This is a genomic window from Micrococcus sp. EYE_212, from assembly GCF_023147585.1.
Lineage (GTDB): Bacteria > Actinomycetota > Actinomycetes > Actinomycetales > Micrococcaceae > Micrococcus.
The window spans coordinates 113,508-171,178 of the sequence record NZ_JAHXOZ010000001.1 but is presented as its reverse complement, the minus strand read 5'-3'; the positions used below and the strand labels follow the sequence as shown (position 1 = coordinate 171,178).

Genomic DNA, 57,671 nt, shown 5'->3' with positions numbered 1-57,671 from the left:
CGGGGGCGAGCTCAGATCCTACCGGCCGGTCCCTCAGTCGGTGACGCCCAGGAGGCGCCGTAGGCGCTCGACGTGGCCCGTGGCCTTCACGTTGTACAGCGCGTGGACGACCCGGCCGTCGGGGCCGACGACGACGGTGGAGCGGATCAGGCCCTCGTAGACCTTCCCGTAGTTCTTCTTCTCCCCCCACGCGCCGTAGGCCTGCGCCACGGCGTGGTCCTCGTCCGAGAGGAGCGGGAACGTGAGCTGCTCCTTCTGCGCGAAGCGGATGATCTTGCCGATCGGGTCGGGGGAGATGCCGAGGACCACGTGGCCGGCGCCGGCGAGGGAGGCGAGGCTGTCGCGGAAGTCGCACGCCTGGGTGGTGCACCCGGGCGTGGAGGCCGCCGGGTAGAAGTAGACGATCGTGCTCTTGCCCGCGCTGTCGCGCAGGGAGACGGGGCGCCCGTCCTGGTCCTGGAGGGTGAACGCCGGGGCGACGTCGCCGGGCTGGAGGCGGGAGGAGGTAGCGTCGGTCATGCCGCCCACGATAGGCGGGGCGCCCGCGCGGAGGCGAGCGGTCCGCGGAGACGACCCGCGGAGACGAGAGGGCCCCGTCATCGCGGCGGCGATGACGGGGCCCTCTCCTTCTGGTGCACCCCCCGGGACTCGAACCCGGAACCTGCTGATTAAGAGTCAGATGCTCTACCAATTGAGCTAGAGGTGCAGACGCCGTACGGCCTTCCGATTCTCACCGGCGCGCCGTGCAACGAGTGGAAACCCTACCAGGTCTTCGGGGTGCCGTCCAAGCCTGGGTCGGGCATGACCGCCTCCGCCGGGTCCGAGACGGCGTACAGCCGGTCCAGCTCGTCCATGAACGCGGTCATGAATCCGTGGAAATCCGCGGCGTCCGCGCGCTGGTCGAGATCCGCGACACCGTCCTCGGTGAGATCCCCCACAGGGACCCGCGCGTGCTCGGACACGTCGAACCACGTGCGAAAGCCGGTGACGGTCTCCACCTGGTAGCCGGAACCCGTGTCCGCCACGGTCGCCACGTTGTGCAGCCCCACCGTCACGGGGTCCGGCTCCTGCGGCGCGCGGAGGACCGGCTCGGCGGCCGGGTCCACAGGGCAGAGGACCATCTCGAGAGGCACGTGGCGGTAGCCGATCACGAGGGGCGTGGAGGAGCCGGAGGGCTGCCCGTACACGAGGTTGTAGTCGCCGTGGTTGAACACCCGCGCGTCGAATGCGGCGCGGAGGCGGCGCATGAGGCGGGGGGAGTCCATGTGTCCCACGCTACGCGTCGCGGCAGGAGGGCGCCACGTGAGGCGTCCGAGCGGGACCCCTCCGCGTCGTGTCACATCGTGACCCGTCCCATGGCCGGCGGGCCCGCCGTCCCTAGACTGCGCCCATGGAGAACACCGAGGCCCAGGGCTCCGCAGCCCCCGTCAGCACCGCCCCCGCCACGCCCGCCCCGGACATGAAGCCGCGCTCGCGCGACGTCACCGACGGCATGGAGCGCGCCGCCTCGCGCGGCATGCTCCGCGCCGTGGGCCTGGGCGACGACGACTTCGCCAAGCCCCAGATCGGCATCGCGTCCTCCTGGAACGAGATCACGCCGTGCAACCTCTCCCTGGACCGTCTCGCCCAGGCGGCCAAGGAGGGCGTCCACGCCGACGGCGGCTATCCGCTCGAGTTCGGCACCGTCTCCGTCTCGGACGGCATCTCGATGGGCCACGAGGGCATGCACTTCTCCCTCGTCTCCCGCGAGGTGATCGCCGACTCAGTGGAGACGGTCATGATGGCCGAGCGCCTCGACGGCTCGGTGCTCCTGGCCGGCTGCGACAAGTCCCTGCCCGGCATGCTCATGGCCGCGGCCCGCCTCGACCTGGCCAGCGTGTTCGTCTACGCCGGCTCCACGATGCCCGGCCACGCGCGCCTCTCCGACGGCACCGAGAAGCAGGTGACGATCATCGACGCGTTCGAGGCGGTCGGCGCGTGCGCCCGCGGCCTCATGAGCGAGGCGGACCTGCTGCGCATCGAGAAGGCGATCGTCCCCACCGAGGGCGCGTGCGGCGGCATGTACACCGCCAACACGATGGCCTCGATCGGCGAGGCGCTCGGCATGTCCCTGCCCGGCTCGGCCACGCCGCCCTCGCCGGACCGCCGCCGCGACGACTTCGCGCGCCGCTCCGGCGCCGCCGTCGTCCAACTCCTGCGCCTCGGCATCACCGCGCGGGACATCATGACGAAGGAGGCGTTCGAGAACGCCATCGCCGTCACCATGGCGTTCGGCGGCTCCACAAACGCGGTGCTGCACCTCCTCGCGATCGCGCGGGAGGCCGGCGTGGACCTCACCCTGGACGACTTCAACCGCGTGGGCGACCGCGTCCCGCACATCGCCGACCTCAAGCCCTTCGGCCGCTACGTGATGACGGACGTGGACCGCGTGGGCGGCGTGCCCGTGGTCATGAAGGCGCTGCTGGACGAGGGGCTGCTCCACGGCGATGCGCTCACGGTGACGGGAAAGACCCTTGCCGAGAACCTCGCCGCCCTGGCGCCGGACCCCGTGGACGGCACCGTCATCCGCCGCATGGACGAGCCCATGCACCCCAACGGCGGCATCGCGGTCCTGCGGGGCAGCCTCGCCCCGGAGGGCGCCGTCGTGAAGTCCGCCGGCTTCGACGCGGACGTCTTCGAGGGCACCGCCCGCGTGTTCGACCGCGAGCGCGCCGCCATGGACGCCCTCGAGGACGGCACCATCGCCGCGGGCGACGTCGTCGTGATCCGCTACGAGGGCCCGCGCGGCGGCCCGGGCATGCGGGAGATGCTCGCCATCACCGGCGCGATCAAGGGTGCCGGCCTCGGCAAGGACGTCCTGCTCCTCACCGACGGGCGCTTCTCCGGCGGCACCACGGGCCTGTGCATCGGGCACATCGCGCCCGAGGCGGCCGACGGCGGGCCGATCGCCCTGGTGCGCGACGGCGACCGGATCCGCGTGGACATCGCGGGCCGGACGCTCGACATCCTGGTGGACGCGGCCGAGCTGGAGGCGCGCCGGGCGGACTGGACGCCCGTCCCGCCGAAGTTCACCACGGGGGTGCTGGGCAAGTACGCCAAGCTCGTGCACTCCGCGGCCGAGGGTGCGTACCTGGGCTGAGGCCTGAGGCCTGAGGCCTGAGGCCTGAGGCCTGAGGCCTGAGGCCTGAGGCCTGAGGCGGGAGCGGGCGGGCGCGGGCGCGGGCGCGGGCGCGCGGGTGCCGCGGCGTGGGCCACGTCTCACATGGCGAGATATGGATGTCTCAAGTGGTGGTCGCCACGCGGGGGTCCCCATACTGGAGCCACCGACGAACGACCCGGCGGCCGGCGGCCCCACCTCAGGCCGTGACCGCACTCCGATCCGCCCGGCACGGCAGGACACCCCCAGCCACCCCGACGGATCACCCGGACCATCGTCCGGCGTGCCCCGCATGCCGGACGCCAGCAGCGATGAGCGCAGTGAGGTGCACTGATGAGCCCGACCCCCCGCCCCGAGTCCGCGGCGCCGCGCGTCCCCGGCCCGGGGAATCGCGTGGAGCCCACCCGCATGACGGGGTCCGAGGGCCTGATCCGCGCGCTCGAGGAGCTCGGGGTCACGGACGTCTTCGGGCTGCCCGGCGGAGCGATCCTCCCCACGTACGACCCGCTGATGGACTCCTCCGTCATCCGCCACATCCTGGTGCGCCACGAGCAGGGCGCGGGCCACGCGGCCCAGGGCTACCACCTCGCCACGGGCCGTCCCGGCGTGGCCATCGCGACGTCGGGGCCGGGGGCCACCAACCTCGTCACCGCGATCGCCGACGCGCACATGGACTCCCAGGCCGTCGTGTTCATCACGGGCCAGGTCACCTCCGCGGCCATCGGCTCGGACGCCTTCCAGGAGGCGGACATCGTCGGCATCACGATGCCCATCACGAAGCACTCGCGCCTCGTCACCCGCGCGGAGGACATTCCGCTGGCGCTCGCGGAGGCCTTCCACATCGCGACCACGGGGCGTCCGGGCCCCGTGCTGATCGACGTCACGAAGGACGCCCAACAGGGCGAGCTCGAGTTCTCCTGGCCGCCGCGGCTGGAGCTGCCCGGCTACCGACCCGTGCTGCGCGGCCATCCCCGCCAGGTCAAGGAGGCGGTCCGCCTCATCGCCGAGGCCCGGCGCCCCGTGCTGTACGTGGGCGGCGGCGTGGCCCGCGGCGAGGCGTCCGCGGAGCTGCGCGAGCTGGCCGAGGCCACCGGCGCCCCCGTGGTCACCACGCTCACGGCGCGCGGCGTGTTCCCGGACTCCCACCCCCAGCACCTCGGCATGCCCGGCATGCACGGCTCGGTGCCGGCGGTGGCCGCCCTCCAGCAGGCGGATCTGCTCATCACCCTCGGCGCCCGCTTCGACGACCGCGTGACCGGGCTCCTCGAGTCCTTCGCTCCGGGCTCGCGCGTGATCCACGTGGACGTGGACCCCGCCGAGATCTCGAAGAACCGCCTCGCGGACGTGCCGATCGTGGGGTCCGTCAAGGAGGTCATCCCGGACCTCACGGCGGCGCTGCGGGCGGCGGCCGAGCAGGCCCCGCTGCCGGACCTCGCCCCGTGGTGGGCCGTGCTGGACCGGCTGCGACAGACCTACCCGCTCGGCTGGACCGATCCGGCGGACGGGCTCATGGCCCCGCAGCACGTGATCTCGCGGCTCTCCGCGCTCTCCGGCCCCGAGGCCGTGTACGTGGCCGGTGTGGGCCAGCACCAGATGTGGTCCAGTCAGTTCGTGCAGTACGAGCGCCCCCGGCAGTGGCTGAACTCCGCGGGCCTGGGGACCATGGGCTTCTCCGTGCCCGCCGCGATGGGCGCCAAGGTCGGGGACCCGGACCGCGTGGTCTGGGCGATCGACGGCGACGGCTGCTTCCAGATGACCAACCAGGAGCTCGCCACCTGCGTGATCAACCGGATCCCCATCAAGGTGGCGGTGATCAACAACTCCTCGCTCGGCATGGTGCGCCAGTGGCAGACCCTGTTCTACGACGGCCGCTACTCCAACACGGACCTCAACACGGGCCACGGCACGGCCCGCGTGCCCGACTTCGTGAAGCTGGCGGACGCCTACGGCGCGGTCGGGCTGCGCTGCGAGCGCACCGAGGACCTGGACGACACCATCCGCCGGGCCCTGGAGGTCGACGACCGCCCCGTCGTCGTCGACTTCGTGGTCTCCCGCGATGCGATGGTGTGGCCCATGGTCCCCGCGGGCGTGAGCAACGACGCGATCCAGGTGGCCCGAGGGATGACGCCCGAGTGGGACCAGGAGGACTGAGGAGCGATGACCGTGGAACGACACACCCTGTCCGTGCTCGTGGAGGACGTCCCCGGCACGCTCACCCGCGTGGCCGGCCTGTTCGCCCGCCGCGCCTTCAACATCCACTCGCTCGCCGTGGGCGTCACCGAGGTGCCCGGGGTCTCCCGGATCACCGTCGTGGTGGACGCGGACGCCCACCTGCTGGAGCAGGTCACGAAGCAGCTCAACAAGCTGATCAACGTGCTCAAGGTGGTGGAGCTGGCCGACGACTCCTCGGTGCAGCGCGACCACCTGCTGGTCAAGGTCCGCGCCGACGCCGCCACCCGCGGCCAGGTGGTGCAGGCCGCCGACCTCTTCCGCGCGCACGTGGTGGACGTGGCCCCCGACTCGCTGACCCTCGAGGCCACCGGCACCCGGGAGAAGCTCCAGGCCTTCCTGGACCTCATGGAGCCGTACGGCGTGCGCGAGCTCGTCCGCTCCGGCACCGTGGCCCTGTCCCGCGGCTCGCGCTCCATGACCGACCGGGCCCAGGCCCGCTGAGCCGGCCGCCGAGCCCGCACACCCTCTGATCCCCCTCACCGCTAGGAGACCGCAATGACCGCCACGAAGTTCTACGACGACGACGCCGACCTCTCGATCATCCAGGGCCGCACCGTGGCCGTGATCGGCTACGGCTCGCAGGGCCACGCGCACTCGCTGTCCCTGCGCGACTCGGGCGTGGACGTCCGCATCGGCCTCACCGAGGGCTCGACGTCCCGTGCGAAGGCCGAGGCCGAGGGCCTGCGCGTCGTGGACGTGGCCACCGCCGCCGCGGAAGCCGACCTCATCATGATCCTCACCCCGGACCAGGTGCAGGCCGACGTGTACGCCGAGCACATCGCTCCGAACCTCCAGGACGGCGACGCCCTGTTCTTCGCGCACGGCTTCAACGTCCGCTACGGCTACATCAAGGCACCCGAGGGCGTGGACGTCGCCCTCGTGGCCCCCAAGGGCCCGGGCCACGTGGTCCGCCGCGAGTTCGAGGCCGGCCGCGGCGTGCCCGCCCTCATCGCGGTCGAGCAGGACGCCTCCGGCGAGGCCCGCGCGCTGGCGCTGTCCTACGCGAAGGCGATCGGCGGCACCCGCGCCGGCGTCATCGAGACCACCTTCACCGAGGAGACCGAGTCGGACCTCTTCGGCGAGCAGGCCGTGCTGTGCGGCGGCGCGTCCCAGCTGGTGCAGTACGGCTTCGAGACCCTGGTGGAGGCCGGCTACCAGCCCGAGATCGCCTACTTCGAGGTGCTGCACGAGCTCAAGCTGATCGTGGACCTCATGGTGGAGGGCGGCATCGCCAAGCAGCGCTGGTCCGTCTCGGACACGGCCGAGTACGGCGACTACGTCTCCGGCCCGCGCGTGATCGACCCCTCCGTGAAGGAGAACATGAAGGCCGTGCTGGCCGACATCCAGGACGGCGCCTTCGCGAAGCGCTTCATGGAGGACCAGAAGGCCGGCGCCCCGGAGTTCATTGAGCTCCGCGCGAAGGGCGAGGCCCACCCGATCGAGAAGACCGGCCGTGAGCTGCGCCAGATGTTCGCGTGGCTCAAGGACACCGACGACGACTACACCGAGGGCACCGCGGCCCGCTGAGCCGCGGCCCGGACCCTCGAGTGGTCACGACACGCCACGTGCACCGCGGACGTGACGGCGTGTCGTGACCACTCGGCTGCGGCGTCGAAAGGGACTCCCTGCGGCGTCGAACGGGACTCCCTGCGGCGTCGAACGGGACTCCCTGCGGCGTCGAAAGGGACTCCCTGCGGCGTCGAACGGGACTCCCTGCGGCGTCGAAAGGGACTCCCTGCGGCGTCGAACGGGACTCCCTTCGGCGCCGCCGTCGTCTGCGGTCCATGACAGATCCATGCGGCTAGGCTCGAGGCGGCGACGCGGGCCGCGCACCATCTGCCCACGTCGCCCCACCGTGCCACCGCCGAACAAGGAGCCGCCCGTGAGCGCCGCCCAGCCCGTCGTCCTCATCGCCGAGGAACTCTCGCCCGCCACCGTCGAGGCCCTCGGCCCCGACTTCGAGATCCGCCACACCGACGGCGCCGACCGCGCCCGCCTGCTGGCGGACCTGCCCGGCGTGGACGCGATCCTCGTGCGCTCCGCCACGCAGATGGACGCCGAGGCCATCGCCGCGGCCACGGACCTGAAGGTCATCGCGCGGGCCGGCGTCGGCCTGGACAACGTGGATGTCCCCGCCGCCACCGCGGCGGGCGTCATGGTGGTCAACGCGCCGACCTCCAACATCGTCTCGGCCGCCGAGCTGACGTGCGGCCACATCCTCTCCGTGGCGCGCAACATCGCCCCGGCGAACCGCGCCCTCAAGGCGGGGGAGTGGAAGCGCTCCAAGTACGCGGGTGTGGAGCTGTTCGAGAAGAAGCTCGGCGTGATCGGCCTCGGCCGCATCGGCGCGCTCGTGGCCGAGCGCATGAAGGCCTTCGGCATGGAGATCCTCGCGTACGACCCCTACATCAGCGCGGCCCGGGCCCAGCAGCTCGGTGCGACGCTCGTGGACCTGGACGCCCTGCTCGAGCAGTCCGACTTCGTCACCATCCACATGCCCAAGACGCCGGAGACGGTCGGCATGATCGCGGACGAGCAGTTCGCGCGCATGAAGGACACCGCGTACGTGATCAACGTGGCCCGCGGCGGCCTCGTGGACGAGGACGCCCTCGCCCGCGCCCTGGACTCCGGAGCGATCGCCGGCGCCGGCATCGACGTGTTCAGCTCCGAGCCCGCCACGGACCTCGCGTTCTTCCAGCACGACTCCGCCGTCGTCACCCCCCACCTGGGCGCCTCCACCGCCGAGGCGCAGGAGAAGGCCGGCGTCGCCGTCGCCAAGTCCGTGCGCCTCGCCCTGGCCGGCGAGCTCGTGCCCGACGCGGTGAACGTGGCCGGCGGCGTCATCCACGAGGACGTGCGACCCGGCCTGCCCCTGGCCGAGAAGCTCGGCCGCACGCTCCGCGCGCTCGTCGGCGAGGCCTCTCTCGAGTCGGTGGACGTGGAGGTGGCCGGCGAGATCGCCGAGCATGACGTGAAGGCCGTCCGCCTCGCCGCCCTCAAGGGCGTGTTCACCGACGTGGTCTCCGAGCAGGTCTCCTACGTGAACGCCCCCGTGCTGGCCGAGCAGCGCGGCGTGGAGAGCCGCCTCACCACGACCCCGGTGGCGGAGTCCTACCGCAATGCCATCACCGTGAGCGGCGTGACGTCCACGGGCGAGAAGACCTCCGTGACCGGCACCCTGACCGGCCCGAAGCAGGTGCAGAAGCTCGTGGGCGTGGACGGCCACGAGATCGAGGTGCCCCTCGCCGAGCACCTGCTCGTGTTCGGCTACGCCGACCGCCCGGGCGTCGTCGGCATCCTCGGCCAGACGCTGGGGGAGCAGGGCGTGAACATCGCCGGCATGGACGTGTCCCGCGATGCGGAGGGCACCGCGCTCGCGGTCCTGACCCTCGACGCCGGCATGGCGGCGGGAACGGTCGGCGCCCTCGCGCAGGCCATCGGCGCCGAGCGGGCCGCGGAGATCGACCTCTCCGAGTGAGCCCGCGGCCGGCGTCGACCGGCCCGCCGCCGACGTCGGCGCGTCGCCTCCCCGAGGTGGCGCGCCGACGTCGTGGAGGGGAGCGGGACGGCCGGAGGCCCCGCCGGTAGACTCGCTGACCGTGACTGACGAGCGTGTGCCCTACTACCTGACCACCGCGATCCACTACCCGAACGGCGAGCCCCACATCGGCCACGCCTACGAGATGGTGGGCGCCGACGCGATGGCGCGCTTCGCCCGGCTCGACGGCCGCGACGTGCGCTTCCTCACGGGCACGGACGAGCACGGCCAGAAGATGGCGCAGACCGCCGAGCGTGAGGGCGTCACGCCCCTGGAGCTGGCCACGCGCAACTCCGGCGCGTTCCGGCGCATGGACGACGAGGTCCTGGACGTCTCCTACGACCGGTTCATCCGCACCACGGACGCCGACCACCACGCCGCCGCCCAGGAGATCTGGCGCCGCATGGAGGCCAACGGGGACATCTACCTGGACCGCTACGCCGGCTGGTACTCCGTGCGGGACGAGCGCTTCTTCACCGAGGAGGAGACCGAGGTCCGCGAGGACGGCACCCGCTGCGCGACCGAGACCGGCACCGAGGTGACGTGGACGGAGGAGGAGTCCTACTTCTTCCGCCTCTCCACGTACCAGGAGCCGCTCCTGCAGATGTACCGGGAGAACCCCGGCTTCGCCGCGCCGTCCTCCCGGTTCAACGAGGTCATCCGGTTCGTGGAGGGCGGCCTGACCGATCTCTCGATCTCCCGCACGTCCTTCGACTGGGGCATCCCGCTGCCCGCACCGGCCGACCCGTCCGCCGAGGATGCCCAGTCCCGGAAGAACCACGTCATGTACGTGTGGGTGGACGCGCTCGCGAACTACCTCACGGGCGCCGGCTGGCCGGAGACGGACCCGGCCGCGGTGGAGCGGTACTGGCCGGCCGACGTGCACATCATCGGCAAGGACATCTCCCGCTTCCACTGCGTGTTCTGGCCCGCGTTCCTCATGTCCGCCGGGATCGAGCTGCCGAAGCGCGTCATGATCCACGGGTTCCTGAACAACAACGGCGAGAAGATGTCCAAGTCGCTGGGCAACGTGGTGGCGCCCGCCGACTGGGTCGCCCGGTACGGCCTCGACGCCGTGCGCTTCTTCCTGCTGCGCGAGTTCCCCTTCGGCGCGGACGGCTCGTACAGCCACGACGCCGTGGTGGGCCGCAAGAACGCGGACCTCGCCAACAACCTCGGCAACCTGGCCCAGCGCTCGCTCTCCATGGTGGCCAAGAACTGCGACGCCGCCGTGCCCCGGCCGGGCGGGCTCAGCGAGGCGGACACCGCGATCCTCGCCCAGGTGGACGCGCTCCTGGAGAAGACGCGCGCCGCCTATGCGGAGCAGGACTTCCACGCGGCGCTCGAGGAGACGTGGCGCGTGCTCGGCGAGGTCAACGCGTACTTCGCGGACCAGGCCCCATGGGTGCTGAAGAAGAGCGACGAGCCGCGCATGCGCACCGTGCTCTACGTGACGCTGCAGGCCGTGCGCCGCGTCGCGCTGCTCGTGCAGCCCGTCATGCCCGGCTCGGCCACGCGCCTGCTGGACCTGCTCGGCGTGGCCGCCGAGGGCGACGCCGGCCGCACCGGCGCCTCGGGCACCGGCGCCCGCTCATTCGCCGCGTTCGGCGACGACCTCGTCCCCGGAACGCCCCTGCCGAAGCCCGAGGGCGTCTTCCCGCGCCACGAGGAGGCGGCCGAGGGCTGAGCGGCGCCTCACCCCGCCCCGGACGGCGGCGCCCCGGTCCCGCGGCCGGCGCGCCGCCGTCGCCGTCCTGCTGTCCACGAGGTGAGACGCCGCGTCACGCAATGTGGTCCGGGCGGGGCCCGGTCCTAGCCTGGAGCGCATGACCGAGACGCCCCGCACCGACGCCCTGCGCAGCACCGACGTGACGGCCCTGGACCTGGCCGTGATCGGCGGTGACGGGATCGGCCCCGAGGTGACGGAGCAGGCCGTGGCCGTCCTGCAGGCGGCGCTCGCCGCTGAGGGCCGCCCCGAGGCCCGGCTGACCGACTACGCGCTCGGCGCCGAGCACTGGCTGGCGACCGGCGAGACCCTGACCGACGAGACCCTCGAGGCCCTGCGCGGCCACGACGCGATCCTCTTCGGCGCAGTGGGCGCCGCCCCCGGGGACACGCGCGTCCCGTCCGGGCTGATCGAGCGCCAGATGCTGCTGCGCCTGCGCTTCGCGCTGGACCACGGCGTGAACCTGCGTCCCGCCACCCTGTACCCGGGTGCGAAGAGCCCGCTGACGCAGCCCCGGGACATCGACTTCACGGTGGTCCGCGAGGGCACCGAGGGCCCCTACGTGGGCAACGGCGGCGTGATCCGCGAGGGCACCGAGCACGAGATCGCCACCGAGGTGTCCGTCAACACCGCCCACGGCGTGCGCCGCGTGGTGCGGGACGCCTTCGAGCGCGCGGACGCGGGGGAGCGCAAGCGCCTGACCCTCGTGCACAAGCACAACGTGCTGGTGCACGCCGGGCACCTGTGGCGCCGCACCGTGGAGGCGGTGGCCGCCGACTTCCCCGAGGTCACGTGGGACTACATGCACGTGGACGCCGCGACGATCTTCCTGGTGACGGACCCCTCCCGCTTCGACGTGATCGTCACGGACAACCTCTTCGGCGACATCCTGACGGACCTCGCCGCCGCGATCACGGGCGGGATCGGCCTCGCCGCCTCGGGCAACATCAACGTGGAGGGCACGGCACCGTCCATGTTCGAGCCGGTCCACGGCTCCGCGCCGGACATCGCCGGCCAGGGCGTCGCGGACCCGGTCGCCGCGATCCTCTCCGCCGCCCTGCTGCTCGAGCACGTCGGGGAGGCCGGCGCGGCGGGACGCGTGCGCACTGCGGTGTGGGCGCACCTCGAGGACCGCGCGGACGGCGATCGGGGCTCGACCGCCGAGGTGGGCGCCGACGTCGCCCGCCGCGTCTGAGACGCGCGCCACAGACCGCCGCCCCCACGGGTCTACGATGGACCCGCGCCCACCCGCCCCACCCCGATGGAGGATCCCTCGTGTCCGAGACCGTGTTCACCCGGCAGCCGCACCTCTCCCCGCTCTCGGAGGAGGAGCGCGTGGAGATCCTGCAGGACCCCGGCTTCGGCAAGGTCTTCACGGACCACATGGTCTCCGTGGACTGGACGTGGAGCGAGGACGGCGGCGCGTGGCACGACGCCCGCGTGGAGCCCTACGGCCCCCTCTCCCTCGACCCGTCGGCGTCCGTGCTGCACTACGCCCAGGAGATCTTCGAGGGCCTGAAGGCCTACCGCCACGGGGACGGCTCGGTGTGGACGTTCCGCCCCGAGGCCAACGCCGCGCGCCTCAACCGCTCCGCCGTGCGCCTGGCCCTCCCCGAGCTGCCCGAGGAGATCTTCCTCGGCTCCCTGAAGGCCATCGTGGAGGCGGACCAGGGGTGGGTGCCGGACGGCGAGGGCCAGTCCCTCTACCTGCGCCCCTTCATGATCGCCACGGAGGCGTTCCTCGGCGTGCGGCCGGCGCGCGAGGTGCGCTACATGGTGATCGCCTCGCCGGCCGGCAACTACTTCGGCGGCGAGGTCAAGCCCGTCACCATCTGGGTCTCCCGCGAGTACGCCCGCGCGGGCAAGGGCGGCATGGGCGCGGCGAAGACCGGCGGCAACTACGCGGCGTCCCTCCTCCCGCAGCTGCAGGCCGCGTCGAAGGGCGCGGATCAGGTGGTCTTCCTCGACTCCGCGAACGACGACGCCATCGAGGAGCTCGGCGGCATGAACGTGTTCTTCGTGTTCTCCGACGGCCGCCTCGTCACCCCCGCGCTGAGCGGCAGCATCCTCGAGGGCGTCACCCGCTCCTCGATCCTCCAGCTGGGTCGTGACATGGGCCTGACCGTGGAGGAGCGCCGCATCACCCTGGCCGAGTGGGCCGAGGGCGTGCGCTCCGGGGAGATCACGGAGGTGTTCGCGTGCGGCACGGCCGCGGTGGTCACGCCCATCGGGCGCCTGCTCGACGGGGACGACGTCATCGAGTCCGCCGGCGGTGCCGGCGTCACCTTCAGGATCCGCGCCGAGCTCGAGGGCATCCAGACCGGCACGGTCGAGGACCGCCACGGCTGGCTGCACCGCCTGGTCTGAGCAGGCCCGAACCAGGGTCTGCATGCATGGACAGGGTCTGCGTCCAGGACGCAGACCCTGTCCACGTCGTCAGATCCGACGGCGGCCCGACCGCCGGCGCCGCCGTCGCCGAGCGACCGGCGCGCGGGCACCGCGGTGAGACGTGAGACACTCCCGGGGTCGAATCCGTCACCCGCGATCAGGAGTCTCCGTGAGCTCGCACCGCTCCTCCATCCCCGCCCCCGCCGAGGGGACATCCCCCCACCCCGAGGAAGGCCAAGCACAGCTGCCGCCCGTCGAGGCGGAGCACCGCCCCCGCTGGACCCCCGTGAGCATCGCCGTCTGGGCCCTGCTCGCCCTGCTCGGCGGCGTCGCCTGGACCATGCTCGCCCTGCACCGCGGCGAGTCCATCAACGCCATCTGGTTCGTGTTCGCGTCCGTGGCCACGTTCCTGATCGGCTACCGCTTCTACTCGCGGTACGTGGAGCGCCTCATCGTCCGCCCGGACGACACCCGCGCCACCCCGGCCGAGTACCGCGCCGACGGCCGCGACTACGTGGCCACCGACCGCCGCGTGCTCTACGGCCACCACTTCGCCGCCATCGCCGGCGCCGGCCCGCTCGTCGGCCCGGTGCTCGCCGCGCAGATGGGCTATCTGCCGGGCACCATCTGGATCATCGTGGGCGTGATCCTCGCCGGCGCGGTCCAGGACTACCTCGTGCTGTTCTTCTCCATGCGCCGCGGCGGCCGCTCCCTCGGCCAGATGGCCCGGGAGGAGCTCGGCCGGTTCGGCGGCACCGCTGCCATCATCGCCACGCTGCTCATCATGGTGATCATCACCGCGATCCTGGCCCTCGTCGTCGTCAACTCCCTGGGAGAGTCCCCGTGGGGCGTCTTCTCCGTCGGCATGACCATCCCGATCGCCCTCTTCATGGGCCTGTACCTGCGCTACCTGCGCCCGGGCCGCATCACCGAGGTCTCGGTCATCGGCTTCGTCCTGCTCATGGCCGCCATCGTCGGCGGCGGCTGGGTGGCCGGCACGGAGTGGGGCGCGGCCCTCTTCACCCTGGACCGCGTCACGATCTCCTGGGCGATCATCGCCTACGGGTTCATCGCCGCCGTGCTGCCCGTGTGGCTGCTGCTCGCCCCGCGCGACTACCTCTCCACCTTCATGAAGATCGGCGTCATCGCGGGCCTGGCTGTCGCCATCGTCATCGTCCAGCCGCGCATCACCGCGCCGGCGTTCTCCGAGTTCGCCTCGGGCAACGCCGGCCCCGTCTGGCCGGGTTCGCTGTTCCCGTTCCTGTTCGTGACCATCGCGTGCGGCGCGCTCTCCGGCTTCCACGCCCTCATCGCCTCCGGCACCACGCCGAAGATGGTGGAGAAGGAGCGTCAGACCCGCTTCATCGGCTACGGCGGCATGCTCATGGAGGCCTTCGTGGCCATCATGGCGCTCGTGGCGGCCGTGTCCATCGACCGCGGCGTGTACTTCGCCATGAACGCCCCCGCCGCGCTCACGGGCGGCACCCCGGAGTCCGCGGCGGCCTGGGTCATGTCCCTCGGCCTGGCCGGCGTGGACGTCACCCCGGAGCACCTGACCACGCTCGCGAACCTCGTGGGCGAGGAGACGGTGGTCTCCCGCACCGGCGGCGCCCCGACGCTCGCCGTCGGGCTCTCCCTCATCATGGGCCAGCTGGTCGGCGGCGAGGCCCTCATGGGCTTCTGGTACCACTTCGCCATCATGTTCGAGGCGCTGTTCATCCTCACCGCCGTCGACGCCGGCACGCGCGTGGCGCGCTTCATGCTCCAGGACTCGCTGGGCAACGTCGTCCCGCGCTTCCGGGATCCGTCCTGGCGCCTGGGCGCGTGGGTGTGCACCGCGATCATGGTGGCCGCGTGGGGCGCCGTCCTGATCATGGGCGTCACCGACCCGCTCGGCGGCATCAACACCCTGTTCCCGCTGTTCGGCATCGCCAACCAGCTGCTGGCGGCGATCGCGCTCGCCGTCGTGCTCACCATCGTGGCGCGCCGCACCCGCGGGAAGGGCCTGTGGATCGTGGCCCTGCCGCTCGCGTTCATCACGGTGGTGACCACCGTGGCGAGCTTCCAGAAGATCTTCTCGCCGGTGCCGGCGGTCGGCTACTGGGCGCAGCACCGTGCGTTCCAGGACGCGATCGCGGCCGGCAAGACGAGCTTCGGCGCCGCCAAGACGCCCGAGGCCATGGACGCGGTGGTCCGCAACACGGCCATCCAGGGCACGCTCTCGGTGGTGTTCCTGGTGCTCGCCCTGATCGTGATCACCACGTCCGTGCTCGCCACCCTGCGCGCGCTGCGCGGTGTGGACGCGCCCAACCACGAGGACCCGTACGTGCCCTCGACGCGCTTCGCCCCGGCCGGCCTCGCGGCCACCGCCGAGGAGAAGGAGATCCAGCGTCAGTGGGACGCCCTGCCGGCGGAGAAGCAGCCGGTGCGGGGGCACTGACGTGCCCGGTCCGCACGCCACGACGCCGGACGTCGCCTCCCCCGCGGAGGCTGCGTCCGGCGTCGGCGGCCGGCGCGGCGCGTGGGCCTCGGCCCGCTGGTGGCTGCGCCAGCTCACGGGGGAGGGGAAGTACGACGCCTACCTGGCCCACCACCGGGCGCGCCACCCGGACGTGGACCCGATGACCGAGCGCGAGTTCTGGCGCGACGAGTACGCGAAGCAGGACGCGAACCCGGGCAGCCGCTGCTGCTGAGGGGCAGCGCCCGCCCACTAGGCTGGCCCCCATGCGCATCGCTCGTTTCGTGGACCAGGCCGAACCGACCTACGGCATCGTGGAGGGCCCGGCGGACGCCGACCTCTCCGAGCTGAGCATCACCGCCCTGCAGGGCGACCCGTTCTTCCACGGGATCCGCCCCACCTCCACCACCCACAGGCTGGAGGACGTGCGGCTCGTGGCGCCGATCATCCCGCGCTCCAAGGTCGTGGGCGTCGGCCGCAACTGGGCGGACCACGCGAAGGAGCTCGGCAACGCCGTGCCCACCGCGCCGCAGTTCTTCCTCAAGCCCAACACCTCGGTGGTCGGGCCGAACGAGCCCGTCACCCTGCCCGCCTGGTCGGACGAGGTGTCCTACGAGGCCGAGCTCGCCGTCGTCATCGGCACCATCTGCAAGGACGTCCCGCTGAACCGCGTGGACGACGTCGTGTTCGGGTACACCGTGGGCAACGACCTCACCGCCCGCGACGCCCAGCGGACCGACCTGCAGTGGGCCCGCGCCAAGGGCTTCGACGGCGCCTGCCCGCTCGGCCCGTGGATCGAGACGGAGCTGGACGTGGAGGCCGCCGGCGGCCTGCGGATCACCTCCCGGCTCGACGGCGAGACCCGCCAGGACGGCACGACGACGGACATGGTCTTCGGCGTGCGCGAGCTGGTGGCCGCCGCCTCGGAGATCTTCACCCTCCTGCCGGGCGACGTGATCCTCACCGGCACCCCGGCCGGCGTCGGCACGGTGGCCGAGGGCCAGCGCGTCGAGGCCGAGGTGGAGGGCATCGGCGTGCTCGCCACCCCCGTCCGCCGCTGAGCCTGGGGGAGCCCCGCGTAGACTCGGGACATCATGACTGAGCCCACCGCCCCCGTGTCCGAGAACACCACCGCCCCCGAGAACGCGCCCGCGATCTTCGCCGACGTCCCCCAGGTGGACGCCGACACTCCCGTGCGCGTGCGCTTCTGCCCCTCGCCCACGGGAACTCCGCACGTCGGGATGGTCCGCACGGCGCTCTTCAACTGGGGCTGGGCCCGCCACACCGGCGGCACGCTCGTCTTCCGCATCGAGGACACGGACGCGAAGCGCGACTCCGAGGAGTCCTACCAGCAGCTGCTCGAGGCCCTGCGCTGGCTCGGCATCGACTGGGACGAGGGCGTCGAGGTGGGCGGCCCGCACGAGCCCTACCGCCAGTCCCAGCGCGGTGAGATCTACGCCGAGGTCATCGAGAAGCTCAAGGCCGGCGGCCACATCTACCCCTCCTACTCCACCCCGGACGAGATCGAGGCGCGCCACCGGGCCGCCGGGCGCGACCCCAAGCTCGGCTACGACGGCGTCGACCGCGACCTGACCGAGGACCAGGTCGCCGCCTTCGAGACCGAGGGCCGCACGCCGGTGTGGCGCCTGCGCATGCCGGACACGGACATCACCTTCACCGACCTGGTGCGCGGGGAGATCACCTTCAAGGCCGGCTCCGTGCCGGACTTCGTGGTGGTCCGCGCGGACGGCTCGGCGCTCTACACGCTCGTGAACCCGGTGGACGACGCGCTCATGGGCGTCACCCACGTGCTGCGCGGCGAGGACCTGCTCTCCTCCACCCCCCGGCAGATCGCGCTCTACCGCGCCCTGTACGCGATCGGCGTCGCCCAGTACATGCCGGTGTTCGGCCACCTGCCGTACGTGATGGGCGAGGGCAACAAGAAGCTCTCCAAGCGCGACCCTCAGTCCAACCTGTTCCTGCACCGGGACAACGGCTTCATCCCGGAGGGCCTGCTGAACTACCTGGCCCTGCTGGGCTGGTCGCTCTCCGCGGACGAGGACATCTTCACGCCCGAGCAGTTCATCGAGAACTTCGACGTGCACAAGGTCCTGGCCAACCCCGCCCGCTTCGACGAGAAGAAGGCGATCGCCATCAACGGCACCCACGTGCGCATGCTGGAGCCGGCCGACTTCCAGGCACGCCTGGTGCCGTACCTGCACGCCGCCGGCCTCGTGGACGCCCAGCCCACGGAGCGCGAGCAGCGCATCCTCGCCGCCGCCGCGCCGCTCGTGCAGGAGCGCGTCCAGCTGCTCGGCGAGGCCGTCGAGATGCTGCGCTTCCTCTTCACGGAGGACGGGGACATCGCCACGGAGGCCGGGGCCCTCAAGGGCATGCCCGCGGACCTGCGCGCCGCCGTCGCCGCGGCCCGCGAGGCGCTGGCAGCCCTGCCGGCGGATGAGTTCACCACCGAGCGGATCGAGGCCGCGCTGCGCGAGGCCCTCGTGGAGCGACTCGAGCTCAAGCCGCGCCAGGCCTTCGGGCCCGTGCGCGTGGCCGCGACCGGCCGCAAGGTGTCCCCGCCGCTGTTCGAGTCCCTCGAGATCCTTGGCCGCGACTCCGCGCTGGCCCGCCTGGACCGCTTCGCCGCGGAGCAGGGCCTCGACGCCGCGCTGCCCACGGACGCGTGAGCCGCGCCTCGGGGGCTGGCGGCCCGTCGGCCCCCGCGTGGGACGGGGTCCTCTTCGACCTCGACGACACGTTGCTGGACCTGCGCACGGCCCAGCACGCCGCGTTCCACGCCACCATGCGCCACCAGTGGGCCGGGGTGGGCGGCGTGGCCCCGGGGGTGCTCGCGGCAGCCGTCGAGGCGTTCGCCACGGACGCCGACGGCCACTACGACCGCTACCTCGCCGGCGAGCTGACCTTCGCGGGGCAGCGGCTGGCCCGGGCTCGTTCGGCGCTCGAGCGCCTGGGCGCGCCCGCGGAGGCGGCCGAGCCGCTCGAGGCGCTGTGGCTCACGGACTACGAGGACGAGATCCGCGCGCACTGGGCGCTCTTCCCTGCGACGGCGGACGTGCTGGCCGCGGTGCGCGCGTCCGGCCGCGCGGTGGGGATCGTCACGAACAACGTGGAGGAGTACCAGCGGGGCAAGGCGGACGCGCTCGGCCTGGACTGGGTGCGCGTGCTCATCGGCTCGGACACGGCCGGTGCCCCCAAGCCGGACCCCGCGCCGTTCCTCGCCGGGTGCGCGCGGATGGGGACCGAGCCGGCCCGCACGCTCATGGTGGGGGACAGCCTGTCCAGCGACGTCGCCGGGGCTCGCGGCGCCGGGCTGGTCCCCGTCTGGCTCGCGCCCGACGACGCGGAGGTCCCGCGCGACGCCACGGCGCCCGAGCCCGATCAGGACCCGGCGGCCGATGCCGCCCCCGTCGCGCCGCGCTGGGACGCGGAGCGGGAGTGCTGGCGGATGGACGCCATCGGCGGCCTGCTCACCTGGCTCTGACGCCGATGTTGCGTGGGCGCCGGGCATGGGGTAGAGTTCCTACTCGTTGCCGGGGAGGTCCGGGGACATCCAGCTTGTGAATAGCACTGATGGCAAGCGATGCTTGACATGCAGTGGGGTATGGTGTAATTGGCAACACAACGGTTTCTGGTACCGTCATTCTAGGTTCGAGTCCTGGTACCCCAGCGAGTCTTCGACTCAGTGAGCGCTGACAGCAGTCGGCGCGCACGGCCCCATCGTATAGCGGCCTAGTACGCCGCCCTCTCACGGCGGTAACGCGGGTTCAAATCCCGCTGGGGTCACGCACGCATCACGTCCACGGACGCGGTGCACGGACGGTCATGCGAGCCGTCCACCTGCTCGGTGAGGCAGGCGCACAGAACTCTCCACCCGCTTCCGGCAGCGATGCCGGGGGCAGCTCGGCCCCATCGTATAGCGGCCTAGTACGCCGCCCTCTCACGGCGGTAACGCGGGTTCAAATCCCGCTGGGGTCACGTGAGTGACGCAAGCCCGGTCCATCTGGACCGGGCTTGCGCCGTCTCCGGGGCAGTGCCCACCCGTCCTGTTCCGGGCCCGGACGGGCCCCTCGTGTGAGAATGGGACGCGTGCATCCCACTGACGAGAACGCCCCCACTCCGCCGCAGGGCACCGCCACGCCGGGCATCGACACCGCCGTCCGCCGCGTCCGCGACCACGTCGCCGACCTGGACCTCGGCTTCGAGACGCCGTCCGCGCAGGCGGACCGGGCCGAGCGCGAGCGCACCCTCCACCAGATCGACGACTACGTCCTTCCCCGCCTCGACTCCCTCGACGCCCCCCTGCTGGCCGTCGTCGGCGGCTCGACCGGCGCGGGCAAGTCGACCCTGGTCAACGCCCTCGTGGGGCACCAGGTCTCCCGCTCCTCGGCCCTGCGCCCCACCACACGCCAGCCCCTGCTCCTGCACAACCCGGCCGACGCCGCGTGGTTCACCGGCCCCCGCGTGCTGCCGGACCTGGCCCGCGTGACCGTGCACCGCACGGAGGCCGGCGGCCCCGTGGAGCCGGACTCGAACGCGATGGACACGGTCGCGCTCGTCGCGGAGCCCTCCCTGCCCGCCGGCATCGCGCTGGTGGACGCCCCGGACATCGACTCCGTGGCCGACCAGAACCGCGCCCTGGCCCGCCAGCTCCTCGAGGCCGCGGACCTGTGGATCTTCACGACGACGGCGCACCGCTACGCCGACGCCGTCCCGTGGCAGCTCCTCGACCAGGCGGCCGCCCGCGACATCACGGTCGCCGTCGTGCTGGGCCGCGTGCCTGAGGGCGACGCCGAGTCCATCACCCCCGACCTCCAGCGCATGCTCACCGAGCACGGCCTGCCCGACGCCCGCATCCACGTGATCCCGGAGACGCGCTTCGACGAGACGGGCCTGCTCCCGCAGGAGCATGTGGCCAGCCTCCGCGCGTGGCTCGAGGAGCTCGCGCACGACGCCCAGACCCGCTCCGCCGTGGCCCGCCGCACCGTGGACGGCGTCCTCGCGCAGCTCGCGGACCGGGTGGAGGACCTCGCCCGCGCCGAGGAGGACCAACAGGTGGCCGCAGCCGGCCTGGCCCGCTCCGTCACGGACGCCACCGAGCAGGCCGTGGAGACCGTCCAGCACGCCACCTCGGACGGGACGCTCCTGCGCGGGGAGGTGCTGGCCCGCTGGCAGGACTTCGTGGGCACCGGCGAGTTCTTCCGCGGAGTCGAGAGCGCGATCGGCCGCATCCGCGACCGCGTGACCGCCCTCGTGCGCGGCCGCCCGGCCCCGGTCGAGGAGGTCGAGTCGGCGCTCGAGACCGGGCTGCACGCCGTCATGGTGGAGGCCGTCGCCACGGCCGCGGAGCAGGTGGAGCGCCGCTGGGCGGCCGAGCCCGCGGGCCGTGCCCTCGTGGCCGGCCGTGACCTCGGCGCGCTGCCCGCGGACGTGTCCGAGCGCGCCGCCGCCGTGGTCCGCACGTGGCAGCAGGACGTGCTGTCGCTCATCGAGGAGGAGGGCGCCGGCCGCCGCACCAGGGCTCGCCTGGCCGCCTTCGGCGTCAACGCGGCCGCCGTGTCCCTCATGGTCCTCTCGTTCGCCTCCACCGCGGGGCTGGCCGGCATCGAGGTCGGGATCGCCGGCGGCGCCGCCGTGGTGGGCCAGAAGCTGCTCGAGTCGATCTTCGGCGAGGACGCCGTGCGCCGCATGGCCAAGCGCGCCAACGACCTCCTCGAGGTCCGGGTGCGGACGCTGCTCGAGGAGGTGCTCGCGGGCCGCTTCCTGCCGCTGCTCGCCCTGGACCGCGACCCCTCGGACACCGCGGCGCTGCGCGCCCTCGTCCCGACCCTGCGTCGCGGCGTGGAGGCCGGCCTCGACGGCCACCCCGGTGAGGAGGGCGATGAGCCCGCCCTTCCCGGCGTCGACCTCACCGCGGCCGCACCGGCCGAGCGGACGACCCCTCCCGCCGACGTCGTCGAGGGCCGCCTCGTCGCCGAGTCCGAGGAGGACGCCCGATGAGCCGCGCCGTCGCCACCCTGGACGAGCGCCTGAGCGCACTCGGCGAGGCCGCCGACCTGGGGCGGAACCGCCTGCCGGACGGGCCCGTGGACACCGCCGAGGCCGCCGTGCGCGCCGCGGGGGAGCGCCGCTCCCTGTCCGCCGAGCACACCGTGGTCGGCTTCTTCGGGGCCACCGGCTCCGGCAAGTCGTCCCTGTTCAACGCGCTGACCGGGCGTGACCTCGCCCGCGTGGCCGCCACCCGCCCGACCACGTCCGAGCCGCTCGCGGCGGTGTGGGGCGTGCGCCACGGCCAGGGCCTCGGCGGCGGCCCGGACGCGGACGGCACGGGGGAGGGCGGCGGCGCCGCGGCCCTGCTCGACTGGCTCGGCGTCACGCGCCGCCACCTGCTGGACGAGGCCCCCGTGCTCGACGGCGGCCGGAGCGGGTTCCTCGGCATCGGCCACAAGGACGGCGCGGACGCCACGGGCCTCATCCTGCTCGACCTGCCGGACATCGACTCGGTGGAGCTGAACAACCGGGAGATCACGTCCAAGCTGGCGGGCCACGTGGACGTGCTCGTGTGGGTCGTGGACCCGGAGAAGTACGCGGACGCCGTGATCCACCGCGACTTCCTCGCCACGATGGGCTCGCACGCCGCCGTCACGCTCGTGCTGCTGAACCAGGTGGACCGCCTCACCGTGGCGGACCGGGACACCGTGCTCGCCTCGCTGCGCCACATGCTCACGGGCCACGGCCTCGCGGACGTGCGCGTCCTGCCGGTCTCCGCCCGCACGGGCGAGGGGCTCGATGAGGTCGGCCGCCAGCTCGCGTCGATCGTCGCGGCCCGGGGCGCCGCCGTCGAGCGCCTGGGCGCCGACGTGGCCGCCCGGGCCGATGACCTCTCCGCGGCCTCCGGCACGGGCGATCCCGCCGGCGTCACGGACGGGCTCGAGCACCGCCTCGGCAAGGACCTCGCGGTGGCCGGCGGCGTGCCGGCCGTGGTGCGCGCGGTGGAGGGCTCCTACCGCCTCCGCTCGGCCAAGCAGACCAGCTGGCCGGTGCTGCGCTGGATGCACTCCTTCCGGGCCGATCCGCTGCGCCGCCTCCACCTCATGCCCGAGCGGGCCTCCGCCCGCCGCGACCGGGACGAGATCGAACGCGACCCCGCGGTGCACCGCACCTCGCTGCCCACGCGCACGGGGACCCAGCGGGCCGTCGTCGAGGGCGCTGTGCGCACCGTGGTCACGGAGGCGTCCGCGGGCGCGCCGGAGCCGTGGGCCGCGTCCATCCGCCGTGCCGGCCGCGCAGAGCTCGACGCCGTCCCGGACGCCGTGGACCAGGCGATCTCCGCCACCGACCTGGGTGCCGCCCAGGGCAGCTGGTGGTGGCCCGTCCTGAACGTGCTGCAGTGGCTCGCGCTGCTGACCGCGGTGGTCGGCGCAGGCTGGCTCGGCCTGCTGGCCCTCGCCGTGTACCTGCAGTTCGCGCTCCCGCCGGCGCCGAGCGTGGAGGGCTTCCCGATCCCGACGCTGCTGCTGGTCGGCGGCCTCGCGCTCGGCCTGCTGCTGGCGCTCCTGGCGGTCCCGCTCACGCGCTGGACCGCGGCGGCGCGCGGCCGCCGCGCCCGCCGTCGCCTCGAGGAGTCGACGACGGCGGTGGGCCGCCGCCTCGTGGTGGACCCCGTGACCGCCGAGATCGAGCGCTACCACCGCTTCCAGTCCGCGATCGGGACGGCGGCGGGCACGTCCGCCCGCGGCCGGGGACGGGCGCGCCGGTGACGGGTCCCGGTGGTGCCGGCCTCACGGTCGGCGAGCTGTCCGAAGAGGGCCTCCTGGAGATCATCCAGGGGGCCCTTGCCCCTGCCAGTGCCCCCGCGCTGTGGCCGGCCGACTCCGTTCCGCCCGGGGACGACGCCGCCGTCGTCCCCGCCCCGCGCGGCGCCGTGGTGGTCTCCACGGACGCCATGGGCGAGGGCACGGACTTCCTGCTGATGTGGCCTGCCGGGGTGCGCACGCGGGGCTACGACGCCGGCTGGAAGGCCGCCGCGCAGAACCTCTCCGACATCAACGCGATGGGGGCGATCTCCTCCGCGCTCGTCACGGCGCTGACGCTCCCCGAGGGCACGGACGTCGCGTGGGTCCGCGGGTTCGCGCGGGGGATCGCGGGCGCCATCGCCCGGCTCGGCGCCGGCGGGTGCCGCGCCGCGGGCGGCGACCTCGGCACGGGGGAGCGGATCCAGGCCGCCGTGACGGTGCTCGGGGATCCGGGTGCGGGGGTGCTGGAGCGCCGACCGCGGCGCGCGGAGGACCGGGACCGCCTGCTCGCCGAGGGCGCGGACCTGGTCCACTGCCAGGTGCTCGGGGGACTCGTCGGCGGCGGACCGGGCTGGGCTGCCGCCGGGCTGCGCCTCCTGCTGACCGAGCGGGCCGAGCTCGAGCGCCGCTGGGACGCCCTGCCCGCGGAGCAGCGGCCGGGCGCCCGCGAGATCGCGCGCGCCGTCCAGGGGCAGCTGCGCCCGCGGCCGCCCCTCGCCGCGGGACCGGCCGCGCTGGCCGCCGGGGTGCTCACGCTCATGGACGTCTCCGACGGGATCGGCCGGGACGCGCACCGCATGGCGCGGGCCTGCGGCACGGGGGCCTCGGGTGGTCGGGTCGAGGACGGCCGGGCACGGACCCTGACCCCGTGGGTGGCCGACACCTGGGTGGCCGAGGTCGCCCGTCCGCTGGCGCGCGTGGCCGCGCTGGCCGGCGTCGCGCCGGAGGCCCTGGTTCTCGCCGGCGGCGAGGACTACGGGGTGGTGGGCCTGGCCTGGCCGGAGACCGCGCTGCCGGCGGGGTTCACCCGGATCGGGCGGATGCTCCCGGCCGGCGCCGAAGCACCGGCCGGCCATCGGCTCCTGCCCGAGCGAGGCTGGGACCACTTCGGCGGCTGACGCGCCTCGGGCTGTCGCGCGCCGGGGCCGGCCCGGCGGCCTCAGCGCCGCGCGGTGACCGACGCGGGGTCGAACCGGTGGCCCAGCCCCGTGACGGCCCAGCCGGCGGCCTCCCACACGGCGGTGTCCAGCACGTTGCGGCCGTCGATCAGCAGCCGGTCGGCGACCTTGCCGCCCACGGCGTCCGGGTCCATCTCCCGGAACTCCTGCCACTCGGTCAGCAGGAGCGTCAGCTCGGCGCCCTCCACGGCCTCGTCCAGCGAGCCGACGTAGTCCAGGCGCGGGAAGCGGGCGGCCGCGTTGGCGCTGCCCTCGGGGTCGTACACCCGCACGTCCGTGCCGGCCGAGTAGAGGCGCGCGGCGACGTCGAGTGCGGGGGAGTCGCGCACGTCGTCGGAGTCCGGCTTGAAGGTCACGCCGAGCACCGCGATCCGGGCGCCGTGCAGGACCTCCTCGCCCGAGCCCGTCGTCGTGCCGCCGTACGGGCCGGCCGCCGCCTCGTGGCCGCGGGCCGCGGAGAGCATCTCCACCGCCAGGTCCACCACGCGCTCTCGGCGGCGCAGGTTGATGTCGTCCACCTCGGCGAGGAAGCGCATGGTGCGGTCCAGGCCGAGCTCGGAGACGCGGGCCTGCAGCGCGCGGATGTCCTTGGGCAGGCAGCCGCCGCCGAAGCCCACGCCGGCGTTCAGGAATCGGCGGCCGATGCGGGCGTCGTGGCCGATCGCATCCGCAAGCGTGCGGATGTCCCCGCCCACGGTCTCCGTGATCTCGGAGAACGCGTTGATGAAGGAGATCTTCGTGGCCAGGAACGCGTTCGCGGCGACCTTGACGAGCTCCGCGGTCTCCAGGTCCGTGGAGACCCACGGTGTCTCCGCGGCCAGCTGCCGCGCGTAGACGCGGCGCAGGATCGGCTCGGCGCGCGGACCGGAGGTGCCGATCACGAGGCGGTCCGGGGTGAGCGTGTCCTGCACGGCGAAGCCCTCGCGCAGGAACTCGGGGTTCCAGGCGAGCTCGACGTCGCCCGGCAGGCCGGCCGCGGCGCGCACCTCGGCGACGAGGCCGGTCAGGCGCCGCGCGGTGCCCACGGGCACGGTGGACTTGCCCACGATCAGGGCGTCCCGGTCGATCGCCTGGGCGAGCGAGGTCACCGCGGCGTCCACATAGGTGAGGTCGGCGGCGGACGAGCCCGCCTGCTGCGGGGTGCCGACGCCGATGAAGTGCACGTCCGCCCAGCGCGCGGCCTCCTCGACGTCCGTGGTGAACCGCAGGCGGCCGGACTCCACGTGCGTGCGCAGCAGCTCCGGCAGGCCGGGCTCGTGGAACGGCACCTCGCCGCGGGCCAGCCGCTCGATCTTGGCCGGGTCCACGTCCACGCCCAGGACCTCGAAGCCGAGCTCGGCCATGCACGCCGCGTGCGTGGCGCCGAGATAGCCGGTGCCGATCACGGACAGACGCGGGCTCGCCGGCCGGCCGACCTCGTCCTCCCGTCCGGTCTCGACGGGGCTCGCGGGGGAGGTGCTCGGCTGCGTCACTTCGGACTCCTTGCGGGTGGGGCGGGCGGGGGGCGGGCGGGCGACGGACGCCCCAAGGCTAAGCCGGACGCGTGAACACGCGCCGAACGCGGCGCGGACGCGGGGTGTTCCCGCGGTGGTCGCGGGACGAACCGGCCGCGGCGGCGCGGACTCAGGCCTCGCCGGAGCGGATCAGCTCGGTGAGGCGTGTGGCGGCGGCGACGACGGCCTCGGCGTGCACGCGCCCCGGCTGCCGGGAGAGGCGCTCGAGGGGGCCGGAGATGGAGACGGCGGCGATCACGCGGCCACTCGGCCCGCGCACCGGCGCGGACACGGAGGCGACGCCGGGCTCCCGCTCGGCGAGCGACTGCGCCCAGCCGCGGCGGCGCACGGCCGCCAGGACGGTGGGAGTGAAGACGGCCCCGGCGAGGCCCTCGACGAGACGCTCGTGGTCCTCCCAGGCGAGCAGCACCTGTGCCGCGGATCCGGCCTTCATGGACATGCGGGCGCCCACCGGGATGGTGTCCCGCAGGCCCCACGGTCGCTCGGCCGAGGCCACGCACACGCGCGAGTCGGCCTGGCGGCGGAACACCTGCGCGGACTCGCCCGTGGCGTCCCGCAGCCACAGCAGGACGGGCCCGGAGGCCGTGGTCAGCCGGTCCTCGCCCGCGGCGGAGGCCAGCTCGGCCAGGCGGGAGCCGAGCACGTAGCGGCCCTGCAGGTCCTTGCCCACGAGGCGGTGGTGAGCGAGCGCCGCCGCGAGGCGGTGCAGTGTGGGACGGGCGATGCCCGTGGCGGCCACGAGCTGGGCGAGGGTGGCCGGGCCGGACTCGAGCGCGTCCAGGATGGCCACGGACTTGTCCACCACGCCCACGCCGCTCGGGTGGCGGTGCAGCGCGGGTCCCAGGGCGTCGTTGCCCCGGGGGTCAGGAGAGTCGGGGAGGGTCATGTCGCGATCATAGCGTCTTGCAATGTGAGACGTTGCGGTTCGCGGGTCGAGATCCCCGGGGGCGGGGCGGCACAGTGGGACGACGACGCCGGGCCGCACCGCGGGGGCCCGCGGAGGACGAGGCGACCGCGGCACGACGAGGAGGACGATCCATGGGTCCCACGACGCATCCGCGCACGCTGGCCGAGAAGGTCTGGGACGAGCACGTGGTGGTCCGCGGCGAGGGCGAGGGGGCCTCCCGTGCGCCAGACCTGCTGTACATCGACCTCCACCTGCTGCACGAGGTGACGAGCCCCCAGGCATTCGAGGGGCTGCGCCTGGCCGGCCGGTCCGTGCATCGCCCGGACCTGACGATCGCGACCGAGGACCACAACACCCCCACCCTCGAGATCGACCGGCCCATCGCCGACCCCGTCTCCCGCCTCCAGATCGAGACGCTGCGCTCCAACGCCGCCGAGTTCGGCATCCGCCTCCACTCCCTCGGGGACGTGGAGCAGGGGATCGTGCACGTGGTGGGCCCGCAGCTCGGCCTCAGCCAGCCCGGCCTGACCGTGGTGTGCGGCGACTCCCACACCTCCACCCACGGCGCGTTCGGCGCCCTCGCGTTCGGCATCGGCACCTCCGAGGTGGAGCACGTCCTCGCCACGCAGACCCTGCCGCTCAAGCCCTTCAAGACGATGGCGATCACGGTGGACGGCACCCTGCGCCCGGGCGTCACGGCCAAGGACATCGTCCTCGCCGTCATCGCGAAGATCGGCACGGGCGGCGGCCAGGGCTACGTGCTGGAGTACCGCGGCGAGGCCATCCGTGCTCTCTCCATGGAGGGCCGCATGACCATCTGCAACATGTCCATCGAGGCCGGCGCCCGCGCCGGCATGGTGGCCCCGGACGACACCACGTTCGAGTACCTGAAGGGGCGTCCGCACGCGCCGGTCGGCGAGGACTGGGACGCCGCCGTCGCGCACTGGCGCACGCTGGCCACGGACGAGGGCGCACGGTTCGACGCCGAGGTGGTCCTGGACGCGGACACGCTCGAGCCGTTCGTCACGTGGGGCACCAACCCCGGCCAGGGGATCAGCCTCAACGACGCCGTCCCCGCGCCGGAGGACTTCGCCGACCCCGCCGCCCAGGAGGCGGCCCGCAAGGCGCTGCGCTACATGGACCTCGCTCCCGGCACCCCCATGAAGGACGTGGCGGTGGACACGGTGTTCATGGGCTCGTGCACCAACTCCCGCATCGAGGACCTGCGCACCTTCGCGGAGATCGTGAAGGGCCGCACCAAGCCCGAGGGGCTGCGCGTCATGGTGGTCCCCGGCTCCGCGCGGGTGCGCCTGCAGGCCATGGAGGAGGGTCTGGACCGCGTGATCCAGGACTTCGGCGCCGAGTGGCGCTTCGCCGGCTGCTCGATGTGCTTGGGCATGAACCCGGACCAGCTCGCGCCGGGGGAGCGCTGCGCCTCCACCTCGAACCGCAACTTCGAGGGCCGCCAGGGCAAGGGCGGGCGCACCCACCTGGTCTCGCCCGTGGTGGCCGCCGCCACCGCCGTCCTCGGGCGCCTCGCGAGCCCGTCCGACCTGCCCGCCCTCACCGTCCAGGAGGCCTGAGCCATGGAGAAGTTCACCACCCACACCGGCATCGGCGTCCCGCTGCGCGCCTCCAACGTGGACACGGACCAGATCATCCCCGCCGTGTACCTCAAGCGGATCTCGCGCACGGGCTTCGAGGACGCCCTGTTCGCCGGCTGGCGCCAGGACCCGGAGTTCATCCTCAACACGGAGCCCTACAGCGCCGGCTCGGTGCTCGTGACCGGCGCGGACTTCGGCACGGGCTCCTCCCGTGAGCACGCCGTGTGGGCGCTCAAGGACTACGGCTTCAAGGCCGTGCTCTCCCCGCGCTTCGCGGACATCTTCCGCGGCAACTCCGCCAAGCAGGGCCTCGTGGCCGCCCAGGTGGAGCAGGCGGACATCGAGCGGATCTGGAAGGAGCTCGAGAACGAGCCGGGAGCGGCCGTGACCGTGGACCTCGAGCGCCGCACGGTGGAGTGCCGCGGCTTCAGCACCACCTTCCAGATCGACGACGACGCCCGGCGTCGTCTGCTCGCGGGGATCGACGACATCGGCGCCACCCTCGGCCACCGGGAGGCGATCGACGCCTACGAGGCGGCCCGCCCCGCCTGGAAGCCCACCACCCTGCCCGCGCGCACCGCCGCCGACTGACGCGCGCGCCGGTGCGGCGTCGGCGTGGCCGACGGCACAGGCGCCCAGCGGTCCGCCGCGCGGCGGGGCGTTGCGGCCGCGGCCCCCCCAGCCCCTATGCTGGGTGCGATTCCGGGGCCGAGCGCGTGCAGCGCGGCCGGTGCCCGAACCCGCACGCCTCCGCTTCCCCCGGGGCGTCGCCGAGACCGTGGCCCGAGCGTCACGTTGAGGAAGGACACGAGAATGGCGAAGCTGCTGACGATCCACGGCGGAAAGCCGCTCACGGGCGAGGTCACGGTGCGCGGCGCCAAGAACCTCGTCCCGAAGGCCATGGTGGCCGCTCTGCTGGGCAACACGCCCTCCACGCTGCGCAGCGTCCCGGAGATCAAGGACGTGGACGTGGTCAGCTCCCTCCTCGAGATCCACGGCGTCACCGTGGACTGGGACAAGGAGTCGGGCTCCATCACCATGGATCCGGCCGGCGTGAAGTCCGCCCTCACCGCGGAGATCGACGCCCACGCGGGCGACTCGCGCATCCCGATCCTCTTCTGCGGCCCGCTGATGCACGCGATCGGCGAGGCCTTCATCCCCGACCTGGGCGGCTGCAAGATCGGCGACCGCCCGATCGACTACCACCTCGAGGTGCTGCGCAACTTCGGTGCGGTGGTGGACAAGCGCCCGGGCGGCATCTCCATCTCCGCCCCCAAGGGGCTGCACGGTGCGAAGCTCGAGCTGCCCTACCCCTCCGTGGGCGCGACGGAGCAGGTGCTGCTCACCGCCGTGAAGGCGGAGGGCATCACCGAGCTCAAGGGCGCCGCGGTGGAGCCGGAGATCCACAACCTCATCGACGTCCTCCAGAAGATGGGCGCGATCATCACGGTGCAGACGGACCGCACCATCCGCATCGAGGGCGTCGCCGAGATGCGCGGGTACAACCACGTCGCCCTGCCGGACCGCAACGAGTCCGCCTCGTGGGCCTCCGCAGCCCTGGCGACGCGCGGCGACATCTTCGTGCGCGGCGCCGCGCAGAGCGACCTCACGGCGTTCCTCAACACGTACCGCAAGATCGGCGGCGAGTTCGACGTCACCGACGACGGCATCCGCTTCTGGCACGCCGGCGGCGACCTCAACCCGCTCGTGCTGGAGACGGACGTGCACCCCGGCTTCATGACCGACTGGCAGCAGCCGCTCGTGGTGGCTCTGACCCAGGCCACGGGCGTCTCGATCGTCCACGAGACCGTGTACGAGAACCGCTTCGGCTTCACCGACGCGCTCGTGCGCATGGGCGCCTCCATCCAGCTGCACCGCGAGTGCCTGGGCTCCGTGCCGTGCCGCTTCGGCCAGCGCAACTTCCTGCACTCCGCCGTGATCTCCGGCCCCACGCCCCTGCACGGCGTGGACTTCGACATCCCTGACCTGCGCGGCGGCTTCTCCCACCTCATCGCCGCGCTCGCGGCCGAGGGCACCTCCACCGCCACGGGCCTGGAGATCATCAACCGCGGCTACGAGCACTTCATGGACAAGCTCCAGGGGCTCGGCGCCGACGTCGAGCTGGCCGAGACCGATCGATGACGTCCGTGGGCCCCGCGAACGCGACCCCTGGGTCGGCCGCCCCCGCCCGGGCGGAGCGACGGGGCTACGTGGTCCCGGCCGCGCTCGTCCGGCCGCTCATGCGCTCCCTCGTGCGCCAGCGCTGGGAGCACACGGACCGGATCCCGCGCACCGGAGCGATCCTCGCGGTGAACCACATCTCGGAGATCGACCCGCTCTCCGTGGCCCACATGGTCTACAACCAGGGCCTGCTGCCCACCATCATGGCGAAGGCCGAGCTGTGGAAGGTCCCGGGACTGAAGCAGATGCTCCAGTCCACCCGCATGATCCCCGTGGACCGCTCCCGCGACGGCGGCCGCTCGCTCGAGGCGGCCCGGGCCGCCCTCGCCGCCGGCCGCGTGATCGTGGTGTACCCCGAGGGCACGGTGACCCACGACCCCGACGGCTGGCCCATGGCGGCCCGCACCGGCGCCGTCCGCCTGGCCCTGCAGACCGGCGCGCCGCTCGTCCCCGTGGGCCAGTGGGGCATCCAGGAGCTGCTGCCGTACCCGACCCACGCCCTGAAGCCCTTCCCGCGCAAGACCGCGCGCATGGTCGTGGGCGAGCCCGTGGACCTGGACGACCTCCGGGACGTCCCCCTCACGGCCACCGTCCTGCGCACCGGCACCGATCGGATGATGGACGCCGTCACGGACCTCGTGGCGCAGCTGCGCGGCGAGCCCGCCCCGGAGGGCCGGTGGAACCCGAAGACCGGACGCCGGGAGCCTCGAGCGTGACGCACGCGAGTCCACAGGGCCCGCGCCCCGCCGGAGACCCCGCCGTCGTCGCCGTGCTGGGCGCCGGCAGCTGGGGCACCGCCTTCGCCCGCGTGCTGGGCACCAGCACGAGCCCCGAGGGGGCCCGCGCCCGCGAGGTGGTGGTCTGGTCGCGCCGCGCCGAGGTGGCCGAGGCCGTCAACCGCGACCACGCCAACCCGGAGTACCTGCCGGGGATCGAGCTGCCCGCGTGCGTGCGCGCCGTCACCGACGCCCGCGAGGCCGTCTCCGGCGCCGGCGTCGTGGTGGTCGCGGTGCCCGCACAGAGCGTGCGCGCCACCCTCGAGTCCGTGGCGGACGCGATCGCGCCGGACGCCGTCGTCGTCTCGCTCGTGAAGGGCCTCGAACGCGGCACGGATGCGCGCCCCTCCCAGGTGTGCGCCGACGTCCTGGGTCTGGCCGCCGACCGCTTCGCCGTGGTCTCCGGGCCCAACCTGGCCCTCGAGATCGCGCGCGGGGAGCCCACCGCCACCGTGGTCGCCTCGACGTCGGCGGCGACCGCCGAGCGCGTGGCCGCGCTCACCGCGGGCCGCACCTTCCGCCCCTACACCAACACGGACGTCGTGGGCGTGGAGATCGGCGGGATCGTGAAGAACGTGATCGCCCTCGCCGTGGGCATCTGCGACGGCCAGGGCCTGGGGGACAACTCGAAGGCCTCGATCATCACGCGCGGCCTGGCCGAGACCACCCGCCTGGCCGTGCGCCTGGGCGGCGACGCCGGCACCCTCGCCGGACTCGCGGGCCTGGGCGACCTCGTGGCCACGTGCGCCTCTCCGCTCTCGCGCAACCGCAGCGCCGGACGTCTGCTCGGCACCGGCATGGGCGTGGACGAGGCCGTGGCCGCCATGAAGCAGACCGCGGAGGGCCTGAAGTCCGTGTCCGCGATCGTCCACGTGGCCCGCGCGCACGGCGTGGAGATGCCCATCAGCGAGGCCATGGACCGGGTCGTCGCCGGCTCCGTGGACGTGCACCACCTGGCCGGCCTCCTGCTCGGCCGGGACCTGAAGTCGGAAGGACGCACCGCATGACCGCCACCCCCGAGGCCGCCCCGGCCGCCACCGTCCACGATGCCTCCGCCGCGGGCGGGCCCGCCGGCCGCCGCCCGCGCGTGCTCCTGCTGTTCGGCGGCCGCTCGAGCGAGCACCCCATCAGCTGCGTCACCGCCGCCGGTGTGCTGCACGCGGCGGACCCCGCGCGCTGGGACGTGGTGCCCGTGGGCGTCGCGCGCTCTGGCCTGTGGTCCCACGGCGAGGTGGACGTCGCGGGGTTCCGCCTCGACGCGGGCGAGCTCCCGGAGGTCCCCGAGCCGCAGCGCCCGGTGAGCGTGCGCACGCGCGCGGACGGCGCCGTCGAGCTCGTGGCCGAGGACGGCGCCTCCCTCGGCCCGGTGGACGTGGTGTTCCCCCTGCTGCACGGCCCGTTCGGCGAGGACGGGACGCTGCAGGGCATGTTCGAGTCCCTGGGCCTGCCCTACGTGGGCTGCGGCGTGCTCGCCTCCGCCGTCGGCATGGACAAGCACTACATGAAGGTGGCCTTCCAGGCCGCCGGCCTCGAGGTGGGGCCGTGGGAGACCATCACGGACCGCCAGTGGGCGCGGGACCCCGAGGCCGCGCTCGAGCGCGCCGGCCGCCTCGCGCACCCGCTCTTCGTCAAGCCCGCCCGCGGCGGCTCCTCGTTCGGCATCACCCGCGTGGCCGAGGGCGAGGACCTGCGCGCCGCGATCGAGGAGGCGCGCCGCTACGACCCCAAGGTCGTGGTGGAGGCCGGCATCCTGGGCCGGGAGATCGAGTGCGCCGTCCTGGACGGCCACGGCACGGAGGCCCCGCGCGCCTCCCTGCCCGGGGAGATCGTGGTGAAGGGCTCCGAGGCCGGCCACCAGTTCTACGACTTCGAGGCGAAGTACCAGGACCGCGAGGCCGCGCAGCTCTCCTGCCCGGCCGAGCTGCCCGAGGAGCAGATCGCGCGCCTGCGCGAGCTCGCCGTCACCGCCTTCGAGGCCGTGGACGGCTCCGGCCTGGGCCGCTGCGACTTCTTCCACACCCCGGACGGGCGCTGGGTCGTCAACGAGATCAACACGATGCCCGGCTTCACCCCGATCAGCATGTACCCCGCGATGTGGGAGCGCACGGGCCTGCCCTACGCCGAGCTCATCTCGGAGCTGCTGGACCTCGCGCTCGAGCGCGGCACCGGCCTGCACTGAGCCGGGCCGCGCCGCGCGGCGGGCGGCCTCAGCCCACGGGCGTCGCGTCCTCCAGGTTCACGCACGCGCGCTCGGCGGGGATGCGGGCCACGGCGGAGGACAGGCCGGTCATCACCGAGTCCGAGCTCGCCCGGTCCTTCGCGAAGAGCACCTCGACGGCGGGCGTGCGGCCGTACGTGGTGAGGCGCCAGTTCGCGTCCTCGTCCCGCACCACCCAGTCGACCTCGTCCACGCGCAGGCACGGGTCCGTGGTGGGGCCGGGGGAGGGCACGCCGCAGCGCAGCACGACGGCCGCCGGGTCACCCCACACGGCGGTGGCCTGGCTGTCCGTGGGGCGCAACGGGAGGTCGGCCAGCTCGTCCGGCATGGCGATCATGGCGGGGGCGCACGCGGGGTCCGCGGCGTCGGGGGCGGCCTCCACGGTGGCCGTGCGGCCGGAGCACGCGGTGGTGGCCAGGGCGACGGCGGCCAGCAGGGCGGACAGGCGGACCGGAGCGGGGACGCGGGACGGCATCCTCCCAGGATAGGGGGCGGGCCCTGTCGCGTCGCCCCGGTGGCCTAGCATGGACGGGATCGACCCGCCGACCCGCGCGCCGCGTCCGGCGCCCCCGCACAGCAGGAGTACACGCCGTGAACAGCGCCCCCGCCTCCGCACCGGACGAGACCCCGCACCGCGCGCCGCGCCGCCGCCGGCCCGTGCTGCTCATCGTCCTGGCCGTCCTCCTGGCCGCCCTGCTGGCCCTCGGCGTCACCGCCGCCGTGTACCTCTCCGGTCTGGCCCGCTCGGTGGACGAGGACACCCAGCGCTTCGACGGCGGCGCGTTCCCCGCGGAGTCGCTGCGTCCGGCTGAGCCCGGGAAGGACGGCGCGGGATCGGACGGCGACGGGAGCGGCGGGAACGACGGCAAGGGCGCGGCCGCCGGCAACGCCGCTCCCGGCGTGTGGACCCCCACCGCCCCGCCGCCCGGCGTGGACCCGACGATGGCCGAGGCCGCCGCCCAGGGCCCCGAGGCCCCCTCCGCGGACGAGAAGGCGGACGGCGCCGCCGTCGACTTCCTCCTCGTGGGCGAGGACGCCGGCGCGGAGGGCCGCGGCGAGACCGGCCGCTCCGACACGATGATGTGGGTCCACGTGCCCGGCGACCGCAGCCGCGTGGACGTCATGTCCGTCATGCGCGACCTCTGGGTGCCGATCCCCGGCCAGGGCGACCGCAAGGTCAACGCCGCCTACTCGCTCGGCGGGATCCCGTTGACCGTGAGCACCGTGGAGAACATGTTCCAGGCGCGCGTGGACCATGTGGTGGCGGTGGACCTGGCCGGCTTCCAGGGCCTCGTGGACGCCCTCGGCGGCGTGACCGTGCAGAACCCCACCGCGTTCACCTCCACCGGCGGCGTGGACTTCCCGGCGGGGACGGTGCAGATGGACGGGGCGAAGGCCCTGGTCTACGCCCGTGAGCGCTACACCCTGCCGCGCGGCGACTACGACCGCGTGGAGAACCAGCAGCGCCTCGTCAAGGCGATCATGGCCGAGTTCCTCTCCATGGACACCCTCTCGGACCCGGGCCGCGTGCAGCAGTCCGTGGAGCGCTTCGCCCCCTACCTGACCCTGGACGACTCCCTGGACTCGGGCGCCCTCGCCTCCCTCGCGTGGTCCCTGCGCGACGCACGGGACGCCCCGATCGTCACGAGCACCGTGCCCACGCTGGGCGTCGGCACGGCGGGGGACAACCAGTCCGTCGTGTGGCCCGACTGGGCCGGCATCCGCGCGATCGGCAAGGGCATCCGCACGGGCGGCCTCGGCGAGGTCGTCGGGCAGTGAGCACCCCGAGCGGGCCGACGTCCGTGGAGCGCTGGCTGGTCCTCGCCGAGGACCTGGTCGGCCGTGCCGCGCCCCGCCTCAACGCCCTGAACGTCTTCCCGGTGCCGGACGCTGACACGGGGTCGAACATGCTCGCGACCCTGCGAGCCGCCCGCGCGGCCGCGGAGTCGGCGGAGACCGCTGACGTCGGGGCGGTCATGGCGCGGGTGGGCCGGGCCGCCCTGGACGCGGCGCACGGCAACTCGGGGACGCTCCTCGCCGTCGCCCTGGCCGGCGCGTCCGGGCCGCTGCGCGGCCGCCGGGAGGTGCGCGTGGCGGACCTGGCCGCGGCCTTCGGCGCGGCGGACGAGGCGGCGCGCGCCGCGCTCTCCGAGCCCCAGGAGGGCACCATCCTCACCGTGCTCACCGCGGCGGCCGAGAGCCTGGAGCGATCGGCGGCCGAGGCGCCGTCGGGCACCGGGGAGGACTCCCGGCTGGCGGACGCCGTCACCGCGATGGTGGCGGGCAGCCTGCGAGCGGTGGAGGGGACGGAGGCGCTCCTGCCCACGCTCGCGGACGCCCACGTGGTGGACGCCGGCGCCGTGGGCCTGCTGTGGGTGCTCGAGGCCCTGCGCTCGGCCGTGACCGGCACCGAGGTGGACGCCGAGCTCGCCGCCGCTCTGCACGGGTACGCGGACGAGTCCCGCGAGGCCGTGGCCGCGCCCGCGGGGCACGCGGCCGGCGTCGAGGTCATGGGCACCCTCGCGCTGACCCCCCTGGACGCCGCGGAGCTGCGCCGCCGCCTGGACGCGGTGGGGGACTCGCTGATCCTCGCCCCCGTGTCCAGGGAGCTGGACGAGCAGGGGCGGGTGCCGTGGCGCGTCCACGTGCACGTGCCCCGCGCCGAGGACGCCGTGGACGTGCTGCGCGCGGCGGGCGCGCCCGCGGGCCTGTCCGTCACAGACCTGAGCGCGCCGGCCCACGCGCACCGTCACGAGGCCGACGGGCGCCATGGCCGCTGACGTCGCCGTCACGGACCTGCCCCTCACCGAGGTGCTCTCCGGCACGCTGCCCGGGCGCCTCGAGAAGGAGCTCGGGCTCCGCACCGTCGGAGAGCTGCTGGACCACACGCCGCGCCGCTGGGTCGAGCGCGGGGAGCTGACGCCGATCGCGGCGCTCCCGTGGGACTCCGAGGTCACCGTGGTGGCCGTCGTCGAGTCCGTGAGCACCCGCCAGATGCGCAGCCGCGGCGGGTTCATCGTGGACGTGACCGTGGCGGACCCCTCCGTGGCCGGCGTGCCCGGGGCGAGCCTGTCCATGGCCTTCTTCAACGGCCACGACGCGCGCCGCCGCCTGGCCCCCGGCGTCACCGCCATGTTCCAGGGGAAGACCACCGAGTACCGCGGGCGGATCACGCTCAACAACCCGGACTTCGCGCTCCTGGACGACGACGTCGCGCCCGGCGAGGTGGACGTGCGCCCCGTGCCGATCTACCGCTCCACGGGCAAGCTGCCGAGCTGGACGGTCCGCTCGGCGCTCCAACGGGTCCTCGAGACCGTGGACCTGGACCGGATCCCGGAGGTCCTGACGCCCGAGATCCGCGCGATGACCGCCGCCGACCTCGACCTGGACGCACCCCTGCCCGGCACCGCCCAGGCCTACCGGGACCTCCACGCGCCGGACGACGTGGCCGACACCGGCCCCGCCCGCACGGCCCTCGCCCTGCGCGAGGCACTCGTGGTGCAGGCCGCGCTGGCGTGGCGCCGCAGCCGGGAGCGGGCCGTCCCCGCGGTCCCGCGCCCGCCCCGCGCCGGCGGGCTGCGGGAGGCCCTCGACGCGCGCCTGCCCTTCACGCTGACCGCGGGCCAGCGGCGCGTGGGGGAGGAGCTCTCCGCCGAGCTCGCCCGCGAGAGGCCGATGAGCCGCCTGCTCCAGGGCGACGTGGGCGCGGGCAAGACCCTCGTGGCCCTGCGCGCGATGCTCCAGGTGGTGGACGCCGGCGGCCAGGCCGCACTCGTGGCCCCCACGGAGGTCCTCGCCGCCCAGCACCACCGCGCCCTGCTGCGCCTCATGGGCCCGCTGGCCGACGACGGCGCCCGCGGGCTCGGCGGCGTCGGCACCCTCGGCCTCGACGACGGCCGGGAGGGCCCCCACACGGGCGTCGTCCTCGTGACCGGGTCCCAGCGGGTCGCCGCCCGGCGCGAGGCGCTGCTCGCGCTCGCCTCGGGGGAGGCGGGGATCGCCGTCGGGACGCACGCCCTGCTCTCGGACACGGTGGGGTTCGCGGAGCTCGCGCTCGCCGTGGTGGACGAGCAGCACCGCTTCGGCGTGGACCAGCGCGAGGCCCTGCGCCGCGCCAACCCGGGCACGCACCTGCTCGTCATGTCCGCCACGCCCATCCCGCGCTCGGTGGCCATGACCGTCTTCGGCGACCTCGACCTCACCGTCCTCGAGGGCCTGCCCTCCGGCCGCCAGCCGGTCACCACGCACGTCGCGCGGATGGCGCACGGCCCGCGCGTGATCGGGCGCGTGTGGGAGCTGATCGCGGAGCACGTCGCCGCGGGGCACCAGGCCTTCGTGGTGTGCCCGCGGATCGACCCGGACGACGCGGACCCGGGCCACGCGAACGTGACGGAGATGGCCCCGCGGCTCGAGGCGCTGCCCGCGCTCGCGGCCGCCCGCCCGGGCGGGGCGCGGATCGGGGTGGTGCACGGCCGGATGGACCAGGCCGAGCAGGACGCCGCGATGCAGGCGTTCGCGCGCGGGGAGACGGACGTGCTCGTGGCCACCACCGTCGTGGAGGTGGGCGTGGACGTGCCCAACGCCACCGTCATGGCCGTGCTGGACGCGGACGACTTCGGCCTCTCCACCCTCCACCAGCTGCGCGGCCGCGTGGGCCGCGGCCCCGGCGCGTCCGTGTGCCTCCTGGCCACGCGCCTGCCGGACGGGCACGCCTCCCTGCGCCGCCTCGAGGTGCTCGAGCAGACCCAGGACGGTCTGCGGATCGCGCAGGAGGACCTGGCCCACCGCGGCGTCGGCGACGTCCTCGGGGCGCAGCAGTCCGGCCTGGCCTCCGGGCTGCGCCACGTGGACGTCATCGCGGACGCCCCGCTCATCGGCCTGGCCGCGGACGCCGTGGCGCGCATCATGGCGGCCGGCGAGGGGCTCTCCGCGCACCCGGCGCTGGCCGCCGAGGTGACCCGCTGGGAGGGCGAGCACCTCACCGCCGCCGACTACCTCGAGAAGGGCTGACCCCGTGTCCCGCATCATCGCCGGCGCCGCCGCCGGCCGCCCCCTGCGCTCCGTGCCCGGCACGGGCACCCGCCCCACGACGGACCGCACCAAGGAGGCCCTCTTCTCCTGGCTCTCCGCGCGGGACTGGACGGACGGCACCCGCGTGCTCGACCTCTACGCCGGCTCCGGCTCGCTGGGGTGCGAGGCGGCGAGCCGGGGCGCGGCGAGCGTCGTGCTCGTGGAACGGCACCGCCGCGCCGCCGAGGTGTGCCGCGCCAACGCGGCGATGGTCAACGAGGCCCTCGGGAGGACAGTGGTGAGCGTGCGCGCCTCCTCCGTCGAACAGGTGCTCGCCGTCGGCGGGGCGCAGGGCCTCGAGGACGGGGGCGAGCCCGTGGACCTCATCCTCGCCGACCCGCCCTATCCCGAGGCGGGGGAGGCGTTCCACGCCGTCCTCGCCGCCGCCGCCGCGCGGCTCAGCCCCGGCGGGCTGCTCGTGCTGGAGCGCTCCGCGCGCGACCCGGCCCCGCGGCGCCCGGCCACGCTCGAGGAGGTCGACGTGCGCGCGTACGGCGAGACCGCCCTCTACCTGTGGCAGGACGAGCGCTGAGCCCCGTGCCCCCGCTCGGCGGGCGGGGGCCCGACGGCACGCGGCCGCGCGGGAGAGGGGAGCGTCAGCCCCGGCGCAGCCGCGGCGCGGCCTCGGCGAGGCGCCGCATGCCCTCGGCCACCACGTCCTCGGACTTGCAGAACGCCAGCCGCAGCCAGGAGGCGAGGTGGGCGTCGGCCGGATCGTCCGTCGGCCGGCACAGCGCGCTCACCGGGATGCCCGCGACGCCGGCCTCGCGCACCCAGTCCCGCACGGCCGCCGAGGCGTCCGTCACGCCCCAGGGGGCCAGGTCCACCACCACGAAGTAGCCGGCGTCCGGCACCACGGGCTCCAGGCCCACGGCGCGCAGCCCTGCCACGAGGGTGTCCCGCGTGGCGCGGTACCGCTCCCGCTGCCCCACGAGGTGCGCCTCGTCCCGCGGCAGGTAGGCGGCCATGGCCGCCTGGTAGGCCGGGCCCGTGGAGAAGGTGAGGTACTGCTTCACGGCGCGCACGGCGGCCACGAGCTCGGCGGGCCCGGCCAGCCAGCCCACCTTCCACCCGGTCACGGCGAACGCCTTCCCGGCCCCGGACGCCGTCAGGGCGATCTCCCGGGCCCCGGGGATCGAGCGCAGGGAGACGTGCTCGCCCTCGAACACGAGGTGCTCGTACACCTCGTCGGAGAGGATCAGCACGCCGCGCTCCCGGCACAGCCGCACGATCTCCTCGAGCAGGGCGCGCGGGTACACGGCGCCGGTCGGATTGTGCGGGGTGTTGAGGATGAGCAGCCGGGTGCGGTCGGTCAGCGCCGCCGCGATCCGGGCCGGGTCGGGCAGGAACGCGGGCGGCTCCACGGGCACGGTCACGTGGCGGGCGCCGGCCAGGGCGACGGTCGCGGCGTGGGAGTCGTAGAACGGCTCCACCGTCACCACCTCGTCGCCGGGGCCGACGAGGGCCAGCACGGTGGCGGCGATCGCCTCCGTCACCCCGGCGGTGACCAGCAGCTCGGCGTCCGGGTCCTCCGTCACGCCCCAGTGCGCCCGCCGGTGCTCGACGACGGCGCGGCGCAGCGCCGCGTCCCCGCCGCCGGGCGCGTACTGGTTCGGGCCCGCGAGGACGGCGTCCGCGGCCAGGCGCAGCAGGTCCGCGGGGCCGTCGGCGTCGGGGAAGCCCTGCCCCAGGTTCACGGCACCGTGCTCGGCCGCGAGGGCCGTCACCGTCTCGAAGACGGTGGGCGCGGGGACGCCCCCGCGCAGCAGCCCGGTGGCCTCGGCGGCGCGGCGCCATGGTCCGGGGACGGCGGCGGGAGTCGGGCGGGGGGCCGGGGTGTCCATGGCGGCCACTGTACTTTCCGGCCGGCCGGCCCGCGGGCGGGGGCGGAGAGCGGTCCTCGCCCCCGCCGGTCCCCCGGGGTAGGTTGGGCGCATGCGCCGTGCCGTCTGCCCCGGATCCTTCGACCCGCTGCACAAGGGTCACGTCGAGGTCATCATGCGGGCCGCCAACCTCTTCGACGAGGTGATCGTGGCCGTCTCCGTGAACCCCAAGAAGACGTACCGGTTCACCGTGGACGAGCGCATCGAGATGGTCGAGGCCACGGTCTCCTCCCTGTCCGGCGTGAGCGCCCGGCCCATGGGGACCGGCCTGCTCGCCGAGTTCTGCCGCTCCGTGGGCGCGGACACCATCGTGAAGGGCCTGCGGGACGGCGCCGACCTCGCCTTCGAGGCGCCCATGGCCACGATGAACCGCCACCTCACGGGCGTGGAGACCGTGTACCTGCAGGCCGATCCGCGGTTCGCCCACCTCTCCTCCTCCCTCATCAAGGAGGTCCACGGCCTGGGCGGAGACGTCCGCGACTTCGTCCCCGCCGCCGTGCTGCGGCGCCTGAACGCCGCACCGTCCCCGTCCGCCGTCCCCGACCCGTCCAGGAGCACCCGTCCATGACCGAGCAGACCCCCACCCGCCCGCGCACGCGCAAGGCCGTCATCCCGGCCGCCGGCCTGGGCACGCGCTTCCTCCCGGCCACGAAGGCCATGCCCAAGGAGATGCTGCCGGTGGTCGACCGCCCTGCCATCGAGTACGTGGTGGCGGAGGCCCGCCGCGCGGGGCTGTGCGACGTCCTGATGATCACAGGCCGCAACAAGCGCGCCCTCGAGGACCACTTCGACCGCCACCCGGCCCTCGAGGCCACGCTCGAGCGCAAGGGAGACCAGAAGCGCATCGACCTGATCCGCGAGTCGGACCTCGTGGGGGACATCCACTACGTGCGCCAGGGCGCCGCGCTCGGCCTCGGCCACGCCGTCGGCTGTGCGCGCCGCCACGTCGGGGACCAGCCGTTCGCGGTGCTCCTGGGCGACGACCTGATCGGCGCCGACGACGACCTGCTGGTCCGCATGATCGACGCCCAGGAGCGCCTCGGCGGCTCCGTCGTCGCGCTCATGGAGGTCCCGGAGGAGGCCGTCTCCTCGTACGGCGTGGCCGCCGTCGAGGCCGTGGAGGGCACCGACGAGGTGGTGCGCGTGACCGGGCTCGTGGAGAAGCCCGCCCGCGAGGACGCCCCCTCTCGTCTCGCGGTCATCGGCCGCTACGTGCTCTCCCCGGCGGTGTTCGACGTGCTCGAGGAGACCGCTCCGGGCCGCGGCGGCGAGATCCAGCTGACGGACGCGCTGCAGACCCTCGCGGAGGGCGAGGGCGAGGGGTACGGCGTGCACGCCGTCGTCTTCGAGGGCCGCCGCTACGACACGGGGGACAAGCTGGGCTACCTCCAGGCCGTGGTGGAGCTCGGCGTGGACCACCCCGAGCTCGGCGACGACCTGCGGGCCTGGCTCAAGGGGTTCGCCGCCGGACTCTGAGGCGCGCCGCCCGTGCGCCGCTTTGGCGTGGAACGGGGCAGCCGCTAGGATGGGCTGTCGGTCCATCGTGGCCTGACCCTGCCTGCACGCGTCGAACGGTCCGATCCGGACAGTCGGCGCGGCCCGTCCCACCGCCGAGAGGAGCGATCATGGACACCGACGAACGCCCCGACGCGGGGTCGCCGTGGGTCATCTCCGTGCGCGACCTCCTGCGCGGAGCCGGGATCCAGCGTCACGTGACGGCCCAGTGGCCCGCCCCCGAGGGGGTGAGCACGCCTGTCCTCGGCGTCCCCGCGGGGGACCTCGTGGACGTCGAGCTGCGCCTCGAGGCCGTCCACGAGGGCGTGCTCGTCACCGGCACCGCGGACGCGGACCTGGTGGGCGAGTGCGGCCGCTGCCTGACCCCTCTGCGCGAGGGGATCACCGTGGACCTGCAGGAGCTGTTCCTCACCGGCGCGTCCCGGGACGAGGCCGGCGACCAGCCGATCGTGGTGCACGAGACCGTGGACCTGGAACCCGTGTTCCGGGACGCCGTGGTCATCACCCTGCCGTTCCAGCCGCTGTGCCGGCCGGACTGCGAGGGCCTGTGCGCCGACTGCGGCATCCGCCTCGAGGACGCGCCCGAGGGGCACGTCCACGAGCGCGTGGATCCGCGCTGGGCGGCGCTCGCCGCCCTCGCGGGCACCGAAGAGACCTCCAACACCGAGACAGAAGAGAGATAGCCGTGGCAGTCCCGAAGCGGAAGATGTCCCGTTCCAACACCCGTTCCCGTCGTTCCCAGTGGAAGGCCGAGGCCCCCACGCTGGTCAAGACCGTGGAGAACGGCCGCGTGTCCTACCGCCTGCCCCACCAGGCCGAGCTGAAGACCGACGCCGCCGGCACCCCGCTGTTCTTCGAGTACAAGGGCCGCAAGGTCGCTGACGCCTGAGATGGCGTCGTCACCGGCTCGCCGCGGGGTCGCCCCCGCGCCGGAGACACCTGAACTGTTCGAGCGTCTCGGCGTGCACATCACGTCCGAGACGCTCGAACGTGCTTTGACGCACCGTTCGTACGCGTACGAGCACGGCGGCCTGCCCACCAACGAGCGCCTCGAGTTCCTCGGGGACTCGGTGCTGGGCTACGTGGTCACGGACCACATCTTCGCCGTGTACCCGGACCTGCCCGAGGGCGACCTCGCCCGGCGCCGGGCCGCCGTCGTCTCGACGCGTGCGCTCGCGAAGGTGGCTCGCCGGATCGGCATCGGCCCGTTCATCAAGCTCGGCACGGGCGAGGCCCGCACGGGCGGCGCGGACAAGGACTCGATCCTCGCGGACAGCCTCGAGGCCCTCATCGGCGCCACCTACGTGGACCACGGGGCGGTGGCCGCCGCGGCCCTCGTGCACCGGCACGTCGTGCCGCTGCTCGACGAGCCGGACCTGATGCGCGAGAGCACCGACTGGAAGACCGTGGTGGCCGAGGCCGCCAGCCGGCACCGCCTCGGCGAGGTCGTGTACGTCATCGAGGGGCAGGGCCCCGCGCACGACCCGCGCTACCGCGCCACCCTGCGTGTGGGCGGGAAGGACTACGGCTCCGCCGTCGCCAGCTCGAAGAAGCAGGCCGAGCGCGAGGCCGCGGCCGAGTCCTGGCCGGCCCTGGAGGCCGACCTGCCCGCCGCGGGGCGCTGAGCCCGCCGTGCCGGAGCTCCCCGAGGCGGAGGTCGTGCGCCGGGGCATCGCCCGCAGCGCCGCCGGTGCTGCCGCCGGCCCCCTCGAGGTGCTCGACGCCCGCTCGGTGCGCCGCAGCCCCGGGGGACCCGCCGCGCTGCGCGCGCGCCTCGACGGGGCCGTCCTCGCCGAGCCCGCGCGGCGCGGCAAGTTCCTGTGGCTGCCGCTCGCGGACGGCGACGACGCCGTCGTCGTCCACCTGGGGATGAGCGGCCAGGTGCTCGTGGACGAGCCCGCCGATCCTGACCCGCGCCACCTGCGGCTGCGCCTCCCGATCACCACGGCAGACGGCGCGGCGCGCGAGCTGCGGTTCGTGGACCAGCGGCTCTTCGGCGGCTGGTGGCTGGACCCGCTCGTCACCGAGGCCGCGACGGGGGAGCGGATCCCCGCGACGGCGGCCCACATCGCCCTGGACCCCCTCCACCCGCTCTTCGACCCCGCGGCCGTGCACGCCCGTCTGGCGCGGCGGCGCAGCGTCCTGAAGCGCGCGCTCCTGGACCAGTCCCTCGTGTCCGGGATCGGCAACATCTACGCGGACGAGGCGCTCTGGGCGGCCCGGCTGCACCCCGAACGTCCCACCTCCCGCCTGCGCCGCGCCGAGACCGTGGGCGTCCTCGAGGCTGTGCGGGAGATCATGGGGCGCGCCCTCGAGCAGGGCGGCACGAGCTTCGACGCGCTCTACGTGAACGTGGACGGGCGCTCCGGCGAGTATGCCCGCTCCCTGCAGGCGTACGGCCGCACGGGCTCGCCGTGCCGGCGCTGCGCGGCGGAGGGCGTCGTCTCCCTGATCGTGCGCGAGCCGTTCATGGGGCGGGCCTCCCACCGCTGCCCGCGGTGCCAGCCGAGACCTCGGCGGGCCTCCACGCGCCCCGGTCCCTAGACTGTGCGGAGCCATTCCCGACAGGAGCCGACGTGACCCAGCCCCCGCAGACGCCGTGGACGCCTCGTGACCCCGCAGACGGCACGCCGCCCGAGGACTCCGTCGCGGAGCACCGGCAGCCGGCGGGGCCCACGCCCGCGCCGTCCCCGGCCCGGGGCCGACGACGGCGTCGCCGCCGCTGGCCGTGGGTCCTCGGCCTCCTCGCGCTCCTGCTGGGGGCCGCCGTGGTGCTCGCGGGCTGGTACGCCGTCTCGCTCGGGCGCGTCTACGACGAGCAGCGGAACACCGTGGACACCGGGGCTCTCGACGACGCCGGCTCCGGACCGATGAACATCCTGCTGCTCGGCTCCGACTCCCGCTCCGAGGAGGAGGGCGAGGACGCCGGCGACGGGCGCTCCGACACGATGATGCTGGTGCACCTCCCAGCGGACCGGGAGCACGTCTACATCATGTCGATCCTGCGCGACACGTGGGTGGAGATCCCCGGTCGCCACCAGGACAAGGTCAACGCGGCGTTCGCGATGGGCGGCTACCCGCTGGCCGTCGACACCGTGGAGCAGCTGATGGGCGTGCCCGTGCACCACCTCATGGAGGTGGACTTCCAGGGCTTCCGCGGCGTCACGGACGCCCTCGGCGGCGTGAAGGTCTGCAACCCCACCGCCTTCTCCTCGGGGCAGACCAACCCCTCCTACTTCCCGCGGGGCGAGATCCTCCTCCAGGACACCGCGGCCCTGCGCTACGTGCGGGAGCGCCACGCGTTCGAGGACGGGGACATCACCCGGGTGGAGAACCAGCAGCGCTACGTCGGCGGGGCCCTGGGGCGCTTCCTGAGCCCGGAGATCCTGGCGAACCCGGGCCGCACCTCCGACGTCGTCTCCGTCCTCTCCCGGCACCTCTCGGTGGACGACGGCCTGGACGCCGCCACCGTGGCGTCGCTGGCATGGCAGCTGCGCGAGGTGGGCCGCGAGGACGTGGAGATGTTCTCCGTGCCGATCGCCGGGTTCGGCCGCTCTCCCGGCGGCCAGTCCATCCTGGAGCTGGACCCGGCCAGGATGGACTCGCTGCGCTCCGCCCTCGCGGCGGACGACGTGCAGCGCTACATCGAGGCGGAGGAGGCCGCGCGCAGCCGCCGCGCGGCCGAGAAGGCCGCGGAGGCGTCCGCGTCCCAGAGCGCGTCCAGCTCCTCGACCACCGCGGAGCCGAGCCCGTCCGCGTCGTCCGCCCCGAGCTCGTCCGCGCCGCCGGCCCCGAGCCCCGCCGTCCCCGAGGAGGTCTGCGGTGGCTGACGCCCGCTCCGCGGGCCGTGCCCGCCCCCCGCGTCTGATGCTCGTGACGCACTCCTACCGCCCGGAGCGCACGCCTCCGGCGCGACGTTGGGCCGTCGTGGTCCGCGTGCTGCGCGAGGCCGGCTGGGACGTGGACGTGATCGCCCCCGGCGGACTGCGCGCCTCCCACGGCGACGACGGCGAGCGCCTCCTCCCCACGCCGCGGCTGGCACGCGGGGCCGGGAGCCGCAACGGACGCTTCGTGGAGGCCGTGGTGCACAGCGTGCTCGCGGTGCCGCGGGGCCTGCTGGCACCCCGCCCCGACGTCGTGGTGGCCACCGTCCCCGCCCTTCCCGTCGTGGTGGCCGGCTGGGCCCTGTCCCGCCTGCGCCGACGCCCCCTCGTGCTCGAGATGCGCGACGCGTGGCCGGACCTCGCCCATGAGGCCGGGGTGCACGAGGGCCCGCTGGGCAGGGCCATGGAGCGCGTCGTGGCGGGCGGGCAGCGGGCCGCGGACGTCGTCGTGACGGTGACCGAGGGCTTCGCCGAGACCCTGCGCGCGCGGGGGATGGGCGCGGTGGTGACGCTGGGCAACGGCGTGGATCTCGGCCGCGTGCGCACCGTGCCGCCCCGGGAACGGGCCGCCGGGGAGCTGCGTGTCCTCTACCTGGGCAACATGGGGGAGAGCCAGGGCCTCGAGCGCCTCGTGGAGGCCGCGGCCCGTCTGCGCGCATCACATCCCGGCGTGCAGGTGCGCCTCGTGGGGGATGGCGTCCGCCGCGCGGCGCTCGAGGAGCTGAACGCCCGCCTGGGCGGGGCCGCGGAGCTCCTCGAGCCCGTGTCCGGGGACGCGGTCGGCGAGCAGTACGCGTGGGCGGACACCCTCGTGGTCTCCCTGCGCCCCGATTGGCCGAGCTTCCGCCACACCGTCCCCTCCAAGACCTACGAGGTCCTCGCGGTCGGCCGTCACGTCACCGGCCAGGTGACGGGGGAGGCCGCCCACACGCTGGAGGCGGCCGGCGGTGCCGACGTCGTCGGCCCGGGCGTGGACGACCTCGTGGCGCACCTGGCCGCGCTCGCCGCGGACCCCGCCCGGACGGCCGTCGGCGACGGCGGGCGGGCGTGGGTGAGCGAGCACGCCCACCTGCCCGCGGTGGCGGCGCGGTACGAACGCGTGCTGCGCGCGCTCCTGCCCGACGGTCGACCCACCCCGATGCGACAGGAGAACCTCGTCCCATGACCTCCCCGTCCTTCCCTGGGCGCGCCGCCCTGGGCCGTGCCGTCCGCACGGCCCGCACCGCGGCGCGCGGCGCCGTGCGCACCCTCCCGTCCGAGCAGCAGGCCCTGCTGCGCCGTGCCGGGGGGCGGGCCCTGCGCGAGCTGCCCCCACTCGTGCAGGCGCCGGTCCGGCGGCTCGCCGGCGCCGCGCCCGCCCGCCTCCCTGCGGTCCCGGCGGTGACCGGCCGGGCCGCCGCCGCGGTGGACGCCGATCCGCGCGCGGCCGCCCGGCTCGAGGCCGCGCTGGGCGTTGTCGACGTCTCCCGCACGCCGTCGGGCGGGCGGGCCGTGGGCGTGGTCGCGGCCGACGACATCCGGGCCGCCCTCGCCTCGGCGGGACACCGCGTCGTGCCGATCGTGCCCGGCACGGCGGTCGCCGTGGCCGAGCGGGTGGAGGCCGTCGTCGTGGACCTGGACGGGTTCGCGGGCGTGTGGGACGGCGCCCTCGACGCGACGGGCGTCGCCCTGTTCCGCGAGTTGCGTGCCGCGATGGCTGCCGCGCACGGTCGCGGCACCACGTGCTGGGTCCTCTCCCGAGGCCCAGGCCGCCACCGCCTCGGCGCGCTCGCCCTGCTGCGGGCGGAGGACGCCGTCGTCGTCACGGCGGGGGCCGATCGCGCCCCCGCCCACCTCACGGAGGACCCGGGGGACGCGTCGCTCGGCCTCGCCGACCTCCTCCGTGCCTGCCCGGAGGCGGCCTCGTGACCGCCGGCCACGAGCCCCTCCTGCCCGGTGACCCTGCTCCCGCCGCGGGCGTGCGCGTCCTGCTCTACGGGGACGTGGACCTCAACGTGGTCGACGGCTCGGCCCTGTGGCTGCCCTCGATCGCCGAGACCCTCGCCCGCACGGGCGCGCACGTGGACGTCCAGCTCAAGGCCGAGGAGCGGCGCGACCTGCTCTCCGAGCCCCTGCGGCGCCTGCCCGGCGTCCGCGTGCTCGACGCCCGGCCGCGGCCCAGTCAGCACGCCATGACGCCCGTCCGCGCCGTCGAGGTGCTGCGCGAGCGGGACGAGGCCTCGCCCTACGACGTCGTCCTCGTGCGCGGTGTGCGCGTGTGCGGGGCCCTCGCCGATCGCCAGGCCTTCCCCGGCCGGCTGTGGTCCTACGTGACGGAGTACGGGTACGGGCCGGCGGACTTCACTGCGGAGACGGCCGAGCGCCTGGGGACGATCGCCGCCGCCAGCCGCCTCATGCTCGCCCAGACGCCTGCGGCAAGGGCGGTGCTCGAGGCCATGGTCCCCGCGGCCGCCGGGCGCACGGCGATCCTCTCGCCGATGGTCCCCGACGCCCTCGCGCCCGTGGCGGGCCCTCAGGACCGCGGCACCGGGCCCCTGCGGCTCGTCTACACGGGCAAGTTCGCCCGCCGCTGGCGCACGGACCTCATGATGGACGTCCTCGCGGCCCTGCAGGCCCGCGGCGTGGACGCCACCCTGACCATGGCCGGGGACAAGGTGCACCGCGAGCCCGACGACCCGGACTGGGCCGAGTCCATGCAGGCCTCCCTCGAGACGCCCCGCCTCGGCTTCACCTGGACCGGCGCCCTCAGCCGTGCGGACGCCACGGCGCTCACGGCGGGCGCGGACGTGTCCCTGGGGTGGCGGGACCCGGACCTCGACCTCTCCCTCGAGATCTCGACGAAGGTGCTGGAGAGCTGCGCTGTGGGGGTGCCCCCGCTCGTCAACCGCACGACCGCGCACGAGGAGCTGCTCGGCGCGGACTATCCGCTGTTCGTCGACGGGGCGACGGACACGGCCGAGGATGTCGCAGCGCGGCTCGCGGCGGTCCGCGCCGACCTTCCCGCGCTCTCGCGACGCGTCGTCGCCGCCGCGGAGCCCTATCGGGTCGGCGCGCGCTCGCGGGAGCTGCTCTCGTGCCTCGAGCGGGTCGGCGCCGTCGACGCCGCCCGGGCTCGGAACGCCGGCGGCGACGCCTCGCGGACGGGGCGGACACGCGTCGTCGTCGCCGGGCACGACCTGAAGTTCGCCGGCGAGCTCATCGACCTGCTGCGCGACGACCCGTCGGTCGAGCTGCGTCTGGACCGCTGGCCCGCCCTGCACCGGCACGACGAGGCCGCCTCCCGCCGCCTGGCCGAGTGGGCCGACGTCGTGGTGTGCGAGTGGGCCGGGCCGAACGCCGTCTGGTACGCGCGGCACAAGCGGCCGGGCCAGCGCCTCGTGGTGCGCCTGCACATGTTCGAGCTGCGGGGCGGATGGCTTGCGGACCTGGACGCCTCGGCCGTGGACCTCGTCGTCACCGTCTCCGACCTCTATGCCGGCCTGGTGCGCGGGCACCTCGGCCTCGCCGAGGACCGGGTGACCGTGATCCCCAACGCCGTGTCCCTCGCAGATCTGGACCGCCCCGGGCTGCCGGGCCGGCGACACCGGCTGGGCCTCGTGGGGATCGTGCCGCTGCGCAAGCGCCTGGACCGGGCCGTGGACGTGCTGGCCCGCCTCCGCGTCGAGGACGAACGGTTCACCCTCCACGTGCGTGGCCGCATGCCGTGGGAGTACCCGCACGAGTGGCGGAAGCCGGAGCAGCGCGAGGGCTATGCCGAGCTGCTCGCCCGCCTCGGCGCGTCCAGCCTGCGCGAGGCTGTGGCGTTCGAGCCGTTCGGCGCGGACATGGGATCCTGGCTGACGAAGATCGGCTGGGTGCTCTCCCCGTCCACCGCGGAGAGCTTCCACCTGGCCCCGGCCGAGGGCATGGTCTCCGGGGCCGTGCCCGTGGTGTGGGCGCGCCCCGGGGCGGCCGGGGTCTTCGGGGAGCGCTTCGTGGTCGCGGACACGGAGGACGCCGCCGCACGCATCCTTGAGGCCGTCCACGACGACGCCCGGTGGGACGCTCTGTCCGCTGCCGCCCGGGAGCGTGCCGCCGACTTCGACGAGAACGCCGTGGCCGCGCTGTGGCGGGACGCCCTGCACCTCCCGGCGCACCGCGGCGCCGTCCGAGGATAAGGTGGGGCGACCGTTCCTGAGGCGCCCGCGCGACGGGAGACGGTCCGGTCACCCCCGCAACGAGCAAGGAACCTGAGCGTGAGAGAGATCCAGTCGGTCGCCGTCGTCGGCCTCGGCTACATCGGCCTGCCCACGGCTGCCATCCTGGCCGAGCACGGCGTCCGCGTCCACGGCGTGGACGTCAGCCAGCGCACCGTGGACGCGGTCAACGCCGGAACCGTCCCCTTCGTGGAGCCGGACCTCGCCGAGTTCGTGTCCCGCGCGGTCGCGGCGGGCACGCTCACCGCCTCCACCACCACGCCCGCCGCGGACGCCTACATCGTCGCCGTCCCCACGCCGTTCACGGACGGCCACGCGCCGGACCTGCGGTTCATCGAGGCCGCCGCGCGGTCCCTCGCGCCGCGGCTGCGTGGGGGCGAGCTCGTGATCCTGGAGTCCACCTCGCCCCCCGGCGCCACCGAGCACATGGCCGAGGTCATCCTCGCGGCGCGACCCGACCTGCGCGAGCGGGGGATCGACACGGCCCACTGCCCCGAGCGCGTGCTTCCCGGCCGCGTGATGGTCGAGCTCGTGACGAACGACAGGATCGTGGGCGGCTCGACGCCCGAGGCCGCCGAACGGGCGAAGCGCCTCTACGAGACCTTCTGCCGCGGGGAGATCCTGCTGACGGACAGGCGCACGGCGGAGATGGCCAAGCTCGTGGAGAACTCCTACCGCGACGTCAACATCGCCTTCGCCAACGAGCTCTCGGTGATCTGCGACGAACTCGGGATCGACGTCTGGGAGCTCATCGAGCTGGCCAACCACCACCCTCGTGTGGACATCCTCCAGCCCGGGCCGGGGGTGGGCGGGCACTGCATCGCCGTGGACCCCTGGTTCATCGTCGACGCGGCACCCGCCTCCGCCCGGCTCATCCGCGCGGCCCGCGAGATCAACGACGCCAAGCCGCGATGGGTGATCGACCAGGTGAAGGCCGCCGCGTTCGACGTCCTGCAGGACACCGGCCGCCCGCCCGTGGTCGCCGCCCTCGGGCTCGCGTTCAAGCCCAACATCGACGACCTCCGCGAGTCGCCGGCCCTGACCATCGCGGTCGACCTGGCCGAGCAGCTCCACGCATCGACGGTGCTCGTCGCCGAGCCCCACGTGGACGAGCTCCCCGCCGCGCTCGCGGACCGCGAGAACGTGCGCCTCGTCCCCGCCGAGGAGGCCGTGGACCGGGCGGACGTGGTGCTCCTCCTCGTGGACCACCACGCGTTCGCCGGCCTCGGCGAGGCCGCCCGCGGCAAGCGGGTGGTCGACACCCGCGGCCAGTGGCGCCCCGGCACCGGAGGCTGACCGTGCTCCGAGCCCGCCGGCCCCTGCTGCGCAGCCTCGCGCTGACCGCCCAGACGGTGCGCGAGCACCTCGCCGACGACCCGGTCCTCCTCGCTCTGCAGATCTCCCGCCGCCTGCCGCGCGCGGTGACCGAACGGGCCGCCGCCGTCCTCACCCGGGCCCCCGGCGGCGTCGCCGCAGCGGTGGGCCACGAGATGCGCGGCGAGCGCGAGGCCGGGCTCGCGTCCCTCGAGCGGGCGGACGACGTCAGCCCCGCCGCCCGTGTGCACCGCGCCGACGCCGCGCTGGGCCTCGGCCGGCCCGACCTGGCCGCCGCCCACCTGGACTCCGTGCCCGTGGGGCTGCGCGCCGCGGCATGGACCGCGGCCGCCGCACGGCTGGCCGCCCACCGCGGCGACCTCGACGAGGCGGCGCGCCTCGCCGCCGTGCACCCGCGCAACCGTCACCTCGCCCGTCGCATGGCGGGGGAGCGGGACGCCTTCCGGGGGGCGACGCCGGTGCTCGCCCGGGAGCGCTCCTACGCCCCGGTGCCGGGACGCGTCCTGCACGTCCTCACCAACTCGCTGCCCCACACCGGGTCCGGCTACGCCCAGCGCAGCCACTCGATCCTGCGCTCCCTCCGGGAGGAGGGGTTCGCCGTCTCGGCCGTCACCCGCCCGGGCTACCCCGTGCAGGTGGGCGTCCCGTGGGCCGCCGAGCGCGACGTCGTGGACGGCGTCGCCTACCACCGGCTGCTCCCGGTCCGCCTGGCGCAGGGCCAGGCGGACCGGTTCGTGCAGCACGCCGAGCTGCTCGCCGACCACGTCCGCAGGGAGCGCCCCGCCCTGCTGCACACCACAACGCACTTCGCCAACGCCGCCGCCGTGGGCGCGGTGGCGGACGCGTTCGGGATCCCGTGGGTGTACGAGGTGCGCGGCCAGCTCGCGGACACCTGGGCGGCCGCGCGCGGGCCGGAGGCGCGCGAGTCCGAGCGGTACCGGCGGTTCGTCGAACGCGAGGCGGAGGCCGCCGCCCGGGCCGACGGCGTCGTGACCCTCGGCGAGGGGATGCGCGAGCGCCTCGTCGCGGGCGGCGTGGCCGGTTCCGACGTCGTGCTGTGCCCCAACGCGGTGGGCGAGGCCTTCCTCGCGGAGCCGCCGGACGCGGCTGCCGCCCGCGCTGAGCTGGGCTGGGACGACTGGGCCGGGGCGTTCGTGGTGGGAACCGTCTCGAGCATCGTGGACTACGAGGGGCTGGACACCCTGCTGCGCGCCGCCGCCCTCCTCGCGCCGCGGCGCCCGGACCTGCGCGTGCTGATCGCCGGCGACGGCGTGGCCCTGCCCGGGCTCAAGAGCCTCGCCGCCGAGCTCGGGATCGGCCCCCTGTGCCGCTTCCCCGGCCGGGTGCCCCGTGCGGCCGCGCGCCTGCACCACGCCGCCATCGACGCGTTCGTGGTGCCCCGGCGCGACCTGCCCGTGACTCGCTCGGTCACCCCCATGAAGACCGTCGAGGCCTCCGCGACGGCACGGCCGGTCATCGCCTCGGACCTGCCCGCGCTGCGGGAGCTCGTGGAGGACGGACACACCGGCCTGCTCTTCCCTGCCGGCGACGACGCGGCGCTCGCGGACGCCCTCGACCTGCTGGGCGAGGATCCGGCGCTGCGCGCCCGCCTGGGCGCCGAGGGCCGTGCGTGGGCGCTCGAGACGCGGACGTGGGCCGGCAACGCCCGGCGCTACCGCGAGCTGTACGCGGGACTCGGGGTGCATCCGACCCGCTGAGGGCCGCCGCACCGTGCCGCCAGACGGGTCACTCGCCGCCCGCGAAAGGGCCCGGTGCTAGGCTCGGCCCCGTGCCCCGTGGCCGACCCGCGTCGCGCGTCGGGGCCGGCCACATCTCCCTGGACCGCGGACCGCGCAGGGAGCCGCGCACGGAAGGAACAGCTGGATCCGGATGAAGATCGCCGTCGTCGCCCTGGGGAAGATCGGACTGCCCCTGGCCGTCCAGTTCGCGAGCAAGGGCCACGAGGTGGTCGGCGTGGACGTCAACGCCGCCGTCGTGGATCTGGTCAACGCGGGCACCGAGCCGTTCCCCGGTGAGGCCCACCTCCAGGAGAAGCTCTCCGAGTCCGTGCGGGCCGGCCGCCTGCGCGCCACCACCGATTACGGGGACGCCATCCCCGGCGCGGACGCGGTCGTGCTGGTGGTGCCGCTGTTCGTGGACGAGGAGGCGCGCCCCGACTTCGGCTGGATGGACGGCGCCACCGGCGAGCTCGCCCAGCATCTGACCGCCGGGACCCTCGTCTCCTATGAGACCACCCTGCCGGTGGGCACCACCCGCTCCCGCTGGAAGCCCATGCTGGAGGAGGGCTCTGGCCTGACCGAGGGCGAGGACTTCCACCTCGTGTTCTCCCCGGAGCGCGTGCTGACCGGCCGGGTCTTCGAGGACCTGCGTCGCTACCCCAAGCTCATCGGCGGCCTCTCGGCCGCGGGTGCGGAGAAGGCCCGCGAGTTCTACGAGGCCGTCCTGGACTTCGACGAGCGCCCCGACCTGCAGCGCCCCAACGGCGTGTGGGACCTGGGCAGCGCCGAGGCCTCCGAGATGGCCAAGCTCGCCGAGACCACGTACCGGGACGTGAACATCGGCCTCGCCAACGAGTTCGCCCGCTACGCCGGGCAAGCCGGGATCGACATCTACCAGGTGATCGAGGCGTCCAACTCGCAGCCGTACAGCCACATCCACCGCCCGGGCATCGCCGTGGGCGGCCACTGCATCCCCGTGTACCCCCGCCTGTACCTGTGGAACGACCCCGCGGCGGACATCGTCCGCACCGCGCGCGCCGTCAACGCCGGCATGCCGGACTTCGCCGTCCAGCTCCTCGCCGAGGCTCATGGCGACCTGGCCGGCCAGCGCGTCGTCGTCCTCGGCGCCGCCTACCGCGGCGGCGTGAAGGAGACCGCCTTCTCGGGTGTCTTCGCCACGGTCGGCGCCCTGCGCACCCGCGGCGCCGAGGTGAGCGTCCACGATCCGATGTACACGGACGAGGAGCTGCGCGGCCTCGGCTTCGAGCCGCACACGATGGGCGCCGAGGTGGACGCCGCCGTGCTGCAGACCGACCACGCCGAGTACCGTGCGCTGACCCCGGCGGACCTGCCCGGCGTGCGGACCCTCGTGGACGGCCGCAACGTGACCTCGCCCGAGGCCTGGGCCGGCGTGACCCGCCGCGTCATCGGCGTCCCCGCGGACGCCTGAGGGGCCCGGAGATGACCGAGACCGCGGAGTTCTTCACGGCCCCCGGGGCCGACGTGTCCGCCGACGCCCGCATCGGCGCCGGCTCCAAGATCTGGCACCTCGCGCAGGTGCGGGAGCAGGCGCGCCTCGGCGAGCGGTGCATCGTCGGCCGCGCCGCCTACATCGGCACCGGCGTGGAGATGGGCGACGACTGCAAGGTTCAGAACCTGGCGCTCGTCTACGAGCCCGCCCGTCTGGGCCGGGGCGTCTTCATCGGCCCCGGGGTGGTGCTGACGAACGACACCTACCCGCGCGCGGTGAACCCGGACCTCTCCCAGAAGTCCGGCGCGGACTGGGAGGCCGTGGGCGTGGACATCGGCGACGGCGCCGCCATCGGCGCGCGCTCGGTGTGCGTGGCCCCCGTGCGCATCGGCGCGTGGGCACTCGTGGCCGCCGGGTCCGTGGTGACCCGGGACGTGCCGGAGTTCGCCCTCGTGGCCGGCGTGCCCGCGCGTCAGCTCGGCTGGGTCGGCCGCACCGGCCGTCGGCTGGAGCAGCAGGACGGGGTCTGGGTCTGCCCGGACACCGAGGAGAGGTTCATCGAGGAGGACGGCGCGCTGCGCGCGGCCGGCCAGGAGGAGGAGTCCCATGCCTGAGTTCATCCCGGCGGCGAAGCCGATCATCGGCGACGAGGAGCGGGAGGCCGTGGACCGCGTCCTGCGCTCCGGCATGGTGGCGCAGGGGCCGGAGGTCAAGGCCTTCGAGGACGAGTTCGCCCAGGTGATGGTGGACGGCCGCGAGTGCGTGGCCGTCAACTCGGGCACCTCGGGCCTGCACCTGGGTCTGCTCGCGGCGGGCATCGGAACGGGCGACGAGGTCATCGTGCCCGCGTTCACGTTCGCGGCCACCGGCAACGCCGTGGCGCTCACGGGGGCCACGCCGGTGTTCGCCGACATCGAGCTGGACTCCTACACCCTCGATCCGGCAGACGTGCGGGCCAAGGTCACCGAGCGCACCCGGGCGATCATGCCGGTGCACCTGTACGGCCACCCGGCGCGCATGACCGAGCTGCAGGAGATTGCGGACGAGCACGGCCTGATGGTCTTCGAGGACGCCGCCCAGGCGCACGGCACCCGCTGGCAGGACCGTCCCGTGGGGACCTTCGGGGCCTGGGCCATGTTCAGCCTGTACCCCACCAAGAACATGACCTCCGGCGAGGGGGGCATGGTCTCCGTGGCGGACCCCGACGTGGCGCGCCGGGTGCGGCTGTTGCGCAACCAGGGCATGGAGGTGCAGTACCAGAATGAGCTCGTGGGCTTCAACAATCGCATGACGGACATCCACGCCGCGATCGGTCGTGTGCAGCTGACCAAGGTCGGCGCGTGGACCCGCCGCCGACAGGACATCGCGGCACGCTTCGACGCCGAGCTTTCGGGCGTGACCACACCCGTCGTCCTGGAGGGCGCCGAGCACGTGTACCACCAGTACACGGTGCGCCTGCCCGAGGCCCTCGCCCCGAAGCGCCCGGACATCCTCGCCCGCCTCAAGGAGGAGTTCGGCGTCGGCACCGGCGTGTACTACCCCGTGCCCACCAATGAGCTGCCGTCCTTCGGCATCGAGGCGGACCTGCCGAACACCCGGGTCGCAGCGGCCACGGTCTTCTCCATCCCCGTGCACCCCTCGCTCACCGACGAGGACGTCACACGCGTCGTGGAGGCCGTGAACACCGTGGTGGCGGAGGCGGGCGCATGAGCATCCGCACCGGACTGATCGGCCTCGGGATGATGGGCCGCCACCACGCGCGCGTCATGCGCACCGTGGAGGGCACGCAGCTCGTGGCCGTGGCGGATGCGATGGGGGATCCGCACGGCGTGGCCGGAGACCTGCCGCTGTACGACTCCGTCCAGGGCCTGATCGAGCACGGCGTGGACGCCGTCGTGTGCGCGGTGCCCACCGGTCTGCATGAGGAGGTCGGCCTCGCCCTGGCCGCCGCCGGCGTGCACGTGATGGTGGAGAAGCCGATCGCCCACAGCACCGAGGCGGGCGCCCGCCTGGTCGAGGCCTTCGAGTCCGCGGGGCTCGTGGGGGCCGTCGGCCACATCGAGCGATTCAACCCCGCCCTGCAGGAGCTGCGCCGCCGTGTCCAGGCCGGCGAGCTCGGCCGGGTGTTGCAGATCTCCACGCTGCGCCAGGGCGGGTTCCCGGCGCGCATCGCCGACGTGGGCGTGGTGAAGGACCTCGGCACGCACGACATCGACCTCACCTCATGGCTGGCCGAGAGCCCGTACGAGCGGGTGGCGGCCGAGACGGCCGCGAACTCGGGCCGCGAGCACGAGGACATGGTGGTGGCGTCCGGGCGCCTGGCCTCCGGCGTGATCACGAACCACGTGGTCAACTGGCTCTCCCCGGTGAAGGTCCGTCAGACCACCGTGACGGGCGAGCTCGGCGCTTTCGTGGCGGACACGGTCACCGCGGACCTCACGTTCCAGGCCAACGGCTCCGTGCCGACCAGCTGGGAGGCCGTCTCTGCGTTCCGCGGGGTGTCCGAGGGCGACGTCACGCGCCTCGCCATCGCCAAGCCGGAGCCGCTGAAGACCGAGCACGAGGCGTTCCGCGACGCGATCGTGGGCGTCCGGCAGGACCATGTGTCCATGGCCGAGGGCCTGGACACCCTGCGAGTGGCGGAGGCGTTGCTGGAGTCGGCCGGACACGGGGAGACGGTGCAGCTGTGAGTCCTTCGCCCTGGCGCGCCCAGGCCCGCCGGGCCCTGCGCCTCGGCGTCGCCGGGGCCCGCACCCTGCCCGCTCCTGCCAAGGACGCACTCAAGGCCGCGGCCAGGACGCTTCCCCAGGACTCGACGACGGTGCGACGCCTCCGTCGTGCGGTGCGCGCCCAGCCGGGCGCCGCGGCGGCACGTCGTGGCCGC

General features: G+C 74.4%; 49 protein-coding genes and 4 tRNA genes (1 of these 53 only partly in view). 46 read left to right on the top strand and 7 right to left on the bottom strand.

Features of this window, described 5'->3' with window-relative positions; all coding sequences use genetic code 11:
* Positions 1-33 precede the first annotated feature (33 nt).
* The 3 genes from bcp to KZX60_RS00810 form a co-directional block, all read right to left on the bottom strand.
* Complete coding sequence (bcp, locus tag KZX60_RS00820; protein WP_248115133.1) at positions 34-519, bottom strand: thioredoxin-dependent thiol peroxidase; 486 nt, start codon at positions 517-519, stop codon at positions 34-36.
* Between the two features lie 111 nt (positions 520-630).
* Positions 631-706, bottom strand: a tRNA-Lys gene (locus KZX60_RS00815).
* Positions 707-761: 55 nt separating this feature from the next.
* Positions 762-1,265: a hypothetical protein gene (locus tag KZX60_RS00810; RefSeq protein WP_248115132.1), complete on the bottom strand. Its 504-nt coding sequence runs from the start codon at positions 1,263-1,265 to the stop codon at positions 762-764.
* Between the two features lie 194 nt (positions 1,266-1,459).
* On the opposite strand from KZX60_RS00810, the gene ilvD reads away from it, so the two are divergent.
* From ilvD to KZX60_RS00715, 19 genes are all read left to right on the top strand, one after another.
* On the top strand, positions 1,460-3,139 hold the full coding sequence (gene ilvD / locus KZX60_RS00805; RefSeq protein WP_248115316.1) for a dihydroxy-acid dehydratase: 1,680 nt from the start codon (positions 1,460-1,462) through the stop codon (positions 3,137-3,139).
* Positions 3,140-3,490: 351 nt separating this feature from the next.
* Complete coding sequence (locus tag KZX60_RS00800) at positions 3,491-5,308, top strand: acetolactate synthase large subunit (protein WP_248115131.1); 1,818 nt, start codon at positions 3,491-3,493, stop codon at positions 5,306-5,308.
* Between the two features lie 12 nt (positions 5,309-5,320).
* Positions 5,321-5,830, top strand: coding sequence for an acetolactate synthase small subunit (gene ilvN / locus KZX60_RS00795; protein WP_248115130.1), 510 nt, complete (start codon positions 5,321-5,323; stop codon positions 5,828-5,830).
* A 54-nt stretch (positions 5,831-5,884) separates the two neighbouring features.
* Positions 5,885-6,916 (top strand): ketol-acid reductoisomerase, encoded by a 1,032-nt coding sequence (gene ilvC / locus KZX60_RS00790; RefSeq protein ID WP_248115129.1) that lies wholly within the window; start codon positions 5,885-5,887, stop codon positions 6,914-6,916.
* Positions 6,917-7,271: 355 nt separating this feature from the next.
* Complete coding sequence (gene serA, locus KZX60_RS00785; protein ID WP_248115128.1) at positions 7,272-8,867, top strand: phosphoglycerate dehydrogenase; 1,596 nt, start codon at positions 7,272-7,274, stop codon at positions 8,865-8,867.
* A gap of 121 nt (positions 8,868-8,988) precedes the next feature.
* Entirely contained in the window at positions 8,989-10,614 is a 1,626-nt protein-coding gene (metG, locus tag KZX60_RS00780) for a methionine--tRNA ligase (protein WP_248115127.1), read from the top strand.
* Positions 10,615-10,753: 139 nt separating this feature from the next.
* Entirely contained in the window at positions 10,754-11,848 is a 1,095-nt protein-coding gene (locus KZX60_RS00775; RefSeq protein ID WP_248115126.1) for a 3-isopropylmalate dehydrogenase, read from the top strand.
* A gap of 80 nt (positions 11,849-11,928) precedes the next feature.
* A complete protein-coding gene (locus tag KZX60_RS00770; protein ID WP_248115125.1) occupies positions 11,929-13,020 on the top strand; it encodes a branched-chain amino acid aminotransferase in 1,092 nt (363 codons plus the stop codon).
* A gap of 265 nt (positions 13,021-13,285) precedes the next feature.
* On the top strand, positions 13,286-15,481 hold the full coding sequence (locus KZX60_RS00765) for a carbon starvation CstA family protein (protein WP_248115315.1): 2,196 nt from the start codon (positions 13,286-13,288) through the stop codon (positions 15,479-15,481).
* Between the two features lies 1 nt (position 15,482).
* Positions 15,483-15,734: a YbdD/YjiX family protein gene (locus tag KZX60_RS00760; protein ID WP_248115124.1), complete on the top strand. Its 252-nt coding sequence runs from the start codon at positions 15,483-15,485 to the stop codon at positions 15,732-15,734.
* Between the two features lie 31 nt (positions 15,735-15,765).
* Entirely contained in the window at positions 15,766-16,560 is a 795-nt protein-coding gene (locus tag KZX60_RS00755) for a fumarylacetoacetate hydrolase family protein (RefSeq protein WP_248115123.1), read from the top strand.
* A 33-nt stretch (positions 16,561-16,593) separates the two neighbouring features.
* Positions 16,594-18,189, top strand: coding sequence for a glutamate--tRNA ligase (gene gltX, locus KZX60_RS00750; RefSeq protein WP_248115122.1), 1,596 nt, complete (start codon positions 16,594-16,596; stop codon positions 18,187-18,189).
* Positions 18,186-19,004, top strand: a complete 819-nt coding sequence (locus KZX60_RS00745) for an HAD family hydrolase (RefSeq protein ID WP_248115121.1) — start codon at positions 18,186-18,188, stop codon at positions 19,002-19,004. Before gltX ends, KZX60_RS00745 begins: the two co-directional genes overlap by 4 nt.
* Positions 19,005-19,118: 114 nt before the next feature.
* Positions 19,119-19,190 (top strand) — tRNA-Gln (locus tag KZX60_RS00740).
* Positions 19,191-19,233: 43 nt separating this feature from the next.
* A tRNA-Glu gene (locus KZX60_RS00735) sits at positions 19,234-19,306 on the top strand.
* Between the two features lie 119 nt (positions 19,307-19,425).
* Positions 19,426-19,498, top strand: a tRNA-Glu gene (locus KZX60_RS00730).
* Between the two features lie 111 nt (positions 19,499-19,609).
* Complete coding sequence (locus tag KZX60_RS00725; protein WP_248115120.1) at positions 19,610-21,520, top strand: dynamin family protein; 1,911 nt, start codon at positions 19,610-19,612, stop codon at positions 21,518-21,520.
* Positions 21,517-23,280 (top strand): GTPase, encoded by a 1,764-nt coding sequence (locus tag KZX60_RS00720; RefSeq protein ID WP_248115119.1) that lies wholly within the window; start codon positions 21,517-21,519, stop codon positions 23,278-23,280. The genes KZX60_RS00725 and KZX60_RS00720 overlap by 4 nt, the downstream gene beginning before the upstream one ends.
* Positions 23,277-24,434, top strand: a complete 1,158-nt coding sequence (locus KZX60_RS00715) for an AIR synthase related protein (RefSeq protein ID WP_248115118.1) — start codon at positions 23,277-23,279, stop codon at positions 24,432-24,434. The genes KZX60_RS00720 and KZX60_RS00715 overlap by 4 nt, the downstream gene beginning before the upstream one ends.
* A gap of 41 nt (positions 24,435-24,475) precedes the next feature.
* On the opposite strand, the gene KZX60_RS00710 is transcribed toward KZX60_RS00715, so the two are convergent.
* Positions 24,476-25,879, bottom strand: a complete 1,404-nt coding sequence (locus KZX60_RS00710) for a UDP-glucose/GDP-mannose dehydrogenase family protein (RefSeq protein WP_348983730.1) — start codon at positions 25,877-25,879, stop codon at positions 24,476-24,478.
* 238 nt (positions 25,880-26,117) lie between these two features.
* Complete coding sequence (locus tag KZX60_RS00705; RefSeq protein WP_248115117.1) at positions 26,118-26,894, bottom strand: IclR family transcriptional regulator; 777 nt, start codon at positions 26,892-26,894, stop codon at positions 26,118-26,120.
* A 152-nt stretch (positions 26,895-27,046) separates the two neighbouring features.
* Here KZX60_RS00705 and leuC point away from each other — a divergent pair, with 152 nt between their 5' ends.
* From leuC to KZX60_RS00675, 6 genes are all read left to right on the top strand, one after another.
* Positions 27,047-28,498: a 3-isopropylmalate dehydratase large subunit gene (gene leuC / locus KZX60_RS00700; protein WP_248115116.1), complete on the top strand. Its 1,452-nt coding sequence runs from the start codon at positions 27,047-27,049 to the stop codon at positions 28,496-28,498.
* A gap of 3 nt (positions 28,499-28,501) precedes the next feature.
* The gene (leuD, locus tag KZX60_RS00695; protein ID WP_248115115.1) at positions 28,502-29,110 is read left to right on the top strand and encodes a 3-isopropylmalate dehydratase small subunit; all 609 of its coding nucleotides are present in this window, start codon (positions 28,502-28,504) and stop codon (positions 29,108-29,110) included.
* A gap of 222 nt (positions 29,111-29,332) precedes the next feature.
* Positions 29,333-30,661 (top strand): UDP-N-acetylglucosamine 1-carboxyvinyltransferase, encoded by a 1,329-nt coding sequence (gene murA / locus KZX60_RS00690; RefSeq protein ID WP_248115114.1) that lies wholly within the window; start codon positions 29,333-29,335, stop codon positions 30,659-30,661.
* A 5-nt stretch (positions 30,662-30,666) separates the two neighbouring features.
* Positions 30,667-31,416, top strand: coding sequence for a lysophospholipid acyltransferase family protein (locus KZX60_RS00685; RefSeq protein ID WP_248115113.1), 750 nt, complete (start codon positions 30,667-30,669; stop codon positions 31,414-31,416).
* Positions 31,413-32,483, top strand: a complete 1,071-nt coding sequence (locus KZX60_RS00680) for an NAD(P)H-dependent glycerol-3-phosphate dehydrogenase (protein WP_248115112.1) — start codon at positions 31,413-31,415, stop codon at positions 32,481-32,483. The genes KZX60_RS00685 and KZX60_RS00680 overlap by 4 nt, the downstream gene beginning before the upstream one ends.
* Complete coding sequence (locus KZX60_RS00675) at positions 32,480-33,655, top strand: D-alanine--D-alanine ligase family protein (RefSeq protein WP_248115110.1); 1,176 nt, start codon at positions 32,480-32,482, stop codon at positions 33,653-33,655. The genes KZX60_RS00680 and KZX60_RS00675 overlap by 4 nt, the downstream gene beginning before the upstream one ends.
* A gap of 28 nt (positions 33,656-33,683) precedes the next feature.
* Here the strand turns inward: KZX60_RS00675 and KZX60_RS00670 are convergent, their stop codons facing one another.
* Positions 33,684-34,169, bottom strand: a complete 486-nt coding sequence (locus tag KZX60_RS00670) for a DUF3515 family protein (RefSeq protein WP_248115109.1) — start codon at positions 34,167-34,169, stop codon at positions 33,684-33,686.
* 116 nt (positions 34,170-34,285) lie between these two features.
* On the opposite strand from KZX60_RS00670, the gene KZX60_RS00665 reads away from it, so the two are divergent.
* Genes KZX60_RS00665 through rsmD form a run of 4 tightly spaced genes read left to right on the top strand, consistent with a single transcriptional unit; the run spans position 34,286 to position 39,296 of the window.
* Entirely contained in the window at positions 34,286-35,473 is a 1,188-nt protein-coding gene (locus KZX60_RS00665) for an LCP family protein (protein WP_248115107.1), read from the top strand.
* The gene (locus KZX60_RS00660; RefSeq protein ID WP_248115105.1) at positions 35,470-36,474 is read left to right on the top strand and encodes a DAK2 domain-containing protein; all 1,005 of its coding nucleotides are present in this window, start codon (positions 35,470-35,472) and stop codon (positions 36,472-36,474) included. Before KZX60_RS00665 ends, KZX60_RS00660 begins: the two co-directional genes overlap by 4 nt.
* The gene (locus KZX60_RS00655) at positions 36,464-38,704 is read left to right on the top strand and encodes an ATP-dependent DNA helicase RecG (protein ID WP_248115104.1); all 2,241 of its coding nucleotides are present in this window, start codon (positions 36,464-36,466) and stop codon (positions 38,702-38,704) included. Before KZX60_RS00660 ends, KZX60_RS00655 begins: the two co-directional genes overlap by 11 nt.
* A 4-nt stretch (positions 38,705-38,708) precedes the next feature.
* Positions 38,709-39,296: a 16S rRNA (guanine(966)-N(2))-methyltransferase RsmD gene (gene rsmD / locus KZX60_RS00650; RefSeq protein WP_248115102.1), complete on the top strand. Its 588-nt coding sequence runs from the start codon at positions 38,709-38,711 to the stop codon at positions 39,294-39,296.
* Between the two features lie 64 nt (positions 39,297-39,360).
* On the opposite strand, the gene KZX60_RS00645 is transcribed toward rsmD, so the two are convergent.
* Complete coding sequence (locus KZX60_RS00645; RefSeq protein WP_248115101.1) at positions 39,361-40,608, bottom strand: aminotransferase class I/II-fold pyridoxal phosphate-dependent enzyme; 1,248 nt, start codon at positions 40,606-40,608, stop codon at positions 39,361-39,363.
* Positions 40,609-40,699: 91 nt separating this feature from the next.
* Between KZX60_RS00645 and coaD the strand changes: the two genes are divergently transcribed.
* The 17 genes from coaD to KZX60_RS00560 form a co-directional block, all read left to right on the top strand.
* Entirely contained in the window at positions 40,700-41,215 is a 516-nt protein-coding gene (gene coaD, locus KZX60_RS00640) for a pantetheine-phosphate adenylyltransferase (protein WP_248115099.1), read from the top strand.
* A complete protein-coding gene (gene galU / locus KZX60_RS00635) occupies positions 41,212-42,123 on the top strand; it encodes a UTP--glucose-1-phosphate uridylyltransferase GalU (RefSeq protein ID WP_248115098.1) in 912 nt (303 codons plus the stop codon). Before coaD ends, galU begins: the two co-directional genes overlap by 4 nt.
* Positions 42,124-42,272: 149 nt before the next feature.
* Positions 42,273-42,845 carry a YceD family protein gene (locus KZX60_RS00630; RefSeq protein WP_248115097.1) on the top strand — a complete coding sequence of 191 codons (573 nt, stop codon included), beginning with the start codon at positions 42,273-42,275 and terminating at the stop codon, positions 42,843-42,845.
* 2 nt (positions 42,846-42,847) lie between these two features.
* Positions 42,848-43,051 (top strand): 50S ribosomal protein L32, encoded by a 204-nt coding sequence (gene rpmF, locus KZX60_RS00625; protein WP_248115096.1) that lies wholly within the window; start codon positions 42,848-42,850, stop codon positions 43,049-43,051.
* Between the two features lie 73 nt (positions 43,052-43,124).
* Entirely contained in the window at positions 43,125-43,787 is a 663-nt protein-coding gene (rnc, locus tag KZX60_RS00620; RefSeq protein ID WP_248115095.1) for a ribonuclease III, read from the top strand.
* A gap of 7 nt (positions 43,788-43,794) precedes the next feature.
* On the top strand, positions 43,795-44,706 hold the full coding sequence (gene mutM, locus KZX60_RS00615; protein ID WP_248115094.1) for a bifunctional DNA-formamidopyrimidine glycosylase/DNA-(apurinic or apyrimidinic site) lyase: 912 nt from the start codon (positions 43,795-43,797) through the stop codon (positions 44,704-44,706).
* A 32-nt stretch (positions 44,707-44,738) separates the two neighbouring features.
* Positions 44,739-45,992 (top strand): LCP family protein, encoded by a 1,254-nt coding sequence (locus KZX60_RS00610; RefSeq protein ID WP_248115093.1) that lies wholly within the window; start codon positions 44,739-44,741, stop codon positions 45,990-45,992.
* Positions 45,985-47,211 carry a glycosyltransferase family 4 protein gene (locus tag KZX60_RS00605; RefSeq protein WP_248115092.1) on the top strand — a complete coding sequence of 409 codons (1,227 nt, stop codon included), beginning with the start codon at positions 45,985-45,987 and terminating at the stop codon, positions 47,209-47,211. The genes KZX60_RS00610 and KZX60_RS00605 overlap by 8 nt, the downstream gene beginning before the upstream one ends.
* Positions 47,208-47,954, top strand: coding sequence for a hypothetical protein (locus KZX60_RS00600; protein ID WP_248115091.1), 747 nt, complete (start codon positions 47,208-47,210; stop codon positions 47,952-47,954). Before KZX60_RS00605 ends, KZX60_RS00600 begins: the two co-directional genes overlap by 4 nt.
* Positions 47,951-50,203 carry a glycosyltransferase gene (locus tag KZX60_RS00595; RefSeq protein WP_248115090.1) on the top strand — a complete coding sequence of 751 codons (2,253 nt, stop codon included), beginning with the start codon at positions 47,951-47,953 and terminating at the stop codon, positions 50,201-50,203. The genes KZX60_RS00600 and KZX60_RS00595 overlap by 4 nt, the downstream gene beginning before the upstream one ends.
* 78 nt (positions 50,204-50,281) lie before the next feature.
* Positions 50,282-51,538, top strand: coding sequence for a UDP-N-acetyl-D-mannosamine dehydrogenase (wecC, locus tag KZX60_RS00590; protein ID WP_248115089.1), 1,257 nt, complete (start codon positions 50,282-50,284; stop codon positions 51,536-51,538).
* Positions 51,539-51,540: 2 nt separating this feature from the next.
* Positions 51,541-53,295, top strand: a complete 1,755-nt coding sequence (locus KZX60_RS00585) for a glycosyltransferase (RefSeq protein WP_248115088.1) — start codon at positions 51,541-51,543, stop codon at positions 53,293-53,295.
* A gap of 172 nt (positions 53,296-53,467) precedes the next feature.
* Positions 53,468-54,766 (top strand): nucleotide sugar dehydrogenase, encoded by a 1,299-nt coding sequence (locus KZX60_RS00580; RefSeq protein ID WP_248115087.1) that lies wholly within the window; start codon positions 53,468-53,470, stop codon positions 54,764-54,766.
* Positions 54,767-54,777: 11 nt separating this feature from the next.
* Positions 54,778-55,401, top strand: coding sequence for an acyltransferase (locus tag KZX60_RS00575; protein WP_248115086.1), 624 nt, complete (start codon positions 54,778-54,780; stop codon positions 55,399-55,401).
* Positions 55,394-56,497: a DegT/DnrJ/EryC1/StrS family aminotransferase gene (locus tag KZX60_RS00570; RefSeq protein ID WP_248115085.1), complete on the top strand. Its 1,104-nt coding sequence runs from the start codon at positions 55,394-55,396 to the stop codon at positions 56,495-56,497. Before KZX60_RS00575 ends, KZX60_RS00570 begins: the two co-directional genes overlap by 8 nt.
* Complete coding sequence (locus KZX60_RS00565) at positions 56,494-57,477, top strand: Gfo/Idh/MocA family oxidoreductase (RefSeq protein ID WP_248115083.1); 984 nt, start codon at positions 56,494-56,496, stop codon at positions 57,475-57,477. The genes KZX60_RS00570 and KZX60_RS00565 overlap by 4 nt, the downstream gene beginning before the upstream one ends.
* A protein-coding gene (locus KZX60_RS00560; RefSeq protein ID WP_248115081.1) for a glycosyltransferase family 4 protein crosses the window boundary here: on the top strand, positions 57,474-57,671 show its 5' end (the start). The gene runs 1,395 nt beyond the window's last position; only the first 198 of its 1,593 coding nucleotides appear in the window; it begins with the start codon at positions 57,474-57,476; its stop codon lies off the right edge, out of view. The genes KZX60_RS00565 and KZX60_RS00560 overlap by 4 nt, the downstream gene beginning before the upstream one ends.

Coding starts and splice junctions, on each gene's coding strand:
- KZX60_RS00675 (WP_248115110.1), top strand. CDS start 32,480: ATGACCGCCACCCCCGAGGCCGCCCCGGCCGCCACCGTCCACGATGCC.
- bcp (WP_248115133.1), bottom strand. CDS start 519: ATGACCGACGCTACCTCCTCCCGCCTCCAGCCCGGCGACGTCGCCCCG.
- KZX60_RS00800 (WP_248115131.1), top strand. CDS start 3,491: ATGAGCCCGACCCCCCGCCCCGAGTCCGCGGCGCCGCGCGTCCCCGGC.
- KZX60_RS00565 (WP_248115083.1), top strand. CDS start 56,494: ATGAGCATCCGCACCGGACTGATCGGCCTCGGGATGATGGGCCGCCAC.
- leuC (WP_248115116.1), top strand. CDS start 27,047: ATGGGTCCCACGACGCATCCGCGCACGCTGGCCGAGAAGGTCTGGGAC.
- KZX60_RS00570 (WP_248115085.1), top strand. CDS start 55,394: ATGCCTGAGTTCATCCCGGCGGCGAAGCCGATCATCGGCGACGAGGAG.
- KZX60_RS00600 (WP_248115091.1), top strand. CDS start 47,208: ATGACCTCCCCGTCCTTCCCTGGGCGCGCCGCCCTGGGCCGTGCCGTC.
- ilvD (WP_248115316.1), top strand. CDS start 1,460: ATGAAGCCGCGCTCGCGCGACGTCACCGACGGCATGGAGCGCGCCGCC.
- KZX60_RS00810 (WP_248115132.1), bottom strand. CDS start 1,265: ATGGACTCCCCCCGCCTCATGCGCCGCCTCCGCGCCGCATTCGACGCG.
- KZX60_RS00580 (WP_248115087.1), top strand. CDS start 53,468: ATGAAGATCGCCGTCGTCGCCCTGGGGAAGATCGGACTGCCCCTGGCC.
- KZX60_RS00670 (WP_248115109.1), bottom strand. CDS start 34,169: ATGCCGTCCCGCGTCCCCGCTCCGGTCCGCCTGTCCGCCCTGCTGGCC.
- KZX60_RS00655 (WP_248115104.1), top strand. CDS start 36,464: ATGGCCGCTGACGTCGCCGTCACGGACCTGCCCCTCACCGAGGTGCTC.
- KZX60_RS00775 (WP_248115126.1), top strand. CDS start 10,754: ATGACCGAGACGCCCCGCACCGACGCCCTGCGCAGCACCGACGTGACG.
- gltX (WP_248115122.1), top strand. CDS start 16,594: ATGACTGAGCCCACCGCCCCCGTGTCCGAGAACACCACCGCCCCCGAG.
- KZX60_RS00645 (WP_248115101.1), bottom strand. CDS start 40,608: ATGGACACCCCGGCCCCCCGCCCGACTCCCGCCGCCGTCCCCGGACCA.
- leuD (WP_248115115.1), top strand. CDS start 28,502: ATGGAGAAGTTCACCACCCACACCGGCATCGGCGTCCCGCTGCGCGCC.
- murA (WP_248115114.1), top strand. CDS start 29,333: ATGGCGAAGCTGCTGACGATCCACGGCGGAAAGCCGCTCACGGGCGAG.
- KZX60_RS00630 (WP_248115097.1), top strand. CDS start 42,273: ATGGACACCGACGAACGCCCCGACGCGGGGTCGCCGTGGGTCATCTCC.
- KZX60_RS00755 (WP_248115123.1), top strand. CDS start 15,766: ATGCGCATCGCTCGTTTCGTGGACCAGGCCGAACCGACCTACGGCATC.
- KZX60_RS00575 (WP_248115086.1), top strand. CDS start 54,778: ATGACCGAGACCGCGGAGTTCTTCACGGCCCCCGGGGCCGACGTGTCC.
- ilvC (WP_248115129.1), top strand. CDS start 5,885: ATGACCGCCACGAAGTTCTACGACGACGACGCCGACCTCTCGATCATC.
- coaD (WP_248115099.1), top strand. CDS start 40,700: ATGCGCCGTGCCGTCTGCCCCGGATCCTTCGACCCGCTGCACAAGGGT.
- KZX60_RS00720 (WP_248115119.1), top strand. CDS start 21,517: ATGAGCCGCGCCGTCGCCACCCTGGACGAGCGCCTGAGCGCACTCGGC.
- KZX60_RS00705 (WP_248115117.1), bottom strand. CDS start 26,894: ATGACCCTCCCCGACTCTCCTGACCCCCGGGGCAACGACGCCCTGGGA.
- galU (WP_248115098.1), top strand. CDS start 41,212: ATGACCGAGCAGACCCCCACCCGCCCGCGCACGCGCAAGGCCGTCATC.